This window comes from Brenneria goodwinii (assembly GCF_002291445.1).
Lineage (GTDB): Bacteria > Pseudomonadota > Gammaproteobacteria > Enterobacterales > Enterobacteriaceae > Brenneria > Brenneria goodwinii.
Map to the genome: position 1 here is coordinate 1,955,567 of NZ_CP014137.1, position 55,822 is coordinate 2,011,388.

Consider the following 55,822-nt stretch of genomic DNA (forward strand, 5'->3'; position numbering starts at 1 on the left):
AAAACTCACGTAGTGCGGCAACATGCCAACGCCGTGGCTATCGTGTCCTTTCAGGTTAGCCCCGACCAAATGTTCAGCCACGCAGGCGGCCTCCGCCTCTTCACACCCCACGTTCCGCAGCAGCGTCCGGGCGATATCAATTAAGCGACTCTCTGAAATCTGCATCTGTCTTCCCTTCACCTTATACGAATGAATACGTTATCTGTCTGCACTTATCCTACTGCTGAATTTAGCGGTGTTAAAACCTTTTCCCCGCATGGGAACCCCACCACGCCTTTCCTTACTCATTTTAATAGCGGCCAGGCGGACGCGGCGAACGCGCCTGCCCATCCGTTATACGTCGCCAAGACACTTATTTTTCACTCTATTACGAGGTTAACAATGGCAGAAATTACGCTTACCCTGACACGCTCCTCATCGGGGTTGTCACCGCTTGATTCTACGGGCTCACAGCAACAGCAACAACGCACGCCACAGCAGGATGCGCAGATGCTGGAGGCGTTGGGCGTTCTGCTGAATGCGCTAATGCCCAACAATGGCGCGGGCAACGAGGCGTCGCAGTCGAACAGTAACCCGCTGAACCGCTCCGCCGATGCGCTGGGCAATGGCGGCTCAGGCCAGCAGGATGTGGGCGAATTATTAATGAAGCTGCTTGAGAAGTTGATATCCTCCGATGGGGCGCAGAGCGGGCAAAACGCGCAAAATCCGCTGTCGCAGTCCGCCGGTGCCGGTAATGCGGCGTCCGGCTCATCCCCTTTATCCGGCGCAGCCGGCGCCGGCGGTGCGCAGAACCCGGAAAATCTCTCGCGCTCATTGTTGCAGGACACCACGGACAGCTCGCTGAATAATGCCATTAACCCAACGGAAGACGGCGGCGGGCAAATCAGTGACAATAAACTGATAAAATTGCTGCTGGAAATAATCGCCAACCTGATGGATGCGCAAAATGGCGAATTCGGTCAACCGCAGGATGCGGGTTCGGGAGCGCCATCCGGTTCGTCTAATCCGGCATCCAGCGGCAGCTCTGCGCCTGCCGCCAACGGCGGCCCGGCCAATACTTCCGCTTCTTCCGCGTCGTCCTCTGGCGTCGCACCTGAAGGAAGCAAAGGCGCGGCTCCCGCAACAACGGGAACCACCGGCACGCCCAGCGGCGCTGGCAACATTGGCAAGACGGGAGCGGTCGAATTTCCTACCGCCAGTGACGATGTGACCACCGTCGACAAAACAATAAAAGTCGGCCCGGGCGAAGTCTTTGACGGCGGCGGCAAGACCTTTGTCGCCAGCAATAAATTAGGCGACGGCAGCCAGAAAGAGGGGCAAAAACCCATTTTTGAACTCGCTGAAGGCGCGACGCTGAAAAACGTGGTCTTCGGCGACAATGCGGCCGACGGCGTACATGTGCGCGGCGATGCCAAGATTGATAACGTTCACTGGACAAACGTTGGCGAAGACGCGCTGACCGTGAAGGCCAACAGCGGCAAGCCGGCTAACGTCGAAATCACCAACAGCAGCGCCCAGGGGGCATCCGACAAGGTATTCCAACTCAATGCCGACGCCAACCTGAGCATCGATAACTTCAAAGTAAAAGATTTCGGCACCTTTATCCGCACCAACGGCGGGAAGCAGGGCGACTGGAATCTGAACCTTAACAACATCGATGCGGAAAACGGCAAATTCTCGTTTGTGAAAAGCGACAGCGAAAATTTGAACGTCACTGGCAGCAACATCAACCTGACCAACGTCAAGAATCCCTACAAAGTTCCTGAATCCGCCGACATACAGGTAAACTAAGATGCCGATATCATTAACTGACGCCAACAGCCCGCCTACGCGCTGGGTGGATGTGGTAAGACAAGGCGGTTATCTGACGCCGGAGCAGCGTAAAGCCTTCGAACGGGCAATACGGCTGGTGACTGACAATCTGCATCAGGTATTGTCGCAGACAGCGTCGCAGCGCAGCGGCCAGTTTGATTTCGACGCCTTTGTCGACTCACTGGAGCAGGACTTTCTGCAATGCGCCGACGCGCAGAGCACGAAAGGATTGCACAGCGATGTGGCGCAAACCGCATTCTGGGCCGTACGCCTGATGGCCGATCACCTCATTATGGCGCAAGCCCCGCAGAAACTCGCTTCGTAGTTAATCTGTTTAAGCCAGCGTACGCTGGCTTAAACCGCCGACAACGCATCCATTCTCCCCCGCTCTTCAACCTGGTGATTAACCTGATAACCCAAACAACATCCGCGCTATCGGCAGCCAATAAAAAAGCAGGGCAATCGCCCTGCTCTCTCATATGCGTAGTACCTGCCCATCAGGCGGCCTGTTTTTCCAGCCCTAAATTGATGATTCTGTCGCCGATCGCCACCGCGTCGATACCCAGAGACGAACCGCCATTTCCGCGTTGATGCAGGTTGGCATTACCGGTATCGCCGGCGACGGCGCTCTTAATGATACCGACCGCTTCCAGGAACTTATCCATGCTGGCTTTCGTCATGCCGTCGTCATCAGGATTGCTAAGCGCCTGGGCCCAGGATTTATCATCCGGCTTGGATGATGCCCAATCATCTTTCTGATATTCAGGCTTGCCAAACTTCTCAGGATACTGATCCATAAATTGACCAATCTCTTTGGCCATATCACGGTCTTCCTGGTCGACAAAATAACGGGTTGGGCTGTCGTTATGGGTACTGATATTGTTCAGTTCCTGTAAGCCCGCCTGCTGCCCGACGTTCAGCCCCAGCGTATTGCCGAGCTGAGAGAACGCGTTGTCGCCGCTTAATCCCTGTAGGCCGTTATTGCCTAACAGCAAAGGCTGTTGCCCATTGCTTGCGTTGCTAAAGCCATTGTTCAAAATGGAGGATAAGGCGTCCTGAGCCCCCTGTTGGTATGCGGAGACTTCCGAGTTCGTTGGCTGTTTCTGACCGAACAGCCCGTTCTGACCGTTTTGCGCCGTATTGCCATCCAGCAACTGAGACAGCACGGTCAACAGCAGAGTCGCCAACTGCGTGCCGGAATCGGTCGCCGTCAGGCCGGATCCCAGCAAACTGCCGTTATTCGACAGCCCGCCCAAATTATTAGATAGGCCGCCAAAACCATTTTGACCGAATAATCCGCCGCTGTTCTGGCCGTATAAGCCGCGATTCTGCGCGCCGCCGCCCAGTCCCTGCGATCCGAACAGCAGGGAGGTCAATACGTTTGCCAACTTCTCGGCAACGTTATTCTGTTGACCGCCGGCCGACGAAAAAGGTTGAGATGAATTGGACGACTGAAACGGCGTATCCAACCCGCTCGATTTGATGGTGATCTGCAATGAAGAAGTAGAAGCAGAGTTGCCGATAACATCTTTAAGCATAACGTTTCCTCATAAATTGAATGATTTAATCCCCGTCATCTTTCAAGTTGCAGCGGTATTGGTTTCCCTAAATTACCTGTCCCGTCCTGAGCCTAGCCCTTTTGGGGCTGTGGCAAGCCACGTTCAAATCTGCGCCAGACAGATTGATTGCCCACAGTCGCCGAGTTGACTAAGCCCCTGGGGAGCCGCACGCTTGCCGCTTAGCCGCACCTTAAAATTACTGGGTGTATCAAAGCACCACTATCCTTTGCGGCCGATGATCCCAGCCTTTTAGTGGACGCACCTGTTAAGTGAAGATCTGTGGTATTCAGTTCCCATCAGCGCGTGCGAAAACAGCCGTTTATGGTGGGGATACGTCACGCAATCCATGGATGAAACGGTGCAAGGCTATCCGGTACGCCGAGGCCGGATAGCCGGTGATGATTGGCAGAGCAAGCGTCTGTTGCGCACGCTTACAATGGCGATAAGCCTGACAGCCGCCACAGTCTGGTCAGCGCCAACTGCTTTTCCTCGTCCGTCGCCGGCAGCGGGCAGCACAGAACCACGTCGCGTTGACCGTTGATGCTTAGGCAGCAGTCCGCCAGCGTTTCGGCCTCAAGGAAACGCCGCTGGAGCAGTTGATGCAACATTCCCGGATAGCGTCGGCCGGACGCCAGCAGCAGTTGCAATACCGGCCCCTGCGCCTGCCGCTGAAACAGCAGACTGACGCCCGCCTGCGGCTGCCAGCAACCTGTCGGCACGTCATTCATCGCCGCCAGAAACGCCTCCTGCGTCATAAAAATCGCCGATTCCTCATTCATTGATCGTCACCCTGCTGTAATCCGCCTGGCCGGTGCGCAAATCAGGCTGCCACCAAATGACCAACTGCCGGGCATCGGACTGCGGACGACAGGAAACCGAGGTACAATTCGCCGTCTGCCGCGACGTTGAGCACGCGCTCAGAAGCAGCGCGGCGAGAATAAGCAGGCATGCTTTATGCCACATAACATCTCTCCCAATTAATAAGAAGCCAGCAGCGAACGCCGGGGAGGCGCCGTAGAAGATAGGGTCTGCAGCGCCAGAAAGACTTCCGTGGACTCGCCGGGAGCCAAGGTGGTTTTAGGCCAGGCCGCCACCGCCAGCGTGCGGTTACTGCCGCAGACGGACTCGTCGAAGCGCTGTATTCGCGTTCCGCTATTGCGTACCACGCCAACGGTTAATCTGATGCTGCCGTTGCCGTACCACTGATAGCGATTGCTGTCATACACCAGGCCAGGCTGCGAACGGCAAACTTCGCTCAGACGCGTGCCCCGCGTTTCGCTCTGAAACCCGGCCGGAAGCTGTTTACCGGCCAGATCGCGCAGGGCGTTTTCCACCAGACTGTAGAGATCGTGCTTGCCGTTGCGCTGCGAAACGCGGTTCATGACGTCATTGATCTGATGGCGGTTTTCAGCAGAGACATAGCGGGTAGGATCGGTTTGATCGCCGATTAAATGCGGCGTCAGAATGAATAACCGTTCCCGGCGCGAAACCTCATGCCGCGTCGAGGTAAAAAGCCGTCCCAGCCAGGGGATATCCCCCAGAAGCGGAATGCGGTGGTCGCGATCGCCGCTCTCTTCCACGTGGAAACCGCCCAGCACCAGCGCGCGGTTTTCACCAATCAGCGCCTGCGTGCTGACGGTGCCGCGCTTCACGCCGGTGGCTTCTCCGTCGCGTCCGGTTTCGACTCTGCCGTCTTCAATATCAATCACCAGTTGGATGCTGCGCGGTCCGTCCTGCCCGACCACGCGCGGCGTAACCTGTAAACTGGTTCCGGCGGTAATGGGCTGAATCTGCGCAACCCGCTCCCCCGTGGCGGTAATGAACGCGGTACGGCTAAAATCCACAATGGCCGGCTGATTCTCCAGCGTCAGCACCGACGGATTAGCGACAATAGAGGCGGTTCCCTCGCCTTCCAGCGCCTGAATATCGGCAAAGAAGCGTTTAAAATCACTGACGAACAGCGTACTGCGCCCCATCATCATGGTGCTGCCCGCGCTGACATTGCCCAATGTGCCCTGCCAGTTAGCTTCAAGACGCGACAGCGCGGTGCGATCCACATCCAGAATAATGGCGTCGATATTCACCAGATTTTGCGGAACGTCGATCTGTTCAACCAGTTGCTGATACTCCTCCCGCCGCTTTTCATCATCACGGACCAACAGCGCGTTATTGCGCACGTCGGCGGAGATCCGGCCATTCAGCACCAATCTGCCGTTCTCATCCGTACTGCGTGCCGGGTTATTGCGCGTGGCCAGCCGGGTTAACATGGCGCGGGTATTTTCCCGCATAGCTTCCATCGCGCTATCCGGCACGGCGTCCGTCGGCCCGGAAGCGCCGGTCGGCGGCGGACGCTGGCCGTCCATCAGTTCACTGAGGATGGTCGCCACGCCGGGAATCACAATGCGCTGATCGCGATATTGCAGCGTCCTGTCCGACACCGAGGCGAAACGCAGCGGGAATATCATCACTTTGCGCCGCTCGTCCTGCTTCTCCCGCTGCTGGCTGAAATTGCGGATCAAATCGATATATGTCTGCGGCCCCGTCACCAGCACCACGCCTTCCTCCGGCAACTCGCCCCAGCCGAAACGGGGATCGAGCAGCCCGATGCCGCTGAGCGCCTGTTTGAGATCGGGCGCGGCGTCCGGAGAGATTTCCAGCCGGATTGACGCCTGCGTATCCTGCGAACTGATGTAGAGGGTATGGTTGTAAACAAACCACTGAAAGCGGTGCTCCAGCGCCAGACGATCGAGAAAGGCGGCGGGGGTTTCGGCCCGGATCTTGGCTTCAACCAGCGTATCCTTCAGGTTATCCATCACCAGCTCCACGCCGTGGCTATTGGCGAAATCGGTCAAAATCGTCGACAGCAGCGTCTGTTCGGCTGAATAGGCGTATGCCCCTTTGTTCCACTCCGGCGGCGTGACGGCATGCGCCATAGGGAGCATCCCCAGCAAAACGGTCGACCAGCAAAAACCGCGATATAACGTCAATAAAAATGCATACAGCACGTTACGCATGCCGTTCTCCTTGCAAAAAAGCCAACGTATTCAAGCTCAGCGGACCTGCCGCCGCCGATCTGAGCGTGGGAAGCAGCATGCCCTGCCAGACATCCCGCTGATTCAGCAATGTCTCCAGGCATCGGCATAATTGCAGCGCGTCATCGGGCTCATGCTTCATCCACAGCCACAGTTGTTCATCCTGCGGGGACAGCGATAACGCCGCGGCATCCTCGCCATACTGCCGCCCGGCGCTATCGGCCAGCAGCAGCGCCCGTTCAAGCACCGTCTCATCCGCGCTCATCGGCAACGGAATAGCCGCGCAGCAGGCAATTCCCCGCGCATGGCGCACCAGCGCTACCGGGCCGTTGTCTATTTCCAGCCGGAGCATGGCGGTCATCCCGTTCAGCCAATTCTCCAGCGAAGCGGCCAACTCAGTTGAAGTCATTGATGATGGCCTTCGCCAAGCCGTGTTTTACGCTCAGTAATTGCCCAACGGCCCAACTGGCATTGGAGTAATCCATACTGGCTTCGAAAAAGGCGTAACTATCGGCCTGGCTGGCGCCGCCGTCGGCAACATCCAGCGCAATGTTATCCAGACTTCGCTGGGCGTTGACGAAGTGCGCATCCAGGCGGCGCTGTACCGGGTTGTAGGACATAATGAACTCTCCTTCGTTTATCCGACTTGGGGTGACTGCTGTTAAGTGGCCGGCGCGTTAAAGGAGTTCCACTGTCTGACGAGTTATGCCCGCGCTGCGGTCTTCGCAACGCGGTATCGGGGAGGGAAATAGAGTAGGAAATGTGGCTAGGAGCGCGCAGAGGGCGCCGCTGGTTGCGGCTGCGCCTTTGCCGCGCGCGAACTGAGCATAAACCACGGCAGGCAAAGCTGAATCAACGGCCCGATTAATAAGGCGTACAGCACCGTGCCAATGCCGAACGAGCCCCCCATCAGCCAGCCCGACAGCAGCACGCTTAGCTCAATAGCGGTGCGCACGCTTCGCACAGACCAGCCAGTGCGGGCGTTGATGCCGGTCATCAGTCCGTCCCGCGGGCCGGCGCCAAAACCGGCGCCGATATACATCCCGGTCGCCAGCGCATTGACCACAATCGCCGACGCCAGCAGCGCGCTACGGGCCGCCAGCGATTCCAGCGGCGGCATTAGGGCCAGCGCGGCGTCCGCCGCCAATCCGATAACAATCACGTTACTGACGGTTCCCAGCCCAGGACGTTGGCGCAGCGGGATCCACAACAGCAGCACCAGCGCCCCGACAATAATCATCACCGTGCCGATATCCAACGAGAAGATGCGCGCCACGCCGAGGTGAAATACGTTCCACGGATCCGCGCCCAAGTCTGCGCGCACGAACATTGCCGTGGACACGCCGTATAACATCAGGCCGATATAGAGCTGTACCAATCGACGAACCATTCTCTTTCCTTCATACCTCATCTGTGTTGTGGCTATACACTTACGCAAAATGGACTTAATATTAAGGTCCAGTTTTCATAAAGTGGACTGCTAGCTATGGCACTACGCAGAATAGGCGCCGCATCTTTGCTGCGATTACTCGGGCGCTGGCATCAGGATGCCCCGCGAACGCCGGTTTATCGCCAGTTGGCGGATGGCCTGCGGCTGTTGATTCTTGATGGCCGTCTGCCGCTGGATAGCCGCCTGCCCGGCGAACGGGAGCTGGCGACAACGCTTGGCATCAGCCGCACCACGGTGGCGACCGCCCTGGCGCAACTGCGCGACGAGGGCTATCTGGCCAGCCGTCACGGCTCAGGTTCGATAACGATGCTGCCGGAAAGCGCTTCAACGGCCGCGCTGACGTTCGGCGCGGCGCCAACGCTGGATCTCTCCACCGCCGCGCTGCCCGCCGGCCCGGAAATTCATCGGGCTTATGCCAGCGCGCTGATCGCCTTGCCGGAATACCTCGGCACCACCGGTTACGATCCGCAGGGATTGCCGGAACTCCGTCGCACCATCGCCCGGCGCTATACCGCGCGCGGACTGCCGACCACGGCGGAGCAAATTATGGTGGTGAACGGCGCGGTCAGCGGTTTTAGCCAGATTCTGCGTTTACTGACCGGCCCCGGCGATCGGGTGGTGATCGACCATCCTACTTATCCGATCGCGCTGGCGGCCATTAAGGGAGCATCCTGCCGGCCGGTTCCGGTAAGCCTGCCCGAGCGGGGTTGGGACACCGACGGGCTGGCGGCGACCATCGCCCAGACGTCCCCGCGTCTCGCCTACCTGATACCCGATTTCCACAACCCGACCGGGCGTTGCATGGATGCCGCGACCCGCCAGGCGATAGCGGATATTGCCGCCCGCACGCACACCGCCATCGTCGTGGATGAAACCCTGGTTGATTTATGGTTTGACGTCCCGCCGCCCCCGCCGCTGGCCGCATTCAACCAGGCCGCTCAAGTGATTACGCTCGGCTCCGCGGGAAAAAGTTTCTGGGGCGGCCTGCGCCTGGGATGGATACGCGCCTCCGCCCGCACCATCGCCGCGTTGATTCAGATACGCGATACGCTGGATTTAGGATCGCCGGTACTGGAACAACTGGCCGCCATCGCACTGTTTAATGAGGCGGATGATATCCTGCCGCAAAAGCGAGCCGCGCTGCGCCGGCAACGAGATGCCTGCGGCGCGACGATCCGCGCGCTGTTTCCTGACTGGCGGGCCGACACCCCGGAAGGCGGGCTATCCTGGTGGTTCGAATTGCCTAAACCGTTGGCGACCGTTTTTGCCGCCGGCGCGGAAACCATCGGTATCCGCGTCGGCGCCGGTCCGCGATTCGGCGCCGACGGCGCGTTCGAGCGTTTTCTTCGTCTGCCGTTCACGCTGGACACCACGCAGATGAACGCGGCGCTGGCGCGGCTACAGCCGCTATGGAATCATCTGGCGCAGAACCAAAGTTATGGCGGGCGCGGGAGAGTGGTATAAAGCGATCGCGCGTTGATACGGAGATACGCCGATGTCAGGTTGCCGAACAACGGCCATGTCGGTGAATCACGACTAAGAATGCAGCGGTATCACCTCTGCCGACGGCATCAGCTGTGCGGTCGCCTGCCGCCAACTGAGCGACATCACGCCGTACGCGGTAATCAGCTTTAATGCGTCGTTTTCCAGCGACTCATCGCTGGCCAGCCGCCAATCCAGATGAGGATGATCCTTTAACCAACACGCCACCTCGGCCGACTGGTCGGGGCGACAATAAAGCGTACCGCGCGCTTCATCCTGCCGCTGCCGCAACAATTGCCTTAACAGGGCGTCGCGCCGCTGCGCATCGGGGATCTCATCCAGCAACCGGCTCAACGCCTCACGCAGCAACTGGCCGGACTGCATGACCCAGGCCTGTTCCAGATTCTCCCGCTCCTGCCGGTATCCCTGCAACAGCGCATCCGCCTGCCGCCAGAAACCGGACTCCGCCTGCTCAATCGCCTGCCGAACGTCCTGTTGCGCCTGTTCGCGCGTCTGCGCCAGCAGTTCCGCCGCCTGCTCGCGGGCATTATCCAGCAGCGTGCGGCTGTAATAGTGCTCCGCCACCCGCTTCGCCGGGATCACCGCCGCCTCTTGCCGGGTGGCGCCGTCAAGCGTGAAAAACGTTTTCTTCGTTAGCATCATCCCCTCCTTACGGGGTCGTCAGCAGGGATTCCGGCGCCGAGGCTTTCCAGATCAACGCATCGCACAACGCCTTGAGCCGCCCGGCGGGCAAAGATTGTTTGCAAAGCGGGCAGCGGTCGGTCAACGCACGGGGATACAGCAGCCGCAGGCGCGGCCAGCACAATTCGCCATAGCGAACGCGCAGCAGACTAAGCGCGTCCGCGGCGTCTGAAAACGAACAGCTCGCCGGCAGCCACAAACCGGGACGCAACGCCTTGGCCAGACGCCGGCACCATATCACCTGCTCGGCGCTTATCTCAGGCGGCGTTCCGGCCGGCCGGCATACCACCGCCATCAGGCGCAAGACCTGCGCCCGCCCATCGGCGCTGAGCGCGCCAAGCCGCATTAAAGAAGGCTCCGGCTCGGGGGGTAACTGCGCCGGCAGATCAAAATAGCGGCCGACCTCCGCCGGATTCACATGAATGAGCTGCCGTAGCCGGGGTATCTGCGGTGTAAAGAAATGCTGTTCATCCCAGTCGGGAGCGGCCTGTAATATGCAAAGTCCCGCCCACCATCGCACCCAGTCGAGGCAAGATTGATCGTGCGTCATGTCTTTCCCCGTCAACGCTGTTGCCGGGCATCGGCCCGATTTTGTTGCCACTGCCGCATATAAGGCTTGCCCAGCCGCCAGGCCAACAGACCGATAATCAGCGCCCCCATCAGGCCAGCCGTCCACTGCCAGCGCACCATCTCTTGCGGCGTCAGCGTAAAAGGCCCGAGCGTGACGACGGGGATCGTATCCTGATAAGGTTCGGCGGGAACAAAAACAATCGACAAGTCCTTATCATTTTTACCCGAGAGCCCCGGAATGCTGCTGGCGACCATGCGCCGGATGCGCGGCTCCACGCTGTCCGGTTCCAGCTCCGGCTGATATTTAATGAAAACCGCCGCTGACGCCGGCTGCACCGGCTCGCCGGGCGCAATGCGTTCGGGCAGCACCACATGCACTCTCGCCACCAGCACGCCGTCAATTTGCGTCAGCGTGGCTTCAACTTCCTGCGACAGCGCATAGATATAGCGCGCCCGCTCTTCCAAAGGCGTGGAAATCACGCCGCTTTTCTGAAAAACCTCGCCCAGATTAGTACGGGATTGGCGCGGTAACCCGGCGGCATTAAGAATGTTGACCGCCCTTTCCATATTTTTCGCATCGATAATCAGCGTAACCCCTGTTTTATCAACCCGTTTTTCCGCGGCAATCTGATAACGCCCAAGCGCGGCAATCACCTCATTGGCATCGTTCTCTGATAGTCCGCGGTTCAGTTCGATCGGATCGCCGCAGCCCATCAGCAGCAGCGATAACAGCAGAAAAAGTGCTCGCAAGTCTGTTTTCATCATGCGCTACTGTAGGTTGGTTAGTTTTTCCACGCTTTGAACGCTTTTGGCGACCAGCTTGGCGCTGAACAAACTTTCCAAATAAAAAGAAGAGAGCGTTCGGGTGGCGTCCAATACATCCTTAGGATTATTGGAACGCATCGATCGGCCGACATCACGCTCGGCGTCTTTAAATCCGGCGTTGATTCCCTGAGACTTTTCAACCAGCGCGTTCATCCAGGCGCTGTTGCCGTTAACCGGCGTTGAGGAGGCGGAAGGCTGCTCCAATGAAGCGCTGAACCAGGCGATATCCTGCTGATTGATCGCGGAATTTCCGGTTTCTGCGGCGAAATTCATCGGGGCTGTTTCATTCACACGATTAATTTTCATGGATTTTCCATTCTGGCAAAAATAATAACCTGCCGGTATACACAACCGGCAGGCGACTTCAGAATCAGAACTGAATGGATTTTGCCGTTTTTTGTCCGGCGTTCAACGATTTGGATGCGGAATCCATCTGGCCGTCCGCAATTGAGTTTTCCGTATCCAGAGCAATTTTTTGCGCCTGGGCCGTGGCGGATTTGGTCAATGAACCCGCCATAGCGCTATCCAGCATAGAAGTGGCGGCCTGTGAAGCAACCTGTGAAAGTCCAAATGCCATGATTTATCTCCAATATGATTAACATGAATAATGTGGGTGAACCGTCATGCCGTACATACAGACATCCTGTTCATCGATTAAGTGGAGAAGAGAGAAAAACAGTTCCACATTACGCCGAACTTTATTGATGGCAGGCGTTCGCTGCCCCCCTTGACGTTTTTCAGCGTGCGGAAACGTTAAGCACTTTTAACCGGTGATAGAGCGTGCGTTTGGGGATACCCAACTCCCTCACCACGCGATCGATGCAGTGGCCGTGCCGCCGTAGCGCGTCCTGAATCAAAAATTTCTCAATTCGTTTTAGGCGATCTCTTAATTGCAACGGCTCATGACCGGGTTCCGATACCGATGCCACCGGCGATAATCCCAACGTCCAGCGCTCGGCCGCGGCCTTTAATTCACGAAGATTGCCCGGCCATGAGTGAGCCAGCAGGCACTCATGCAAATGGCTCGTCATCGCGGGGGGCGCGATTTTCAGACGCTGCGCCGCTTCATGACAGAAGCGCTGAAAAAGCGGGATGATGAGATCGGTGCGGGAACGCAACGTGGGCAACAGTATTTTCACCGTATCCAGACGAAAGTACAGATCGCGTCTGAACAGTCCTTTCTCCACTAGCTGATGCAGCGGCGTTTGCGTTGCGACAATCACCCGCATATCCAGCTGCTTGAACTGCGTGCTGCCCAGCCGCTCTACGCCCCGGCTCTCCAGTACGCGCAGCATTTTCGCTTGCAACGTCAAGGGCATACTGTCGATCTCATCCAGGAAAAGAATGCCTTTATCCGCCGTTTCCAGATACCCCGCCCGCGATCGGCTGGCCCCCGTATAGGCGCCGGAAACCACGCCAAAGAGTTCGCTTTCGGCCAGACTTTCAGGAATGGCGGCGCAGTTAACCGCCACCAGCGGTCCGCTGCATCCCGACTGCTGGTGAATACGGCGGGCCAGCGTGTCTTTACCGGTTCCGGTTTCCCCCTCAAGGACGATATCCACGCTCAGCGGCGCAATAACGTCAACAAACGGGGACAATGTTGCATGAATGTCATCTGATGAATAAGCCGTTGAGGCCATTTCCGAACATGAACCTACCCAGCGGTAGGCATCATCGTTTTTCCTAAACATTTGCCTGCTCCTGTGCCCATCCGGGCTGACTTATACCTTCCAAACGTTCCTGTTTATACTCTATAATTACGACAATATGACCGGCGCGCATTAGCGGCTCCGGTTAGCCGTTAAAAGAGTGGGGCTAAGCATTAACCATCAACGAAAAGCGAAACCATCAGTTATCGCTGAACGTGAGGTAGGAATTACGGAAAGCCGTGTCAGGAAATTCCTACCTCAACCTACGGATACCGTTACCGTACCCTTTATAAAATAAGCCGCTTATTCAGCACATATTTAACAATGTCGGCATTGGTGCTGAACTGCATTTTCTCCATCAAACGTGATTTATGGGTGCTTACCGTTTTACTGCTGATGGCCAGCGCCTGGGCAATCGCATTAATCCCCATGCCCTGCGCGAACATCACCATGACCTGATGCTCCCGCGGCGTCAGCACGTCATGCGGCGCCTTCCCCCTGTCCATACAATCGAAAAAAACCAGTTGTTCGGCAATGGTATGGTCAATATAACGCGCCCCCTGCGCAACGCGGCGAATCGCGGAAAGCAGCGTTTCCGGATCCTTATCTTTGGTGATGTATCCCCTGGCGCCGCTTTTTAGCGCGCGTTGCGCAATCTGTGCTTCGCTGTACATGCTGAGCACCAGGATGGGCAACAGAGGATACTGTGCGACAATCCGTAAAATCAGGTCTTCGCCGCAGATGCCGGGCATAGACATATCCAGCAATAGCAGGTCGATACTGCTGGTGCGCAGTTTACTTAACACCTGCGCGCCGTTGCCCGCCTCCGCGACCACTCCCAGCGTGTCGTCCAGCGCAAAAATCTGTTTAAGACCTTCGCGCATAATGACGTGATCGTCCGCAATCATTAAGCGGATCTGCTTATCCATCACATTCTCCTTTTTGCTGGCTAAGCATCCGCTTCCATTGGAAAGGTAAGTTGCACCAGGGTGCCGCTTCCCGGCGCACTTTCGATAACCACCTCTCCTCCCAGCATTCTTCCTCGCTCTTTCATGCTAATCAGGCCGAAGGCATCGGCTTTGTTTATCTGGTCGTCAAATCCCTTGCCGTTATCCTGGATACGCAGCACCACATCGCCGGCGTGGTTTTCAAGCGAGATCTCCACCTTTGTCGCCTGCGCATGACGCGCCACGTTGGTCAACGACTCCTGCGCGACGCGAAATGCGGCCGTCACGCATTCGTCTTTGAGTGTCAGTTCCGGTTCCGCCGTTTTTAACAGACATTCGCCACGGTAATTACGGTTGAATTCGTCACACAGCCATTCCAACGCGGGCGTCAGCCCCATATTGAGCACATTGGGCCTCAACCGCGTGGATACGTTGCGCACCACCTGGATGGTCTGGTCCGACAACAGCATCAACCTCTTCAGCTGCTCCTGCATGTCCGGATTGTCCTTGGCAAAGCACATGCGCATCAGCGACAAACTCATGCGGATGGTGGTCAGATGTTGCCCTAGTTCATCATGAATTTCCCTGGCGATATGCTTGCGCTCCGCCTCACGGGAAATCTCGCGCTGACGCGCCAGCAGGCTCAGTTGCATATGCGAGTCCTCCAGTTTTCTTTCCGCATAGCGAATAGCCGTAATATCGCGGCCTACCGCGAGAATGGACACCAGCGCGCCTTGCTGATCGAACTCGGGAACACAGCGAATATGGTGAATAACCACATGGCGCTGATCGCCTCTGCCATTTTCATCCGATAACTCCCCCTCCACGCTATGGCGGCTATCAACCACCTGTTGCACTAGCTGCTGGATACGCATGGCGCACTTGGCGCCCGGCATTAAATCCGTCAGCTTGCGGCCACACAGTTGCTCAATGGTAAAATCCAGATGTCTTAGCGTTGCCGGGTTGGCATACAGACAGTTCAACTGGGGATCAAAACGGGTTATTAGGTCAGGCGTATTTTCCACCAGCGCGCGAAACTCTTGTTCCCGCGCGTATGACAACTGTTCGATATGCTTGCGTTCCCTGATGTCTCTTACCACACACATGCTGTAACTGCGTCCTTTATGTTTGAAGTGAGTCAAATTGACTTCGACAGGAATAACCATACCGAAATGGGTTATGTGGCATGTTTCAAACGTAATACCCCTATCGGTATCATATTCCTTCCACCAACCTGCCGGTCTGCTCCTGGCCGGCCAATTGGGGTCGATATCTGCAACCCGTAATTGAAGAAACTCATCGCTGCTGTAGTGCAGCGTTTGGCATGCCGCCTCATTGGCATAGCAGAAACGCCCTTCTTCGTTCACGATGTAAATCGCGTCTTTTATACGGCTAAACGCGAAATCCACCAACTCCAGCTGTGGCACATCGGTATCAGACGCGGTCTGAAAAGGTTGCGTGAACATCATTAGACTTCCCCTTGTTAAGTGAATAGCGCGCATGGCCGAAACCATGCCGCGTTTCAGATACATCACAGGAGCCGAGCTCAGAACCTACCTGCTACAACACCGGCGTACTGGCTGACAGAAGGCTTTACTTCTATGAACCGCGCGGGTCAGGCATCCACTGCTTGACGAATAACCCCGCGCGCACGGGACAAACGTGAACGGACCGTCCCGATAGGAATATCCAACCGCAGTGCAATGTCCTGATAACTGACGTCGGAATCGAGCAACATCAGCAACATATTGCGCGTCTCATCAGGCAGGCTGGACATCGCTTCAGATGCCTTGTGCAACGCTCTCTGGCTCTCTGTGATCATTCCCGGATCTGTATCAACTGTTACGTTTTCCAGTGCCTCATCACCGATTTCATACGATCGCTGACGCGCCTGTTTGAAATGATTGCGCACCAGGTTAAGGGCTATGCCGAACACCCAGGTTTCCGGACGCGACGCGCCGAGAAACTTATCCTGATGCTTTAGTACCTCCAGGTATGTCATTTGCTGTAAATCCTCAACATCGTCATGGTTGCTGACACGTTTACGGATAAAGTTATGTAACCTCTTTCCATGTTGCCGAAACACCTGTTCCCAATCGACGGATGGCACGTTATACGAGATGTCTTTCTGGTCGGAATAGACCGGGGTAGAGGTTTCCATTTCACTTACTCTCCGCTGTTAGCCCACATTGGCGCCAACGGGATAGCAAGACCTGTACCACTCTTGGTTTTTATTTAATGCATTGATTTAAAGTCATTTATTTTATTATTGCTGAAATTTTACGCAACTTTTTGCCGACCGTTCCTAAAAGCGGATGCAAGTTTTTGCAATGCCCAAAAGTATATGATTCCCCTCGGCAAGAAATACCTATTGCTCTGATTTTTGGTTTCTATACCGAGAGTTTTCGCTACGCGGGAAGGCGGCGCGTTTTCGACTGGAAAGATGAATCGCATCCAGGAACTGTCCGCGCTTTCGAACCACACAACAACACCTTGTTGATTCACGCCGGACAGGATAATGACAAAAATTCAGAATGTTACGCCCGTTACGACGCCCATATCCCGACCACTAGATACCGATAACGATCCGGCGACATCGCCGGCGGCGGTAAAGGCGCCGGCTCATCATGAACCGCTGCGCTCGCCGCTCGCCACATCAATGGAAGAAGTCGCCATGGCGTTTGGCGAACAGGCGGAGCGCAGAAGTAAATCGCTGAATCGCCGCAATATCACCCAAACCGATGGGCGGACGCTGACCAACGTCGAACGGATTGAGAAACTCACCGAGTTGTTCAAGCTGTTGGAAAACCCGGCCGAAGGATCACCCGATCGGCAAATGGATCGCATGCGCGGCCTGCTGACCAACGCTGAGACGCCGACGGTAGAAGCGATGCTTCAGGCCGCGGGCAACGATCCGGCGCGGGGCGACGTGCTGCTCAAACAGATCCTCAGCCAGGCGCAGACCAGCCGGCCCGAGTTGGCCGAAGCGGCGGAACGGGCGCTGCAGCATCTGCATCAGGAGAAAGGGCCGGAAATCAGGGCGGGATTAAACACCGCCGGCGCCATTTCGCTGTTCAGCGCCCACCCCGAACACCGGCAGGCGATACGCGATCTCTACTATCGGAAAGTGGTCCACCAACAGTCGGTCAGCGCCCTGCTGGACGCGCTGCTGGAGCACGTGGGCGCCAACCGTTTCGCGGACGGTCTGCGTACCATGCAGCGCGCGCTGTCGGCGGACATCGCCTGTCAGGCGTCGTCTATCCCTAAAGCGGCGTTGAAAAAAATGCTTAACGGCCTCAACGACGCCAGCCACTTGAGCCACACGCTATCGGCCAGCAGAGAGATGCTTGAGCGCCTGTCGTTAAAACTGCCGTCGTTTACCTTAGGCGCGATTGATCTCACCCGCCGCTTGATCGGTCTGAGCGCTAATGGCGCCTACGCGCGCGATCTGCACAACCTGGGACGCGAGGTGGCCGGTACCGAACCCCGCCATCAGATCATGTTTTTCAACGCGTTGCTGCCATTGGTCCGTGAATTGCCGCAGCCGCTGTGGCGCGATCTGAAAAACCGCCAGACCGCTCTACATCTTATTCGCGGCATGATCGGCGATGCCGCGCAGTACGAGAATAAGAGAGCCTCGCTGTCGCCGTCGCCAGGCGGGGATTTATTACTATGAATCTGGTGATTATCTGGCTCAACCGCATCGCCCTCAGCGCCATGCAGCGCTCTGAAGTGGTGGGCGCGGTCATCGTCATGTCTATCGTGTTTATGATGATCATCCCGCTGCCGACGAGCCTGATTGACGTACTGATCGCATTCAATATATGCGTCTCTTCGCTGCTGATTGTACTGGCGATGTATCTGCCCAAGCCGTTGGCGTTCTCCACGTTTCCGGCGGTGCTGCTGTTGACCACCATGTTCCGGCTGGCGCTGTCGATTTCCACCACCCGCCAGATCCTGCTGCAACAGGACGGCGGCCATATCGTCGAAGCGTTCGGCAACTATGTGGTGGGCGGCAATCTGGCGGTCGGGCTGGTGATCTTTTTGATTCTTACCGTCGTCAATTTTTTGGTGATCACCAAAGGTTCCGAGCGGGTGGCAGAAGTCGCCGCGCGCTTTACGCTGGATGCCATGCCCGGCAAACAGATGTCGATCGACAGCGATCTGCGCGCCGGGTTGATTGAAGCGCATCAGGCGCGGCAACGGCGTGACAATCTGGCGAAAGAGAGCCAGCTGTTCGGGGCGATGGACGGCGCGATGAAATTCGTCAAAGGCGACGCCATCGCCGGTCTGGTGATCGTGTTCATCAACATGATCGGCGGGTTCGCCATCGGCGTATTGCAGCACGGCATGTCGGCCGCCGACGCCATGCACGTTTACTCCGTCCTGACGATTGGCGATGGGCTGATCGCGCAGATCCCCGCGCTGCTGATTTCACTGACCGCCGGGATGATCATTACCCGCGTTTCCGCCGAAGGACAGCCGCTAGACGCCAACATCGGCCGCGAAATCGCCGAGCAGCTCACCAGCCAGCCCAAAGCCTGGATCATCTCCGCCCTAGGCATGTTTGGCTTTGCCTTACTGCCCGGCATGCCCTCAATGGTATTCATGGTGATCAGCCTCGCCTCGTTCAGCAGCGGGGTATTCCAGCTATGGCGGATTAAGCAGCAAGGGATCCTGACCCATTCGCAGGCCGAGGCGGACAACCAGCCCGCCGAGCAAAACGGCCATCAGGATTTGCGGCGTTTCAATCCGACGCGCGCCTATTTGCTGCAGTTTCATCCGTCGATGCAGGGAAATCCCGCCACGCTTTCACTGGTTCAGCATATCCGCCGTTTACGCAACCGGTTGGTTTATCAATTCGGCATGACGCTGCCGTCGTTCGACATTGAGTTCAGCGATCGGCTGGACGAGGACGAATTCCAATTCGGCGTGTATGAAATTCCCTACGTCAAAGCCACCTTCGTCACCGAGCGTTTGGCCGTGCACCGCTCGTCGTTCGATCAGGGCGAACTGGAGGATGCCATCGCCGGTTCAACGCTGCGTGATGAAGCGGACTGGCTGTGGGTTTCTCCCATGCATCCGCTGCTCGAACAGGAAACATGCCCGCGCTGGGCGGCGGGGGAATTGATCCTCATGCGCATGGAGAACGCCATTCACCGCTCCGGAGCGCAGTTTATCGGCCTACAGGAAACCAAGTCGATCCTGACCTGGCTGGAGAGCGAACAGCCGGAGCTGGCGCAGGAGCTGCAACGCATCATGCCGCTGTCGCGCTTTGCCGGCGTGCTGCAGCGGCTGGCATCAGAACGGATCCCGCTGCGTTCGGTGCGTCCGATTGCCGAAGCGCTGATTGAAATCGGGCAGCACGAACGCGACGTCCACGCATTGACCGACTACGTGCGGCTGGCGCTGAAAGCGCAAATCTGCCACCAGTACAGTCAACAAAACACCCTGCATGTATGGCTGCTGACGCCGGAAACCGAAGAGCTGCTGCGCGACTCGCTGCGTCAGACCCAGAATGAAACCTTCTTCGCGCTGACGCAGGATTATGCCGCCACCTTACTCGGTCAACTGAGGCGCGCCTTTCCGCCCTCATTGCCGTCCACCGGTCAGATATTGGTTGCGCAGGATTTACGCACGCCTTTACGCGTCCTGCTGCAAGAGGAATTCCATCATGTGCCGGTGCTGTCGTTCTCCGAACTGGAATCGCATTTGTCTATCAACGTCCTCGGGCGGTTTGATCTGTATGAAGAAAACACGCCTTTTAGCGCATAGGAATGAAATATGTTTGAGCTACGCGTACTAACAGGTTTACATCGCGGTGCGGCATTACCGCTGAGCGGAACGTCCTGGCGGATAGGCGCCGATGACGATGCCGATCTCGTCCTCTACGATCCGGGCGTCAGCGCGCGGCATTGTCTGCTGGAAAAACAGGAAACCGGCTGGCTGCTCAGCGCGCTGGACGGCGCGCTGAGCGACGCGGAAGGCCATACCGTCGGCCAAATCGCCGATCTGACGCCCGGCACGCCGTTTGCCCTTAATCACATCTGGCTGTGCGTGGTCGCCGCCGAAACGCCCTGGGAAACGGAACCGGAGCCCGCCGCGACCGCCGTCAGCGAGGAAAACGCAGCGGAAACATCGCCGGCGGAAACGCCTGACGCGGTACAGCCCGCCCCCGCGCCGCCCCCGTCCGCGACCGTCGTCGCTCAGCGTCTGCCGTTGTGGGCCAAGAGCTGCTATCTGCTGCTCAGCCTGTTGCTCATGATGATGATCGGCAGTTGGTTGTTGCAAGAGAGCGTGGCGATGCCCCCCGCGCCGCCGCCGAAAGATACGCGCCGCATGATCAACACCGTGGTGCAGCTGGAACGTACGTTGCACGCCATGTTGCGCGAGCGTGAATTAACCGACGCGGTGAAACTGTCTTCCACCCATACGCGCGTGGTACTGACCGGTCAGCTAACCCCGGACGAACAAAAAAAACTGGAACGGATGCTCCTTCAATTCCACCAACGTTATAAAACCGCCCTGATGGTTGATAACCGCACGCAGTTGAAGCACGCACAATTGCCGTTTCAGATTGTGCAGGTCACCAGCGGGCCGCGGGCCAATGTCGTCACCGCCGACGGCAGACGGTTGTTCGTCGGCGATGAGGTGGATCAGCTCCGGCTGGTCAGTATTGACGAGCATCAGATCGTGTTCGCCGGTCAACAGCAGATTAGGGTGAATTGGTAAAATGCAGACGCAAGCAGCGATAGATTTTCCACTGATGACCCGCTGGTTTCAGCAGCAACGGCGGCGGCTGTCCGATTTCGCCCCCGTCGATTTAAAAGGGCGGATTATCGGCATCAGCGGCATTTTGCTGGAGTGCAGCCTGCCGCGCGCGCGCATCGGCGATCTCTGTCTGGTCGAGCGCCAAGACGGCAGCCAGGTAATGGCCGAGGTCGTGGGTTTCAGCCCGCGGAACACCTTTCTGTCGGCGCTGGGCGCGTTAGACGGCATCGCCCAGGGGGCCGCCGTCGCCCCGCTTTATCAGCCCCACTGCATCCAGGTTTCCGATAGGCTGTTCGGCAGCGTGCTGGACGGCTTCGGACGCGCGCTGGAAGACGGCGGCGAAAGCGCATTCGTCCAGCCTGGAGAACTCCATGGCAACGCCCAGCCGGTATTGGGCGACGCCCCGCCCCCTACGGCGCGCCCGCGCATCGCCACGCCGTTGCCCACCGGTCTGCGGGCCATCGACGGGCTGCTGACGCTGGGCCAGGGGCAGCGCGTCGGTATCTTCGCCGGCGCCGGCTGCGGCAAAACCACGCTGCTGGCCGAACTGGCCCGCAACACCCCGTGCGATGCGATTGTCTTCGGCCTGATTGGCGAACGTGGACGCGAACTGCGCGAGTTTCTCGATCATGAACTGGATGACGATCTGCGCCGCCGTACCGTACTGGTTTGCTCCACGTCCGATCGCAGCAGCATGGAACGCGCGCGCGCGGCCTTTACCGCCACGGCGATTGCCGAAGCGTATCGCGCCGCCGGCAAGCAGGTCTTACTGATCATTGACTCCCTGACCCGCTTTGCCCGCGCCCAGCGCGAAATCGGCCTGGCCCTTGGCGAACCGCAGGGCCGCGGCGGTCTGCCGCCGTCGGTATACACCCTGCTGCCGCGGCTGGTGGAACGCGCCGGACAAACCCAGACCGGCGCCATTACCGCCCTCTATTCGGTGCTTATCGAGCAGGATTCCATGAACGACCCGGTGGCGGACGAAGTGCGCTCGTTGATCGACGGGCACATCGTTCTCACCCGGCGGCTGGCGGAACAGGGCCACTATCCCGCCATTGACGTGCTGGCCAGCCTGAGCCGAACCATGAGCAACGTGGTGGACGGCGGGCACAATCGTCATGCCGGCGCCGTACGCCGCCTGATGGCCGCCTACAAGCAGGTGGAAATGCTTATCCGGCTGGGAGAATACCAATCCGGCCACGATGCGTTAACCGACTCGGCGGTCAATGCCCAGCAGGATATTACCCGATTTCTGCGTCAGGCCATGCGCGATCCTATGGCCTACGACGATATTCAACAGCAATTAGCCGAGGTCAGCGCCCATGCTCCATGACGAAGCCGCCGCCCAGGAATTACACGCCACGCTGAACCTGCTGATGCCGATTCGCCGCCAGCGTCTGCTGCGCAGCGAACGGCAGTTGCGCCAGGAAGAGCAGGCGCTGGCGGAGATCAACGCGCAGCTAGCGCAGCACCGGCAGCAGTTGCAACTGCTGCGCCAGGCGAGTCAGCAGCAGCGCGAAACCTTTGACACGCAGCTAAAAGGCCAGGATCAGGCGCTCGAAAGCCTCAAATCGCAACTGGCCGCCGAGCGCAAAGCGCTTCGCCACATCGAGCAGGAAATTCAGCGCGGTCATGCCCATCAGCAACGGCAGCATCGCCAACAACAGCAGATCGGCCAGGCTCGTCAGACGGTTCGTCAGCGCCAGAAGGCCGTCGAAAAACTGGAATTTTTGTTAACGCTGCATCAGGAGCGCACATGAGCAACCCAACCATCCCGTGCCAGAAACCGGCCAATACCGCCGCGGCGGCGCCAACGGCGTTGTCCGCCAAATCCCCGGGCCGAGGCGAGAAGGAGCAACACCATTTTTGGCAGGCGTTCACCTTTTCCAGCGGCTTTGAACAGGCGGTTTATCAGACAGGAAATCCCGGCGCGTCCGCAACGGCGGCGGCAGTCTATTTTGATTCGGCGCCGGCCGACGGTCACGATACCCAGACGGACAGAGTGACAATGTCACAATGGGCGCCCCTCCAGTGCGAGTTGGTCGAATCAGTGGACAACATTGGCAATCCGCCGTTTTCATTCAGCCTGCAACTGCCGCAGTTGGGTGATATTGACGTTACGCTGGCAGCGCTGGCGCCGCAGGGCTGGGATATCGCCCTGCGATTCAGCCGCGACGCCTACCCGTTATTAAAACATCGCCGTGAAGCCTGCCGCCGCTCGCTGTCCGATGCGCTGGGCTGTCCGGTCAGGCTCAGTTTTGAAAGCCGCGAGACCGAGCGATGGTAACTCAGCCGCTGACGTTGCCGCGCATGCCCCGCGAACAGGTCGACATACGCAATCAGCTCGCCGCGGGTCTGACGCTTACCTTCAGACGTGAAGATCGGCCGGGTGAAATACGCCTGACGCTGGCGGAAGACGGCGGCACTGATGAGCCGCTCAGCCACTGGCGTTGCGACGATGGCATTTTCGCGCTCTCCTCGCCCGCGCCGGTTTTAAGCCTGTTGTCCGACTGCCCGTTATTGCCTGCAACGGACGGGCAAGCGGCACAGGAGTGGTATTGGACGCTGTATAACCAATCTCTTGCGCCATCGGTCGCGGCGGTGCTGGGCCAGATACTTCCCCATCCGACTCCCCGGACAGCGGAAAGCATGGTGACAGGCCAGCTAACGGTAAGCTGGAACGGCATTCGCACGCGCAGCCGGATACAGGCGTCCACGGCCTGTTGGCGGGCGCTGCTCAAACGCTCCGGCTGGCGACGGATCTATCCGGCCTTGCCGCACTCGCTGCCGTTTACGGTTCCCCTGATACTGGCCGACGCCGTTCTCACGCCAGCGACGCTGAGCCGGCTTGGCAACGGCGATGTCATCCTGCCGACCACGCCCTATTTTTCCCCTGACGGCCAGGGATCCATCACGCTGGGTTCGCGGCGTCTACAGGGCGCGCTGCGCTTAGCAGGGCTGGCCCCTTACCATTTTGTCATCGCCGATATGGAGATTACGCCAATGAACGACGCCTCTTTCAACGACATGCAGGCCCAGCAGAGCGCTCACGACGAAATAAGTGACATCGTCACAAGTGAAGACCTTACAGATCAACACACCCCGTCCAAACTACCGCCGCTGCCGGTTACGCTTAACGTCCGCTGCGGGCATATTGTCTTTACGCTGCCGGAGCTACAGCGTCTAAGCTGCGGATCGGTCCTGACGCTGCGTGACGTGGTGCCGGGAGAAGCCTGGCTGTGTCACGGCGATATTCCCCTGGCGCATGGCGAGCTGGTTGATATAGAGGGCAAACTGGGGCTGCAAATTACCCGGCTGCTGTCCACGCCCGACACCTCGGCTCAACAGGAGCCCGAGGTATGACTGCCGGTCAATTCGATCCCTTGATGTTCGCGCTGTTTCTGGGCGCGCTTTCCCTTATTCCGTTGATGATGATCGTCTGTACCTGCTTTTTAAAAATCGCCGTCGTGCTGCTGATTACCCGCAACGCCATCGGCGTACAGCAAGTGCCGCCCAACATGGCGCTGTACGGCATCGCGCTGGCGGCCACCCTGTTCGTCATGGCGCCGATCTTTCAGGATATCACCCAGCGTTTTCAGGAGAGCCCGCCGGACACCAGCGACATGACCGTTTTACATGAGAGCGTGCTGCACGGTCTGGAACCGTTGCAAACGTTCATGTCCCGTAATACCGACCCGGACATCCTCACTCATTTGCATGAAAACAGCCTGCGCATGTGGCCGCCGTCCATGTCGGAAAAAGTCGATACCCAGAATCTGCTGCTGGTGATCCCGGCCTTTGTGCTGTCTGAGCTGACGGCCGGATTCAAAATCGGTTTTTTAATCTATGTGCCGTTCATCGTTATCGATCTGATCGTCTCCAACGTGTTGCTGGCGCTGGGGATGCAGATGGTGGCGCCCATGACGCTCTCGTTGCCCCTCAAGCTGCTGCTGTTCGTGCTGGTCAACGGCTGGACTCGGCTGCTGGATGGCCTTTTCTACAGTTATCTGTGAGGACCGAATGGAAATTATCACGCTTTTCCGGCAGGCCATGGTAATGGTTGTCCTGCTCTCCGCCCCGCCGCTGCTGGTGGCGGTTATCGTCGGCGTATTGATCTCGCTATTGCAAGCGGTGATGCAGCTACAAGACCAGACGCTGCCGTTTGCCGTCAAGCTGATCTCCGTCGGCGTGGCGCTGGCGCTGACCGGCCGTTGGATCGGCGTGGAGCTGATCCAGCTTGCCATTACGGCCTTTAACATGATCGAACACTCCTGAACCCGAGGCTGCGCGATGATCGCCACCATCCAGCACGTTTATGATTTTATTATCGCCATCACGCTGGGTATTGCGCGTATCTATCCCTGTTTTATTCTGGTGCCGGCGTTTTCGCTCAACGTGCTGAAAGGCATGTTGCGCAGCGCGGTGGTGATTTCGCTAACCCTGCTGCCGGCGCCGATTATCCAGCAGCAATTGCTACAGACGCCGCTCTCCTGGCCGATGCTGCCAGGGCTGTTATTAAAAGAGATCATCGTCGGCCTGCTGATCGCCCTGATCCTGGCGATGCCATTCTGGCTGTTTGAATCCGTCGGCGCGCTATTCGATAACCAGCGCGGCGCGCTGATGGGCGGACAGCTCAACCCGGCATTGGGGCCGGACTCCACCCCACTCGGCCACCTGCTTAAACAGCTTATTATCCTGCTGCTGATTATCGGTATCGGCATTAGCGGGCTGACCCAGCTTTTGTGGGACAGCTATCGCCTGTGGCCGGCTCTGGCATGGCTGCCGCCCCTTACCGAACAAGGGTTTGAGGTCTATCTGAAGCTGCTCGCCGAAACTTTCACCCATATGGTGATCTATGCCGGCCCGCTGGTCGCGCTGCTTCTGCTGCTGGAATTCAGCATCTCGCTGCTCAGCCTCTACAGCCCGCAGTTGCAGGTGTTTGTGCTCTCTATCCCGGCCAAATGCCTGGTCGGACTGGCTTTTTTCATCGTTTATCTGCCGGTTTTGCACTACCTGGGAGATGGCAAACTTCAGACGCTACCGGACTTAAAACATCTGTTCCCGCTGTTTTTCCCACCGTCGCCATAACGGTCTTATCATGAGTGAAAAAACCGAAAAGCCCACCGATAAAAAACTTCAGGATGCCCGTAAGAAAGGCGAAGTCGGGCAAAGCCAGGACGTTCCCAAGCTGTTGATTTGCGTCGGGCTGCTGGAATGCATTCTGGCGTTGGCCGACCATACCATGGGTAGATTGCAGGCGCTGATACAGCTCCCCTTGATGCGGCTGAGCCAGCCGTTCGGCCAGGCCGTCAAAGAAGTATTCCATGACGCGATGACGCTGGCGCTGACCTTTTGCCTGCTGGCCGCCAGCATTGCGGTGTTGCTGCGGATCATGGGCGGCTGGATACAGTACGGCCCGCTGTTTGCTCCCGAAGCATTAAAAATGGATCTGAACCGGTTGAATCCCATTAACCAATTCAAGCAGATGTTCTCCATGCGCAAACTGACGGAGCTGATCACCAATATCCTGAAAGCCGTCGTCATCGGCACGGTTTTTTATAAGGTTGTGGTGCCTGAGCTGGAGTCGCTGGTGGAGCTGGCTTACGGGGATTTAAACGGTTTCTGGCTGGGGGTGAAAGCATTACTGGCGCATATCTCTCGCACCACGCTCGTCGCGCTGCTGGTACTTTCCGTACTCGACTTCGGGTTGCAGAAATACTTTTTCCTCAAGCAGCAACGCATGAGCCATCAGGATCTGCGCAACGAACATAAAGACTCCGAAGGGGATCCGCACATGAAGGGGCACCGTAAATCTCTGGCCAATGAGTTGATTAACCAACCGGCGGCCCCCACGCCGCAAAAACCGGTTGCCGAGGCCGATATGCTGCTGGTCAACCCCACCCACTATGCCGTGGCCCTCTACTATCGCCCCGGCGTCACCCCTTTGCCGAAAATTATCTGTAAAGGCGAAGACCAGCAGGCGCAGTTGCTTATCGAGCAGGCCAAACAGGCGGAAATCCCGGTTATCCGTTTTATCTGGCTGGCGCGAACGCTTTACCGTACCCCCGTCGGTCATTACATTCCGCGCGAAACGCTACAGGCCGTGGCGCAGGTTTACCGTACCCTGCGTCAGTTGGAAGATGAACAGAAAGATGAAGTGATTGAAATGGAATAAAACCAACTCGTCTCAGATTCGAAACAGCGACCGAGGCACGGGCGGCCGTCATTGTTTCAACGCCAATCTCATTTTACACCCGTCGAGGTAACCTTACCGGCGCAAGACAGTTCTATACATTAAGGGTGCTATCGTTTTATCACCCTTATTGATGTTGTGTTCTTGATATTGAGTTATCCATCCCTGCCAATGAGTAGTTTTCCCGCCCCCGTGGCGGGATTTTTTTTGCCGTCGCTTAGCGCTATCCGCCTGGTGAATGCGCGCACGATAAACACTGTCGCCATCATGCTAGGCCTGCCAACGCATTTCCATGCGCTTGAGACATACTCCCGCCAGACTGGAAAAATAAAGACGCTCTTTTATTAGCGTGAAACCATGCTCTTACAATTGCATTCTTTAAAAAAATGTTACATATCGATACGCCTTCGGCCACGATTCTGCTTTACAACAATCCCGGCTTGTTTCAGACTCGACACCCGCTATTTAGCAACCCCAAAAGCCTTTTTTTGAAATGAGCCTTTTCACGAATCACTCTAATAATTTCAACCAGTTATCAGGTCAACTCCGAATTGACCCGTACTGGAGATCCGAAGAGTGGCTGAGGTAATCTATCGCGCCATGTGAAACACGGCCCATCTATTTCAGGGAGCGCGGCGTTTAGGGCGTTAACCATTAAATAACAATATTTGTATAGGTTTTAGTTAATGAAAAAAGCAAAACTCTTTCTCTTGACCGTTGCCGCGTTATCCCTCCCCTTGGCGGGGTACGGCGAGCCGGCCAAGACAACGGACAAGAGCGAATCTCGCATACCTGCAATTAAGCTCACGAATACCGCCGATAACCATTCCACTTTTTTAAAGGGAAGCATTCCAGCGCTGGAAAAAATCCCGGCGAAACAATTCTGGATCAGCAACTCCACGGAAGATTGGGAGAAAAACACGCACCCGGCGCCAAGAAAACAGTATGTAGTTACGCTAAAAGGAACGCTGAAATTTAAAGTAAGCGATGGTTCGACATTCACCGTCGCGCCGGGCACCGTGCTTCTTGCTGAAGATACCCAAGGCGAAGGGCATAGTTGGGAAATGGTTGAGGGAAGTGAATGGGTCAGAGCTTATATCCCCATCACTGATAACAACGACTACTTTATTGCTGACAAATAACGCAAAAAAGCCCTGGCTACAGGGCTTAAAACATAAACGATGGGTGATTCGGCATTAAGTTGACTAGCCTTACTGCCGGCGTCACTCATGACAGCGGTTTGATTCACCCCATGTAGTTACTCTGCGGCATTTCTCTACGAGCCTTGTTGTTATTGCCTGTCGCCAAGTACCAGCATGTTGAAATCAGACAAAGCACATAACCAAAAAGCTCAGACCCCTCTTCCACGATGTTCTTTACCACTCGAATATACCCATCCTGCATTATGTGTTGCCACAGGACTTGCATGCCAAATAGGCGAGAGAAAAACAAAATGCAAAGAAGCCCGGAAAACATCATGCCGTAAGCAGGATGACTCGTGAAAATCGTCAGTTGATGAATGGTATCGGCGGGTTTTTTAAAACAAAAAAACATCGTTACGATGGCAACGGTCAGGGCAAACCACACCCATGAACCATGTGCTATGACGTCAAACAAAAAGTCCATTTCACGAATAAGCATACAGCCGAAAAATCCCGCAACCAACACAAAGCTGTGCATGTTTTCTTTGTTTCTAACCCCCTGGAACAGGTTCAAACACACGATCGCCGTCAGTATCAACGCTTGGGAAATCTCTGTAATTGAGGTTTCTTTAACATCATTATGCAGCCAGTGCACATCTAAAAATAATGCCACGATTGCCAGTATCACAAGACTCACTGAGAGCAACAGGAAAAGAAATTGTCTAAAAAAGAATTTCATACTAATTATGTTCAGTAAAATAAATGTCATATTTTACTATCTCAGATTGATTGGTATTCTCTTTTAGTGCGCTAGTTGTCAGCAACATTAGCCGTAGAGCCCGAAAGCCCGCATCGCAATGACCAACGGCTGACCTGTACGGTATCTGATGCAAGAACATGCTCATTTCACTTTTCCCTTCGTTATCTGTGATCGATACCTCATTGCATTCTGGTAGTGAGTTTTATGAGGGGGATTTATCAAGGTCAGGAAAGCCACGGACATCGTTCCTTTCATGAAATACGCAGTCTAACCGGACGACGCGATAAGAAAGAACGAGGAAAGACATTTATCCAAAAGTGACCAGGTCACAAATCAGCCAAAGTGACGGATAAACATCTGGATACGCGGGGCAAAGAATACGCCTATCGACACAAGACCGAATACGATTCCTTTATACGCTAAATAAAGGCTATATCGTTGAATAACATAGATTATTTCACACATTCAGTCTAAAAATCATCAAAAAAACCGTCCCACCCCATCCTTTAAAATCAAATACATGCTAGATTTTTCGTAAATCGATGGGAAAATTTCGGGCGCAATTTATAAGACAAATTGATTAACGGAACGACGATCTGCCTACTCGACGACAACGATAAACTGACAGCATGCCTGTTGGTTCGTATGCCGTCATTGAAGACTCAGGGTTCTATATTGTAGTACATGTAGGAGAGAAAGACGCGCCGGCGATCCATATCGATCCTGTTTCAACGCTTGAGGATGCGCTCGACATTATTGCCGGGCGCCTGTCGTTTTTTGCGTGAGCAAAAGCCCATCGGTAACCCGATGGGCGCTTCCCCTAGTGCCGTTTTTATAGTTTTTCATCACCACAATCATGGCACCTGAGCTGTATATTTTATAAACGTTTATACAGATCGATTTGGGTTAATTGATCGGTTATAGCGATCAATTACCGGCAGGGAAATATTTATAATTGTCTTCACAGTTACGCCGCAAACATTCGCGACTAAAAAAGGCTACCTATTGGCAGCCTTGAGGATTCTGGTGCTATGTGTTTATGAAGTGTGGCAATCTTAGCGCCATAGCTCGTTGATGTGATCCACCAGCAAAACGCACCGCCAGCAAACAGACCGATCACAAGCGCCAGCCCTGCTATTTTCCAGCTTGGAAGAATAGACACAACGCATGTTCCTTATCTCATCGATTTAACATGTCAGAATTGGATATATAATTAAAAATCACACATATTGCATGGTTTTTATACAGGGGCAAATAATGAAAAAGGCTATTATTGCATTACTGGCTATCTTGCCAACCTTTCAAACCTTGGCTTTAGACTGCGACAACGCTCAGACTCAGTTAGATATGAACCAATGTGCAAACGAAGAGTATAAAAAAGCAGATAGTGAGCTTAACACTCTTTATCAAGATGTATTAAAACGAACGAGTGACGAGCAAACTAACCTACTGAAATCCGCACAGAATAAATGGATTGAATATCGTGATTCTGATTGTAAGTTTCAAACATTCCAATCCAAGGAAGGTTCTATTTATCCCATGGTATATGCTCACTGCCTGGCAAACAAAACAGCAGACCGAATAAATGAATTTAAAAGTATGCTGAATTGCGAAGAAGGTGATATGAGTTGCCCACTTTAGATTTCCTCAAAGCGCGGAGTTCCGCGCTTTATTTAATCCCTTGAGACATAGCGTTTTCTCCTTCTCGCGCCGAATTTCAAGCCCGCGTAACATTTTCGTGGATCTAAAAAATAAATAATTATAAATCAATGAATTAAAAAAAGACCGAATACGATTCCTGTATCCGGTCTAGGGAAATGGCTCTTGGGAGAGAGCCTTGCGCTAAAAGTTGGCATTTTTACAAGCTGAACTAGCCTTGTAACCTAAGCGTAGTCAACTCCCTCGCATTTTCCAGTTTTCCCATGGCGGAAATTATTACAATTCGGATAAATATCACACTTATAATTAACTGCAATCACCCACAATTTAACATTTAATTAATAATCAATAACTTTATTGCTGACTGTCGGGATCGCAAAGTTGTTCAGCCAGTTCAACAAACGGCTGTAAACTTTTCTTCTGACCAGGGTTATTGGGATCATCCAACCAGATGGTATCGATCGGCTGCGCGTTTACCCGGCCAGCTTTCATTTGTGCGATAGCGGCATCGTTGAGCGGATATTGCATCAATGTGGCGGTATTCAGGGCATACAGCGCCTTCCCGGGCCGACATATGAGCTGCACCTCCTCTCTCGTGAAGGCCCACTTATCGCCATACTGTAAACGGCTTATATTTGCCAGCTTCGCTGCTGCAAAGGCATTCACAGACATGGACACAAGAATAAGGGATAGCGTTAGTTTCTTCATCATGATGTTCCTGAACATGATTATTCAGAGGCGTTTGATCGTCGCAGCTACGCGGCGCCCCCGATCAAAAAGTAGATTTCATTCCATATAAAACAGAGGGTTACTAAATATAAGCTGACAATGATGATAACGATAGTGACCGGTGAAGTCGAGCGGCAAAGCGGCTTATCTGGCGGCAGGGATGAATAAGGTTGTCGTAGAGGGGGTATCGAAAACGCGACCTATTTCAGAACATGATAAACCGGGGTAAGGCACGGGCGGCCATCATTGCGTGGCAATGCGATCGCTCAGCCGATGCGCATTGCCACGGTCTCTCTTCATATTTTAAATCGCAGGAGTGTTAACCTCCCACATTTTAAAATCCGTTGGCTAGAGACAAAAATCTTCGTCAGCCGAAAGAACTCAGGCTGATTCACTACCCGCGGTACTGGTCGCCATTTTTTTCAGCTCTTGATCGATAAAGAACAAACCGCCTTCGTTGGTATTAACCAGCGCCAGTTTATCCAGAATAGAACTGAACAGTTTTTCTTCTTCATGCTGCTCTGCCACATACCATTGCAGGAAGTTGAACGTTGAGTAATCCTGTAAGGTGATGGCTTCATGAGCCAGTTCATTAATTTTTTCAGTAATCAACTGCTCATGTTCATATGTCTGCTTGAAGACGTCAGCCAGTGAGGCAAAGTCTACCGGCGGCGCAGCGATAGCGCCTAATATTGGCATGCTACCCGTATCATCCAGATAGTTGAACAGCCGCTGCATATGCTCCATCTCTTCCTGGGAGTGCACTTTTAGAAAAGCGGAAGCGCCTTCAAAACCTTTATCGCCACACCAGGCACTCATTTGTAAATATAAATTGGCGGAATAAAACTCCAGATTAAGCTGTTCATTCAGTTTTTTAATCATTTCTTTTTTTAACATAATCATTCCTTATTTCTCTGGCAGGTAAATGTTTTGCAGCTCATTATGCCTGAATGCAAAAAATAAAAACATCTTATTAACTAAATTAACAATAATTATTTTTTATTTTAAAATCATAAAGTTAACATAATTTAATTGATATTGATTTTTATTTACAGCAAATATTTCGCTATTATTATTGATAATAATTTTTATTATCATGCGTGTAGGTTAAATAAAAGTTCGGCTTATTTTGTACTATTCGAACACATAACGGAGGCTTGCCATTTCACAGCCTCTGTTTTACTTTGACGGACAACGCGTCTTACCAGGAGAAACATCCCATGGGATATAATTTGGCAGATCTTTCCAAAGAAGAGATGGACAAGGTTAATGTGGATTTGGCGGCATCAGGCGTGGCTTTCAAGGAGCGCTATAACATGCCGGTCATCCCTGAAATGGTAGAGAAGGAGCAGCCGGAACATCTGCGTAGCTATTTCCGCGAGCGCGTTGGTGTATACCGCCAGCTCTCTTTGCAGTTCTCTCGCCTGCCTTACGAGCCGAAATCGAAATAATCCCTCTTACTCACGTCGCCGGTGACATATTTCATCGCAATAAAAAATACTTTCCCCTTGCATCTTGGGCAAAACAGGCGGTTAATGTACTGGCAAACCAACCTTTTACCAAGCGAGGTCAGAAATGAGTAAAGGAATGGACAGCAAGAAGAACAGCAAAAAGAAACCCCTGAAAACCGCAGCAGAAAAGCGTGCGGATAAAAAGGCCAAGAAGGCACAACCACAGGCGGATGCTATTATTTAAAATCGACAATGCTGCTCGGTAAACCCGCTCTCTGCGGGTTTACTCTCACTTTCTCAATCAGTTTCAAGCACCATCAGTAAGAATGCGTACTCCAGTGCGATATCCTCATAATGTTTGAAGCGCCCGGACTTTCCGCCATGCCCCGCATCCATATCGGTATACAACAATAACAGACGTTTATCCGTCTTCATCTCACGTAATTTTGCTACCCACTTTGCCGGTTCCCAATACTGGACCTGTGAATCATGTAATCCGGTAGTAACCAGCATATGCGGGTAATCCTGGGCCGTTACGCCATCGTACGGGCTATATTGCTTGATATAGTCATAGTACGTCCGATCGTTCGGATCGCCCCATTCATCATATTCACCGGTGGTTAAGGGAATCGATTCATCCAGCATGGTGGTCAACACATCGACAAACGGAACCTGGGCGATAACGCCTTTAAACAAATCCGGCGCAAAATTCACTACCGCGCCCATTAATAACCCGCCGGCGCTGCCCCCCATGGCAAACATTTTTTGCCGATCGCCATAGCCTTTTTCAGCCAGAGCCAGGGAAACATCAATGAAATCAGTAAATGAATGCATCTTGTTCAGCAAACGTCCGTCGTCGTACCACTGTTGCCCCAGTTCTCCGCCGCCGCGAATATGGGTCAGCGCAAAGACAAAACCTCTATCCAGCAGGCTTAATCGGCTAACGCTGAAATCCGGATCCATACTGCTGCCATATGCGCCATAGCCATATATCAAAATAGGATTCCGGCCCGGCTTGAAATGCTCGCGGTGATACACCAGCGAAACCGGAACCTCAACGCCATCCCGCGCGGTAATCCATAAACGTTCGTTGCGATAATTATCCGTGGCGAAATTCTTTACTTCAGCCTGTTTGAGCAACTGTTGCCGGCCGGTATCCATGTTCAGTTCATAAAGTGAGCTTGGCGTGGTCATGGAGGCGTAGCCATAACGCAGCAACGCGGTTTCCGGCGTTGGGTTATAGGATAACCAGGTGACATAGCTGGCATCATTGAAAGTAATATTTTTCTCTTCCTGCGTTTGCCAGCGAATTTGCCGCAGGCAGGTCAACCCCTTCTCTCTTTCCTCCACCACCAGCCAATCGCGAAACAGCTCAAAGTTTTCAAGAACACGATGTTCCCGCGGGGCGATCAGCGTCTCCAGCCCATCTTCTCCCAGATCATTGGTGCGATACAGGCCAAAGTTTTTCCCTTCCCGATTAGAGCGCAGATAAAAAACGCCGCGATAGTGGTCTACGAAATACTCGTGATCTTTACGCCGGCCGATGAAAACCCGCGGCGCCGCATCATCATCAGCCGTATCGACCAGCAACACTTCCGTGCTGGTGGTACTACTGAGGTAAATGGTGATATAGCGTTCCGACGTTGTCTTGCCCAGGCTGACATAATAGGTGTCGTCTTTCTCTTCATAGACCAGCTCATCACTCGCCGGATCGCTGCCCAGACGATGTCGATAGACTTGATAGGGCAACAGCGTTTGCGGATGTTTGCGAACGTAGTAGATCACGCGGGAATCTGCCGACCATTCCGCCCCGGCAGAGACCTTCTCAATGATATCGGGCAACCACTCGCCGCTTTTTAGATCGCGAAAGCGAATGTCGTATTGTCGGCGCGACAGAAAATCTTCCGATATCACTAACAGCTGATTATCGGGGCTGACTGCCAACACGCCCAGACTATAAAACTCATGATTTTCCGACCGCTGATTTCCATCCAGCAGCGTCTCCCACTCATCCGTTACATTTTCGGGCTGACGTCGATAGATAGGATATTCCTTGCCCGGCTCATAACGACTCTGATAACGGTAACCATTTCTGACATAGGGAACCGACATATCTTCCGAAGGTATCCGGGCTACCATCTCTTCATACAGCGACTGTTTCAGACCGTCCTGGGGTTCCATTATCGTACGGCTATAGTCGTTCTCCTGCTGTAAATAGGCCAAGACATCAGGATCGGCCCGCTCGTCGTCACGCAGCCAATAGTAGTTATCGATACGGGTATCATTATAGGTGGTCAACGGATAGGGTCTTTTTGCTGCTTTTGGTGCTGTCATGATGATCCTTCTGTTCTGCAATAAAGCCTTGGGTTCTGAAATAAAACCGCGCTGAAATCAAGAGTGGCACGATTACCGGGCGATGCCAAGCCAGGAGGAACCATCGCCACTCCGCATCGACGCTGGCGCGAACCTTAGCCGCCGCCTCAGATGCGAACGCAAACGTTTTCGTTTATACTGCGCCCATTTTTCACAACCAGATCAGGTATCACATGATGTTAACGATTGGAACTGCCCTGCGTACTGATGCCACACGCGTGATGTTGCTGGGCTCCGGTGAATTGGGCAAAGAAGTGGCGATCGAATGCCAGCGCTTGGGGCTTGAAGTTATCGCCGTCGATCGCTATGCCGATGCGCCAGCCATGCAGGTTGCTCATCGAAGCCATATCATTAATATGTTGGATGGTGAAGCGTTAAAAACGCTGGTTGAAGCCGAGCGTCCCGATTATATCGTGCCGGAGATCGAAGCGCTCGCCACCGATATGCTGGTGAAGCTCGAGCAACAAGGACATCATGTGGTGCCCTGCGCACAGGCAACCCTTCTGACGATGAATCGTGAAGGTATTCGCCGTCTGGCGGCCGAAACGCTGGGCGTTCCGACCTCAAGCTACCGTTTTGCCGATAGCGAAACCTGTTTTCATCAGGCCGTAGCGGAAATTGGCTATCCCTGTATCGTAAAACCGGTCATGAGCTCATCAGGCAAAGGACAGAGCCTGATCCGTGAGCCTCAACAATTAGATAAAGCCTGGCAATATGCTCAGCAAGGCGGGCGCGCCGGCGGCGGCCGCGTTATTGTTGAAGGGCTGGTCAATTTCGATTTTGAAATTACCCTGCTGACGATCCATGCGGTGGATGGCATTCACTTTTGTGAGCCGATTGGTCATCGCCAGGAAGACGGCGATTACCGCGAATCCTGGCAACCACAGCAAATGAGCGCGCTGGCGCAAGAGCGGGCGCAAAAAATAGCGGGCGATGTGGTTAACGCCCTGGGAGGCTACGGACTATTTGGCGTTGAGCTGTTTGTCTGCGGCGACGAGGTGATTTTCAGCGAAGTTTCGCCGCGTCCGCATGATACCGGCATGGTGACGATGATTTCTCAGGATCTGTCGGAGTTCGCACTGCATGTTCGCGCCTTTCTGGGATTGCCCATCGGCGCCATTCGTCAGTACGGCGCCGCCGCTTCAGCCGTTATCCTGCCGGAACTGAAGAGCGACAATGTTCGCTATCAGGGGCTGGAAAGCGCGCTGCATCCCTTTACGCAAATTCGGCTGTTCGGCAAACCGGAAATCAACGGTAAACGCCGCATGGGCGTAGCGCTGGCAAGCGCAGCAACCACCGATGAAGCCGTCGCATTAGCGAAAAACTGCGCCTCTGCCGTGAAGGTCAGTGGTTAAACTTCATTCACTATCAGGTTTTATCGTGATAGTAAAAAGCCACCCATAAATCATGGGTGGCTTGATGATGAACGCCGCGAGGAATTATTACGCTTTCGCGCCGGCAACGGCCTCACGCGCCAATTCGGTGATGCGAGCATAATCACCGCTTTCCAGCGCATCATTCGGCACCAGCCAAGAACCGCCGACGCACAGTACGCTTTTCAGCGCCAGATAATCACGGTAATTTTTCGGCGAAATGCCCCCGGTCGGACAGAAACGGATCTGCGCAAACGGTCCGGCAATCGCCTGCAGCGCTTTCACGCCGCCATTGGCTTCCGCTGGGAAGAACTTAAATTCACGCAAGCCATAATCCATACCCAGCATCAGTTCAGATACGGTGCTGATCCCCGGAATTAACGGAATACGGCCCGCGGTCGCCGCCTTCAGCAAAGGCTCGGTCAGCCCTGGGCTGATGGCGAATTGCGCGCCGGCTTCAGTCACTTCGGACAGTTGCTGAGGATTGGTTACCGTACCGGCGCCGACAATCGCCTCAGGAACCTCCTTAGCGATGGCCCGGATGGCGTCTACGGCGCAGTCGGTACGCAGCGTCAGCTCCAGAACGCGAACGCCCCCTGCGACCAGGGCTTTTGCCATCGGCACCGCATGCTCCAGTTTGTTGACCACAATAACAGGAACAACAGGCCCCGCCGTCAAAATTTGTTCTGCGCTCGTTTCCCAGTTTTTCATCAAAAATTATCTCCAGTCATGCCGTTGGGCAATCATTAATCATATAGCGCGCCCCTGCCACAGGGATCTGCATGAATTACAGATGTCCGACCGCACCGTTAGCCATACATTAAAACTGCATTTACCGAATGCGTTATGACCTTCGTCAACCACGCAAAGGCTACTCAAATTCATTCCAGGAACGACCGTCGCGAGTAATCATCGCAACCGACGCCACGGGCCCCCAGCTTCCCGCCTGATAAGGCTTCGGCGCCTCGTTATCCATTGACCAGGCATCCATAATCGAATCGACCCACTTCCAGGCTTCTTCCACTTCGTCCCGGCGAACGAACAGCGCCTGAATGCCGCGCATGGTTTCCAACAGCAGACGCTCATAGGCATCGGCCAGGTGTTGCTGGTTAAACGTCTCGGAGAAGCTCAGGTCCAGCTTAACCGTTTGCAAACGGTGCTTATGCTCCAAACCGGGGATTTTATTCAGGATCTGAATTTCAATCCCTTCATCCGGCTGCAGGCGAATAATCAGCTTGTTCTGCGGCAACTGCTGATAGGAATCACGGAACAGATTCAGCGCGGGATTTTTAAAATAGACCACGACTTCGGAGCATTTTGTCGGCAGGCGCTTACCGGTGCGCAAATAAAACGGCACGCCAGACCAGCGCCAGTCATCAATATCAACGCGAATGGCGACGAAGGTTTCCGTGGCGCTGGTCTTGTTGGCGCCCTCTTCTTCCAGATAACCGGGTACCTTATGGCCCTGAACAAAACCAGAGGTGTACTGACCGCGCACCGTAGTTTCATGCACGTTGTTGCGATCGATGCGGCGTAATGAACGCAGGACTTTCACCTTTTCATCACGGATACGGTCGGTGGTCAGGTCAGAAGGCGGAGACATGGCGATCATGGTCAAAATCTGCAGCAGGTGGTTTTGGATCATGTCGCGCATCTGGCCCGCTTTATCGAAATAGCCCCAGCGCCCTTCGATACCCACCTCTTCAGCAACCGTGATCTGTACGTGATCGATAGTTCGATTATCCCAGTTAGCGGAAAACAGCGAGTTGGCGAAACGCAGCGCCAACAGATTCAGCACCGTTTCCTTGCCCAAGTAGTGGTCAATGCGATAAACCTGACACTCCTTGAAATACTCGGCCACCTGATCGTTAATGACGCACGAAGAGTCCAGATCCGTTCCTAACGGTTTTTCCATTACCACGCGAGACGGCTCTTTGTTCAACCCCGCGGTACCCAGCCCGCGGCAAATCGCCCCAAAGGTACTGGGCGGCATGGCAAAATAGTTAATAGTGGTGCGGTTTTCCTGGTCGAGCATTTTGCCCAACTTGCTAAAACCCTGCGTATCTTCAACATCAAGATTGCAGAAATCCAACCGTTTGCTTAACGTGTCCCACAACGCCTCATCAATCGGCTCTTTCATAAAGGTATCAAGCGCATCGCGAATTACCCGGGTATATTCTGCTTTATCCCAGTCGGCCCGCCCTACGCCAATGATCCGAGTTTCCGGATGGATATGACCTGCTTTTTCCAGTTGATACAGTGAAGGCAGCAATTTACGACGCGCCAAATCACCTTTCGCGCCGAAAATAACCAGGTCGCATGCCTGGGCTGTTGAAGTTACCGCCATGTTCATCTCCTCGTTGCGGGATTCTGTAATTTTATTACATTCATAATGTACTCTTTTTGACGTCAGCCAGTAAACCCATCCATTGCCCCAAATTCTTTGGATGTTTTGCTGGAAAGCACAAAAAATCTGGCTTGTAACCATGCACAAAGCGCATGATGCATATGCCTGGAAGAGAAAAATTTCACCGTTTCTGACAGCGGATTACTTTTCTGAAAGTTAGACACATGTCATGTTCTGGCAAAAAAAGTGAGCGACTTCACTTTTTCCCCTCTGCCAACCATTACAAGGTCGTAGTATATTTTCACGAAATCCGCATCGGTTGCCTCTTTGGTTGAAATCGGGAAAAACTTACATGGATATTTGCATATGAACATGCTGGATAAAATTCAAAGTTACCTGGAACTGCTTAGCAAATCGGAAAGAAAAGTTGCCGAAGTCATCCTGAGCGCACCGCAAACGGCCATTCATTCGAGTATCGCCACCCTGGCCAAAATGGCCGAAGTCAGTGAACCCACCGTTAATCGCTTCTGCCGGCGTCTTGAAACCAAAGGCTTTCCTGATTTCAAGCTGCATCTGGCGCAAAGCCTGGCAAACGGCACGCCTTATGTGAATCGTAACGTTGAAGAAGATGATAGCGTTGATTCCTACACCAGCAAAATCTTTGAATCCACGATGGCGGGGCTGGAGCATGTCAAATCCTGTCTTGATATTGCCGCCATTAACCGGGCGGTGGATTTACTTACCCAGGCGAAAAAGATCTCTTTCTTCGGTTTTGGCGCATCGGCGGCCGTAGCCCATGACGCCATGAACAAATTCTTTCGCTTCAATATCCCGGTTGTTTACTTTGACGACATCGTCATGCAGCGCATGAGTTGCATGAATTCGACGGACGGCGACGTTGTCGTACTTATCTCTCACACCGGAAGAACGAAAAGCCTGGTTGAAATGGCGCGCCTGGCGCGCAAGAATGATGCAATAGTGATCGCGATCACTTCCGACGGCACGCCTCTTGCTCGTGAAGCCTCATTGATGCTGCGGGTGGATGTGCCTGAAGATACGGACATCTATATGCCTATGGTGTCTCGGATTGCACAACTTACGCTGATTGACGTGCTGGCTACCGGCTTCACATTGCGACGTGGCGCAAAATTCAGAGATAACTTGAAGCGAGTCAAAGAAGCATTGCGAGAATCGCGTTTTGATAAAGATGAACCGTTTATTAAAACCTTCAATTAGTTTGTTAATGCGCAAAGCGATTTGTTTTTTAGGCTGTCATCATTATTTGGCATAACAAATATGACAACACGATACCAGGTTCAATACGGAATCCGGGTAACTTAGATGAAACAGTTTCGTTGTAAAGTTACATTTTTCATCGTTATCTGACATTAATCGACACACTACTGCTTCACAAGTCAACGGAGTTATACATGTCCAGACGGCTCAGAAGAACCAAAATCGTCACTACCCTGGGGCCAGCTACGGACCGCGACAATAATCTGGAAAAGATTATTGCCGCAGGCGCTAACGTAGTACGCCTGAATTTTTCTCATGGCACAGCAGAAGATCATCAATTACGTGCCAATAAAGTTCGTGAAATCGCCGCCAAATTAGGCCGCCATGTCGCCATTCTTGGTGATTTACAGGGGCCCAAAATTCGAGTTTCCACCTTCAAAGAAGGTAAAATTTTTCTAAATATCGGGGATAAATTTCTGTTGGACGCAAATTTGTCCAAAGGCGAAGGCGATAAGGAAAAAGTCGGTATTGATTACAAAGGTCTTCCCGCCGACGTCGTCCCAGGCGATATTCTGCTGCTGGATGATGGCCGCGTGCAATTGAAAGTCCTGCAAGTGGACGGCATGAAGGTTTATACCGAAGTCACTGTGGGCGGCCCGCTGTCCAACAACAAAGGGATCAACAAACTCGGCGGCGGCCTTTCTGCTGAAGCGCTGACCGAAAAAGATAAAGAAGACATCGTCACCGCCGCAAAAATCGGCGTGGATTATCTGGCGGTATCTTTTCCTCGCACCGGTGAGGATCTCAACTATGCTCGCCGTCTTGCGCGCGATGCCGGCTGTCACGCCAAAATCGTGTCCAAAGTCGAGCGCGCAGAAGCGGTTTCTTCCGATGAGGCCATGGACGACATCATCCTGGCATCCGATGTTGTGATGGTTGCCCGCGGTGATTTGGGTGTCGAAATTGGCGACCCTGAACTGGTCGGCATCCAGAAAAAGCTGATCCGCCGCGCCCGCAAGCTCAATCGTGCGGTGATCACGGCAACACAGATGATGGAATCCATGATCACAAACCCGATGCCAACACGCGCAGAGGTTATGGATGTGGCCAACGCCGTACTGGACGGTACCGATGCCGTTATGCTCTCGGCTGAAACCGCCGCAGGACAATATCCGGCAGAAACGGTAGAGGCAATGGCGAAAGTGTGTCTTGGCGCAGAGAAAATACCAAGCATCAATGTATCCAAACACCGCCTTGATGTGCAGTTCGATAACATTGAGGAATCCATCGCGATGTCCGCAATGTACGCCGCCAACCACCTGAAAGGGGTAACCGCGTTGATTGCCATGACGGAGTCGGGCCGTACCGCGCTGATGATGTCGCGTATCAGCTCCGGCCTGCCTATTTTCGCCATGTCGCGCCATGAGCACACGCTCAACCTGACAGCCCTTTATCGCGGTGTCACGCCGGTGCACTTTGACAGCTATACCGACGGCGTCGCCGCAGCCAATGATGCGGTGATCCGGCTGCGCGATAAAGGTTACCTGATGTCCGGGGATTTGGTAATTGTGACCCAGGGCGATGTCATGAGTACCGTCGGGACGACCAACACGACGCGTATCCTGCGGGTGGAATAACCGGCTCACGCTGTTGACGTGGGTTATCCACACCGTTTATTTCACATAGTTAAAAAGCCGGGCGATAAATAAATCGCCCGGCTTTAGGTTGATGACAAACCTTCCCAAACCCGTCATTCCCACGAAGACGGGAATCAGTCAATGGCTGTTTACGGTTTCAGCGCGGCTGGGAAATTAATCGCGGTAAAGATCATCCCGGCAGTAGGGCTCGATCTCTCCCGGTTTACGGGTTTTCAACAGCTTCAGGATCCAGGTGTACTGCTCCGGGTTCGGCCTGACCAGAACTTCAACTTCCTCATTCATTCGGCGCGCGATGTATTGGTCGTCAGCGTCGGTCAAGTCGTCCATTGGCGGCCGGATAAAAACATCAAGGCAGCAGGTTTTCGCGTTATACACCGGAAACAGCGGAACGATTTCGGCGCGGCAGACTTTCATCAGACGGCCAATGGCCGGTAATGTCGCTTTATAGGTGGCAAAAAAATCGACAAACTCGCTGTGCTCGGCCCCGTGATCCTGATCGGGAAGATAATATCCCCAGCACCCCTGCCGTACTGAACTGATAAACGGTTTGATGCCGTCATTGCGCGCGTGAATACGCCCGCCGAAACGGCGGCGCAACGTATTCCACCAAAAATCCACCAGTTCGTTTTTCTGGTTATGGAACATTGCCGCCATGCGCTGCCCGCGCGAGGTCATCAGCATAGCGGGAATATCAACAGCCCAGCCATGCGGCACCAGAAAAATCACATTCCGGCCCTGCTCCTTTAATTTATTCAGTATCTCTTCGCCATGCCAGCAGACGTGCTTCTCAACCTTCCGGGGGTCGCGAATGCCCACATCCACCATCATTACCATCGCCTGCGGCGCCGTAGCGAACATATTGTCGATAATAGTTTCACGCTGCTCCTCGGTTAGCTCAGGCATACAATACAGCAGGTTGATACGCGCGCGCCGGCGGGCGCCCTTGGCGAAGCGACCAACCAGGCGGCCCAATCCTCCTAGAACCGGATTTCTCAAACGGGCGGGAATGTACGCGGCAATGGCTATCGCTCCGATGCCCAGCCAGGTTCCCCAGTATTGAGGGTGATAAAAGGCTCGCTTGAACTGAGGAACAAACTCAGCGCTCGTTTTTTTCTCTTTTTCCATCATCAACTCTTCCAATAAACCGAAAGCAAAAACATCAAAAATCGATACCCCAAAATTTATAGCGCTCTGCCTATCCCCCCGCCACATTTCCCGACGAGCGGGAAAGCAACGACCGGGAGAGCGAAGCCAGAAAAAGGCCGATGTCGAGACTAACACACCTGCAGCCGGAAAAAGATGAAAGGTCCATAAATGAAAACGCCGGCAGCAAGCTACCGGCTAATAATCATCCATCAGCAACTAATCAAACTGGAGCTGGGGTACAACGTCTTTCACCTTCGCCAGATAATCGCGGCGTTCTTTGCCACTCAACCCTTCGGAGCGAGGCAACTGAGCCGTTAATGGATTAACTGCCTGCTGGTTTATCCAGAACTCATAGTGCAGATGCGGGCCGGTGGAACGCCCGGTGTTTCCGGACAAACCGATGCGATCGCCGCGCTTAACCTTTTGACCGGGTTTCACCAGAATACGATTCAAGTGCATATAGCGAGTGGTGTACTGTCTGCCATGGCGTATCGCGACGTAGTTGCCAGCCGCGCCGCTGCGCTTGGCGATAACCACTTCCCCATCGCCGACAGCCAGCACCGGCGAACCGACCGGCATGGCAAAATCGACGCCTTTATGCGGTGCGACGCGGCCGGTAACAGGGTTAATACGACGTGGATTAAAATTAGAAGAAATGCGGAACTGTTTAATGGTGGGGAAACGCATAAATCCGCGGGCTAAGCCAGAACCTTCCTTATCGTAGAATTTCCCATCGTCAGCGCGGATAGCATAGTAATCTTTTCCACCGCTATTCAGGCGCACCCCCAGCAATTCACTCTGCTCGCTACGGCCATCCAGCATTTCACGCGACATCAGCACGGCGAAAGTATCATCTTTGCGCAGTTTGCGGAAATCCAATTGCCATTGCAACGCTTTGACCACCGCGCCGATCTCACTGTGCGTTAAACCGGCATTTTTAGCGCTATTAACGAAACTCCCATTTAACCGCCCGGTCAGTACGCTATTACGCCATTCCCCTTTCAGGGTTTCGACCCGCTCTTTAAAAGCAGCGCCGATACGTTCATAAACTCGGGTTTCGCGGCGGGACATCTGCCAGGTCAAACTCTGTAAATCACCATTTTCCCCGATTACCCACGATATCTGCTGACCGATTTTAAGATTACGCAGCGCCGGATTGCCTTCGGCAAGCAGAGCGACATCGGCCATATCAATGCCATACTGGGTAAGAATGCTACCTAACGTATCGCCGCTTGAAACGACATATTCATGCACCGCGCCATCTTCGTCGGTTTTATCGTCCAGTTCATCCTGCGGAATGTCATCGTCAGGCGTCGGTTGATCGATAGGTTCGCTGGCTTCCGGCGTAAGCGTGCGTAACTGGTTGGCTTCCAGTTCGACGTCCTTCACGATCACGGGAGCATCACTAACGGGGGGATAAACAAAAGGCCGCCAAACTGCAACGGCCAATGTCATAACGGTAAGGGACCCCAGCATCACGCGGTGGGGTCTTGGCAGGTTGTTATACGCCAGAGCGATAGTTCGGACTATCTGCTGCACTTATTCGTATCCTCATGATTTTTCCTCCAGGCAGCTCAGATACTGGCCGGACAGTTGTGACAGGAAATTCACATAACTGTCTTTACCCAGTGCGATATCGCTTCCCAATGGATCCAGCACGCCTAAGCGCACGACAGTTCCCTTGGCGACAGCATTAATAACGGCTGGCCTGAATTGTGGTTCAGCAAAAACGCATACGGCTTTGTGCTCAACCAACTGTGTTCGAATCTGATGTAAGCGCTGTGCTCCGGGTTGAATCGCCGGGTTAATCGTAAAGTAGCCTAATGGACTTAAACCATAGCGTTGCTCAAAGTAGCCATAGGCATCATGAAACACGAAATAACCCTTATCCCGCACAGGCGCTAGCATGTTAGCAATTTTTTTGTCTGTCTGCGCGATTTTATCTGTGAAATAAAGCAGATTCGCGTCTAGTTTGTCCTTATTTTGAGGCATAAGTTCCAATAATTTTGCATGAATAGCAATTGCAGCCTGTTTTGACATCTCCGGAGAGAGCCAAATGTGCATATTGTACTCGCCGTGATGGTGTCCATCGCCCTCTTCCGCTGGTTCTGCAGCGGCGCCATGGCTATGCTCATCCGTATGTTGGCCATCATGATGATGTTCGTTATCGTGGGAATCATTATGATGCTCATCATGATCGTTATCGTCATGATCGTGATGATCCTTAGCTTCTTTTATCAATTCCGCCTTTATTGCCGGTAATTCTGCTAACGTGATTTGTTTTGCCGGTGCAATCTGCGACAATGGCTTCCCTAAAAAGGCTTCCATTTCCGGCCCTACCCAAATGACCAGTTCGGCAGACTGTAAACGCTGGACATCGGACGGACGCAAGGCATAATCATGGGGCGAAGCCCCGCTGGGTAATAGCACTTCCGTTGGCGTGATCCCTTCCGTTATCGCGGAGGCGATGAACCCCAGAGGACGGATAGATGTCACGACGTCGGCGGCGGCGTTAATTGACGCACCGGAAGCCATCAGTGCGCTGGTAACAAACACACTTTTTAACCATTTTTTTTGCTGAATATGCTTCTGCATCGCATGTTATCCCATCGATTTTAATGTGTAGTTTGTTATATTATAACATTACAGAATCTCTGCAAATCGAATTCTATGTCCACATTGGTATCACTTAATAATATTTCAGTATCATTCGGCAGCAGAAAGGTGCTATCGGATGTCTCGTTAACGTTACAGGCAGGACGTATTCTTACGCTTCTTGGACCTAATGGCGCGGGTAAGTCAACGCTGGTGCGCGTCGTCCTGGGCCTGCTGCCGCCCAGTTCCGGCGCGCTGCAAAAAACGCCGGGGTTACGTATAGGCTACGTCCCGCAGAAGCTGCATCTGGATGCCACGCTGCCGTTAACCGTCAGCCGTTTTATGCGCCTGCGTCCCGGCGTTAAACAACAGGATATTCTCCCCGCGCTGAAGCGCGTTCAAGCCGCGCATCTACTGCAACAGCCAATGCAGAAACTGTCCGGCGGCGAAAATCAACGCGTTCTTCTGGCCCGGGCGTTGTTGAACCATCCACAGTTGCTGGTATTGGATGAACCGACACAAGGCGTGGACGTCAACGGCCAGCTCGCGCTTTATGATCTCATCAACCAGCTCCGTCAGGAGTTTAATTGCGGCGTATTGATGGTTTCCCACGATCTTCACCTGGTGATGGCGAAAACCGATGAAGTGTTGTGTCTCAATCAGCATGTCTGCTGTTCAGGAACGCCCGAAGTGGTCTCCCTGCACCCCGAATTCTTAGCCATGTTCGGCCATCGCGGCGCCGAACAGTTGGCGGTCTATCGCCATCATCATAATCATCGTCACGATTTAAACGGACGTATCATTCTGAAAAGACAAGGTGGAAACGACGCATGATTGAGCTTTTGTTTCCCGGCTGGCTGGCAGGGATTTTTTTGGCGATTGCCGCAGGCCCGCTGGGGTCGTTTGTTGTTTGGCGACGAATGTCCTACTTCGGAGATACGCTGGCGCATGCGTCTTTGCTGGGGGTCGCTTTCGGCCTATTGCTGGACATCAATCTTTTTGGCGCCGTCATTGCCGTTACGCTGCTGCTGGCGCTAGGACTTGTCTGGCTGGAGCGGCGGCCTTATCTGGCGATTGATACCCTGCTGGGGATCATGGCGCATAGCGCGCTATCGCTTGGATTGGTCGTGGTAAGTTTAATGGATAACGTTCGTGTGGATTTAATGGCTTATCTGTTCGGTGATTTGCTTTCCGTCACCACAGACGATCTATGGATTATCGGCAGTGGCGTCGCAGTGGTGGTCGCGGTGCTGAGCTGGCAGTGGCGAGCGTTATTATCCATGACGATCAGTCCTGAACTGGCGCATGTTGACGGCGTGAACTTACAGCGTAGCAAACTGCTCCTGATGTTGATCACCGCGCTGACAATTGGTATCTCCATGAAGTTTGTCGGGGCGCTCATCATCACCTCGTTATTGATTATTCCCGCCGCCAGCGCCCGCCGTTTTGCCCGCACGCCGGAACAGATGGCCGGCATTGCGATAGGGGTTGGAATGATTGCCATTACCGGCGGCCTGGCCTTTTCCGCCAGTTACAACACACCGGCCGGACCGTCCGTTGTGCTCTGTGCGTCGCTGCTGTTTATCGCCAGTTTAATCAGGAAACAGCCCGCGTAGAGCAGGCTGAGACCGCTGAGCGAACAAGCTCATCCTGATCATCCCCGCGTAGGCGGGGATCTGCTTTCAGGGAGTGCATTGATAGCAGGAATAACGGGGTTAGACTCGCAACGACGAAGGCTTCTTTGCCAACGCGCTGAACCCGCGTGGTGCAGAGGATTACTCCTCGCGCGTTAGCCCAAAATGGCGATACGCATGCTGCGTCACCATTCTTCCCCGCGGGGTTCGCTGAATAAACCCTTGCTGAATCAGAAAGGGTTCAATCACATCCTCAATAGTTTCCCGTTCTTCACCAATCGCCGCCGCCAGATTATCCAGGCCTACCGGGCCGCCCATGAACTTATCGATAATCGCCAGCAGCAGTTTCCGATCCATATAATCAAAACCTTCGGTGTCTACGGCCAGCATATCCAACGCCAGCGTCGCCACCTCGGCGGTGATCGCCCCCTCAGATTTGACTTCCGAGAAGTCGCGCACGCGACGCAGCAACCGGTTAGCGATACGCGGCGTACCACGCGAGCGCCGCGCCACTTCCAGCGCGCCGTCCGACGTAAGATCCAACCCCATACACTGCGCGCTGCGGCTGACAATGTGTTGCAGATCGGCGACTTTATAAAACTCTAGCCGCTGGACAATACCAAAACGGTCGCGCAGCGGCGACGTCAGCGAACCCGCGCGCGTGGTCGCGCCGATAAGCGTGAACGGAGGCAGATCGAGTTTAATTGAACGGGCGGCCGGCCCCTCGCCTATCATGATATCCAGTTGATAATCTTCCATCGCCGGATACAGAACTTCTTCAACAACAGGAGACAGACGATGGATTTCATCAATAAACAGGACATCATGCGGCTCCAGGTTGGTCAGCAACGCGGCCAAATCCCCCGCTTTTTCCAATATCGGTCCTGAAGTGGTGCGTAAATTTACGCCCATTTCATTGGCGACAATGTTTGCCAATGTGGTTTTCCCCAATCCCGGAGGACCGAAAATCAACAGATGATCCAAGGCATCGCCACGATTGCGCGCCGCCTGAATGAAGATTGCCATCTGCTCGCACACCTGGGGCTGACCGACATACTCCGCCAACAGTTTCGGACGAATGGCGCGATCAATAAACTCCTCTTCGGGGATAGCCTCTGCGGAAATCAAGCGATCTGCTTCAATCATGAATACCTCACAACGCGGCGCGTAGCGCGTCCCTGATCAGGGTTTCGCAGTCTGAATCCGGACGAATAACCTTGGCGATTAACCGGCTGGCCTCCTGAGGCTTATAGCCCAGGGAAATTAGCGCAGAAGCGGCTTCAACCTCTGGGTCGCCAGCTTCATTTTCGCTGGAAGAGGACGGCGCCGCCGGAACATCGCTTGACGAATTAAACAGATCGCCGCTTAACCCTTTAAAGCGATCCTTCATTTCCACCACCAGCCGCTCAGCCGTTTTCTTACCCACGCCGGGCAGCTTAATCAGCGCGCTAATCTCTTCCCGCTCAACCGCACTGACAAACTGCGCCGCGGACATCCCGGAAAGAATGGCCAGCGCCAGTTTAGGCCCGACGCCATTAACTTTTATCAGCTCACGAAACAGCGCCCTTTCCTGCTTGTCATTAAAGCCGAACAGCAGTTGCGCGTCTTCGCGCACCACAAAATGGGTGAAGATGACGGCTTCCTGAGAAAGCGCCGGGAGTTCGTAAAAGCAAGTCATCGGCATGTGGACTTCATAGCCAACGCCGTTGGCTTCTATCAGCACCTGCGGCGGTTGTTTTTCCAGGATAATGCCTCTGAGACGACCTATCACGTTCTCTTCCTTTTACGTTTTATCAAAAAAGAATATTTTATACCCACTAGATTTCAAGATGTGGGCAGGCAGCCGACACGCCCGCAACTTGAAAGATTATGGCTATAGCTTATAACATAAAAAAGGCTGGATGAATATCCAGCCTCCAGTTTCAACGCAACCGCCTTGGCGCAATCCGCCGCTTTTCAACGCCAATTCGAATAAGGCTCTGACTGGAATGGCAGTGGGTGATAGCAATGGCCAGCGCATCGGCGGCATCGGCCTGCGGACTGGCGGATAACTTGAGCAGGGAACGAACCATGTGCTGTACCTGTTTTTTATCAGCCGCCCCGGTTCCCACCACGGTCTGTTTCACCAGCCGGGCCGCATATTCAAACACCGGCAATTCCTGATTCACCGCGGCAACGATCGCCGCGCCGCGCGCCTGTCCCAGTTTTAGCGCCGAGTCCGGATTCTTTGCCATAAAAACTTGCTCAATGGCGAAACAATCCGGACGAAACTGCGTGATGATTTCACTCACTCCGGCATAAATCAGCTTGAGCCGCGTGGGTAAATCGTCGACCACGGTGCGGATACAGCCGCTGCCGAGGTATGAAATCTGACGCCCCTGTTGGCGAACAAGGCCATAGCCCGTTACGCGCGAACCGGGGTCAATGCCGAGTATAATGGTCATCGCCATGCTCCCCCGGCTCGCCGGATAGAAAGGTATGCCTTTCCCATCACCGCGCCGTCATAATTATAGTAATGCCGCCACCTCATCGGAGATCTCACCGTTGTGGTAAACCTCCTGTACGTCATCACAATCTTCCAGCATATCGATCAGGCGCATCAACTTCGGCGCCGTTTCCGCGTCCATATCCGCTTTGGTTGAAGGGATCATGGAAACTTCGGCGGATTCAGCCGTCAAACCTGACGCATCCAACGCATCTTTAACTTCACCAAAGGTTTCCCACGGCGTGTATACGTCAATCGCGCCGTCGTCATAAGTCACGACGTCGTCCGCGCCGGCTTCCAGCGCCGCATCCATCACCGTATCTTCATCCAGACCCGGCGCATAGGAAATCACGCCCTTTTTACTGAACAGATAGGCGACGGAGCCATCGGTGCCCAGATTACCGCCGCTCTTGCTGAACGCATGACGAACCTCGGATACGGTGCGGTTGCGGTTGTCGCTCAGACATTCAACCATCACCGCAGTGCCGCCAGGGCCGTAGCCTTCATAAATGATGGTTTCCATGTTGGCGTCGTCATCGCCGCCGACACCGCGGGCGATGGCGCGGTTCAGGGTATCGCGCGTCATATTGTTGGACAGTGCTTTATCGACGGCGGCACGCAGGCGGGGGTTAGCCCCCGGATCACCCCCGCCCAGCCTGGCGGCGGTAACCAGTTCGCGGATGATCTTGGTGAAAATTTTACCGCGCTTCGCGTCCTGCGCTGCTTTACGATGCTTTGTGTTGGCCCATTTACTATGACCTGCCATAAAAATCTCCGAAAAAAGCCTGTTCAGGCCGGATAAATAACGAATTCCTCAATCGCCTGCCGGTTGCTCCACGACTTGGTAAGCTGCGCCGCGCTTGGCGCATCCAGCCACTGGTAAGCAAGGTGTTCGGTAATCACCACCTCGCGCTCTTCGGGCAACGCCAGACAGAACCAATGTTCGGTGTTACGCGTTACCCCCGGCGCATAGCGACGTCTTAAATGAGCAAATAGCTCAAACTCAATGCAGCGCTGGCAGTCAAAGAGTGATAATGCCTCGGCGGATATATCAATATTAACCTCTTCTTTGACTTCACGCTGTGCGGCGCAGGCGGTACTTTCCCCCTCTTCAAGGCTACCGGTGACGGATTGCCAGAAGTCAGGGTCGTCACGCCGTTGCAGCATCAGCACCCGCCCGGTATCACGGGCATAAATCACCACCAGAACCGAAACGGGTCGCTTGTATGTCATGTCACTGATTCTCGAAATGGCTGTCTTGCGCCGTTTTCGCTTTTCCCACCACCGCAATGGAAAGTTCATCCAGCGCCGCCGGGTTGGCAAAACTTGGCGCTTCCGTCATCAGACAGGCGGCAGCCGTGGTTTTCGGGAAAGCGATGACATCACGAATATTATCGGTACCGGTCAGCAGCATTACCAGACGATCCAGCCCGAAAGCCAAACCGGCGTGCGGCGGCGTGCCGAATTTTAACGCATCCAGCAGGAAGCCAAACTTCTCACGCTGTTCGTGTTCATTGATTCCCAGAATACCGAACACCGTTTGCTGCATGTCGCCGTTATGAATACGCACCGAACCGCCGCCGACTTCATAGCCGTTCAGCACCATATCATAGGCGTTGGCGATCGCGGATACCGGGTTCGCCGCCAGATCGCCAGGCGTCATATCGCGCGGTGCGGTAAACGGATGGTGCATGGCAGCCAGGCCGCCTTCGCCATCGTCTTCAAACATCGGGAAATCAATAACCCACAGCGGCTGCCAACTGTTCTCTTTCGTCAGGTTCAGATCGCGGCCCAGTTTCAGACGCAGCGCGCCCAGCGCATCCGTCACCACTTTGGCGCTGTCCGCGCCAAAGAACAGGATATCGCCATCAGCCGCGCCGGTACGTTCCAACAGCGCGGTCAGCACCGGCTCGCTGAGGAACTTCGCTACCGGACTCTGTACGCCTTCAAGACCTTTGGCGCGCTCATTGACCTTGATATAGGCCAACCCTTTCGCGCCATAAATTTCGATAAATTTGCCGTACTCGTCGATCTGTTTACGACTCAGCTGCGCGCCGCCCGGCACACGGATAACCGCGACACGGCCTTTAGCATCATTTGCCGGACCAGCGAACACCTTAAATTCAACGTCTTTGACCAGGTCGGCCACATCCACCAGTTCCAGCGGATTGCGCAGATCCGGCTTGTCCGAACCGAAACGGCGCATGGCTTCGGCGAAGGTCATGACCGGGAAATCCCCCAGATCGACGTTTTTAATTTCCAGCCACAACGCGCGCACCAGTTTTTCCATCACTTCACGCACCTGCGGAGCGGTCATGAACGAGGTTTCCACATCGATCTGGGTAAACTCAGGCTGGCGGTCGGCACGTAAATCTTCATCGCGGAAGCATTTGACGATTTGATAATAGCGGTCAAAACCGGACATCATCAGCAGCTGTTTGAATAGCTGAGGCGACTGCGGTAAAGCGTAAAATTTGCCCTTATGCACCCGGCTTGGCACCAGATAGTCACGCGCCCCTTCCGGCGTCGCCTTGGTCAACATCGGCGTTTCAATATCCAGAAAGCCGTGATCGTCCATAAACCGGCGGACAAAGCTGGTGATGCGGGCGCGGGTTTTCAGGCGCTGGGCCATCTCAGGACGGCGCAGATCCAGATAACGGTACTTAAGACGCGCTTCTTCGGTATTAGTCTGATTCGAATCCAGCGGCAGCGGCTCCGCACGGTTGATAATCGTCAGCGCCGTGGCAAGAATTTCAACTTCACCGGTGGCCATATCTTTGTTGATCTGATTATCCGGGCGGGCACGTACGACGCCTTTAAGCTGAATGCAGAATTCGTTGCGCAACTCGGCCGCCTGTTTCAGCACATCTTGACGATCCGGATCAAAAAATACCTGAACCAGGCCTTCACGGTCACGCATGTCGATGAAAATCAAACCACCCAGATCGCGCCGGCGGTTAACCCAACCGCACAATGTCACTTCCTGGCCCACGTGGGACAAATTCAACTGTCCGCAATATTCAGTACGCATCGCTATGTCCTTTTACTCAGCCGCACAACTCACCCCTTTTCGCAGCGCTTGGCCGCTGAAAAGCCGTGGTCTCTTTGCTGAACGGCATGGTTTTTCTGGATTACTGTCCGGTGAAAAAAGGCGGCTATTATAAAGGAAATTCACTCGGACGATAAGTGTGAAGGTAACGCTCTGCAGGTTGTCCGCCCACTCTTTTTGATAATTCCCATTATCGGTTAATGAAATGATCGCTAATATAGCGTTAATTTGTTACTGGAACAGAATAATGTATATCGGATTACCGCAATGGCAACATCCTGCCTGGAGCCGTCTAGGATTGCACGATCTGGCCGACTATTCCCGCTATTTTAACTGCGTTGAGGGAAATACCACCTTTTACGCCCTCCCCAACCGGGAACTGGTGCTGCGTTGGCGTGATATGACGGGGGATGATTTCCGCTTCTGTTTTAAATTTCCGTCCGCCATCAGTCATCAGGCGGCGTTACACAACTGCGAGCAGGATGTACTCAACTTCTTCCAGTGTCTGGAACCGTTGGCTCCGCGTCTTGGACAACTCTGGCTGCAACTGCCCGCCGTCTTCGGTCCGGCGCAGCTTCCGGCGCTGTGGCGCTTCCTTGATGCGTTGCCGCAAGAGTTCAGCTACGGCGTTGAGGTTCGCCACCCGCAGTTTTTCGCCAAGGGCGATGATGAACGCGCCTTGAACCAGGGATTGCAACAACGCGGCGTTAACCGCACGATTCTTGATAGCCGGCCGGTCCATCACGCCGCCCCAAGCAGCCCGGCGATACGTGACGCGCAGCGCAAAAAACCGCGTCTGCCGGTGCATGCCGTCTTAACCGCTTCACAGCCCATCATTCGTTTTATCGGCAGTGAAGAGCTGCAGGAAAATCTGCACTGGTTTCAACCGTGGTTGAACAAGCTGCCGCAGTGGACGTCCGCTCAGCCGTTTCTGTTTATACACACGCCCGATAACGGCGGTTCACCCGCGCTGGCGCAACAGCTCTGGCCGTTGCTGACCGCGATCATTCCCTCAATGCCGCCGCAGCCAGACTGGCCGCAACAGGCATCGCTGTTTTAATCAATGCGCTCAATCACTGGCAACGGTTGATAACGATAATCGATTCATGATCCATTAGTCCTTTTATTTATAAAAGATTCGGTAAGCGCATTCATTTCCAATAAAAAAAATTGGCTTTCCAGGAGACAGTTTTGCTACGGGAAGCTATTATTCCGCAAGCCGTTTTCGGTTAGATCATGGAGTTAAATAATGGTAAGCGCACTCTACGTAGTGCTTGGCGCATTGTTGCTGATAAAGCTATCTGTCGACGTTGTTAAACTCAGGATGCAGTACCGTGTAGCCTACGGCGACGGAGGCTTTTATGAACTGCAAACCGCTATCCGGGTTCACGGCAATGCAGTGGAATATATTCCTATCGGCGCGATTCTATTAGTGTTGATGGAGATGAACGGCGCGATCGTGGCAATGATTCACCTATGCGGTATTTTGCTGATTGTCGGGCGTTTATTCCATTACTACGGGCTGCATCAGCGTGAATTTCGCTGGAGACGTTCAGGCATGGCGGCAACCTATATTTCACTGCTCCTGATGTCTCTGGCAAATCTCTATTACCTTCCATGGGAAATGGTATTTACCTTGTACTGACCGATCGTGGAGCCACGCGATCGCCCGGAAAGTGATAGCGCCAAGAGAATAGAGACCGACGATTATCCCTACCGCGCCGGGCACAGAATAGCGATTTGATTTCCGATCGCCGCAAGCCGACCCGCTCGCTATCTGAAAGATGACGGCGATACATGCTTTATTACGCCATTCTGCTAGAATACGTTCCCTCATTTATTTATCTCAGCCATTACTTTTGTCATGCCAAACCGCGACATGCTTTTTTCCGCTCCTATCGCCAGCTTAGGCGACTGGACATTCGACGAACGCGTTGCTGAAGTCTTTCCCGATATGATTCAGCGATCGGTTCCCGGCTATTCCAACATTATTTCAATGATTGGCATGCTGGCGGAACGTTTTGTGCAACCAGACAGCCAGATCTACGATCTGGGTTGTTCGCTAGGCGCGGCCACGCTGTCGATGCGTCGAAATATTCACGTACCGGGCTGCAAAATCATCGCGGTGGATAACTCCCCGGCGATGGTAAAACGCTGCCGGAATCATATTGATGCCTTCCGCTCCGACACGCCGGTCGACATTCTTGAAGCCGATATCCTTGATGTTGAAATCGAAAATACCTCCATGGTGGTTCTGAATTTCACCCTTCAGTTTCTGGCGCCGGAAAACCGTCAGCTATTGATCAACCGGATTTATCAGGGATTAAGGCCCGGCGGCGCGCTGGTGTTGTCCGAGAAATTCAGCTTCGCCGATGCCGAAGTGGGCGACCTGCTGTTCAATATGCATCTCGACTTCAAACGAGCAAACGGCTACAGCGAATTAGAAATAAGCCAGAAACGCAGCATGCTGGAAAACGTCATGCTGACGGATTCCGTCGACGCCCATAAAAACCGGCTGAAACTGGCGGGTTTTGAGCACGGTGAACTCTGGTTCCAGTGCTTTAATTTCGGTTCATTATTAGCGATCAAAACAGGGGAACAGGCGTGATCGACTTCGGCAACTTTTATCAGCTAATCGCTAAAAGTCCCCTTAGCCACTGGCTTAATACGCTGCCCTCACAGTTGAGCAGTTGGCAGCAGGAGTCACTGCACGGCAAGTTCAAACTGTGGTTTAACACGCTGGAACATCTGCCGACCCTAACGCCCACCCATCTGGATCTGATTGACGGCGTAACCGCCAGCATGACGCCCGACATTTCCGCCGGACAGCGGGAAGGAATAGAAATGCTGCTGCGCAACCTGATGCCGTGGCGAAAAGGTCCATTTTCCCTTTACGGGGTCAATATTAACACCGAATGGCGATCCGACTGGAAATGGCAGCGCGTGCTTCCCCATATCAGTCCGCTGCGGGATCGCCTGATTCTCGATGTCGGCTGCGGCAGCGGCTATCACCTGTGGCGGATGGCGGGAGAAGGCGCGCGTCTGGCTGTGGGCATCGACCCCATGCAGCTATTCTTATGTCAGTTTGAAGCGGTACGTAAACTGCTGGGCGACGATCAGCGCGCTCACGTTCTGCCCCTTGGCATCGAACAACTACCCGATCTGGCCGCATTTGACACTGTTTTTTCCATGG

The 55,822-nt window shown here is 54.2% G+C and carries 59 protein-coding genes (2 of these 59 cut by a window edge); 27 read left to right on the forward strand and 32 right to left on the reverse strand.

All coding sequences use genetic code 11. The features are described from left to right. On the reverse strand, positions 1 to 165 hold the 5' end (the start) of the coding sequence (locus tag ACN28R_RS08755; RefSeq protein ID WP_095834175.1) for a malate/lactate/ureidoglycolate dehydrogenase. It extends 897 nt beyond the left edge of the window; 165 of the gene's 1,062 nt are visible here — the first part of the coding sequence; it begins with the start codon at positions 163 to 165; the stop codon falls past the left edge of the window. A gap of 216 nt (positions 166 to 381) precedes the next feature. Here ACN28R_RS08755 and ACN28R_RS08760 point away from each other — a divergent pair, with 216 nt between their 5' ends. Together ACN28R_RS08760 and ACN28R_RS08765 are read left to right on the forward strand one after the other, a co-directional pair. After that, entirely contained in the window at positions 382 to 1,791 is a 1,410-nt protein-coding gene (locus ACN28R_RS08760; protein ID WP_095834176.1) for a pectate lyase, read from the forward strand. A 1-nt stretch (position 1,792) separates the two neighbouring features. Further along, on the forward strand, positions 1,793 to 2,137 hold the full coding sequence (locus tag ACN28R_RS08765) for a hypothetical protein (RefSeq protein ID WP_048639065.1): 345 nt from the start codon (positions 1,793 to 1,795) through the stop codon (positions 2,135 to 2,137). A gap of 172 nt (positions 2,138 to 2,309) precedes the next feature. Here the strand turns inward: ACN28R_RS08765 and ACN28R_RS08770 are convergent, their stop codons facing one another. The 7 genes from ACN28R_RS08770 to yczE all read right to left on the reverse strand — a co-directional run bounded on the left by ACN28R_RS08770 (position 2,310) and on the right by yczE (position 7,793). Then, positions 2,310 to 3,350 (reverse strand): type III secretion protein HrpN, encoded by a 1,041-nt coding sequence (locus tag ACN28R_RS08770; RefSeq protein WP_048639066.1) that lies wholly within the window; start codon positions 3,348 to 3,350, stop codon positions 2,310 to 2,312. Positions 3,351 to 3,802: 452 nt separating this feature from the next. Beyond that, positions 3,803 to 4,150 carry a hypothetical protein gene (locus tag ACN28R_RS08775; protein ID WP_048639067.1) on the reverse strand — a complete coding sequence of 116 codons (348 nt, stop codon included), beginning with the start codon at positions 4,148 to 4,150 and terminating at the stop codon, positions 3,803 to 3,805. Next, positions 4,143 to 4,334 (reverse strand): HrpT family type III secretion system protein, encoded by a 192-nt coding sequence (gene hrpT, locus ACN28R_RS08780; RefSeq protein ID WP_048639068.1) that lies wholly within the window; start codon positions 4,332 to 4,334, stop codon positions 4,143 to 4,145. The genes ACN28R_RS08775 and hrpT overlap by 8 nt, the downstream gene beginning before the upstream one ends. A gap of 14 nt (positions 4,335 to 4,348) precedes the next feature. Then, entirely contained in the window at positions 4,349 to 6,385 is a 2,037-nt protein-coding gene (gene sctC, locus ACN28R_RS08785; RefSeq protein ID WP_095834177.1) for a type III secretion system outer membrane ring subunit SctC, read from the reverse strand. Then, complete coding sequence (locus ACN28R_RS08790) at positions 6,378 to 6,812, reverse strand: type III secretion system chaperone (RefSeq protein ID WP_095834178.1); 435 nt, start codon at positions 6,810 to 6,812, stop codon at positions 6,378 to 6,380. Before ACN28R_RS08790 ends, sctC begins: the two co-directional genes overlap by 8 nt. Continuing rightward, complete coding sequence (locus ACN28R_RS08795; RefSeq protein ID WP_048639071.1) at positions 6,799 to 7,023, reverse strand: type III secretion protein HrpF; 225 nt, start codon at positions 7,021 to 7,023, stop codon at positions 6,799 to 6,801. The genes ACN28R_RS08790 and ACN28R_RS08795 overlap by 14 nt, the downstream gene beginning before the upstream one ends. 146 nt (positions 7,024 to 7,169) lie before the next feature. Next, positions 7,170 to 7,793 (reverse strand): membrane protein YczE, encoded by a 624-nt coding sequence (gene yczE / locus ACN28R_RS08800; RefSeq protein ID WP_048639072.1) that lies wholly within the window; start codon positions 7,791 to 7,793, stop codon positions 7,170 to 7,172. Positions 7,794 to 7,889: 96 nt separating this feature from the next. Between yczE and yczR the strand changes: the two genes are divergently transcribed. Further along, complete coding sequence (gene yczR, locus ACN28R_RS08805) at positions 7,890 to 9,317, forward strand: MocR-like transcription factor YczR (RefSeq protein ID WP_095834179.1); 1,428 nt, start codon at positions 7,890 to 7,892, stop codon at positions 9,315 to 9,317. Between the two features lie 72 nt (positions 9,318 to 9,389). Here yczR and sctL read toward each other — a convergent pair whose 3' ends face one another. The 9 genes from sctL to ACN28R_RS08850 all read right to left on the reverse strand — a co-directional run bounded on the left by sctL (position 9,390) and on the right by ACN28R_RS08850 (position 16,189). Then, positions 9,390 to 9,995: a type III secretion system stator protein SctL gene (sctL, locus tag ACN28R_RS08810; RefSeq protein WP_095834180.1), complete on the reverse strand. Its 606-nt coding sequence runs from the start codon at positions 9,993 to 9,995 to the stop codon at positions 9,390 to 9,392. Between the two features lie 10 nt (positions 9,996 to 10,005). After that, complete coding sequence (locus ACN28R_RS08815) at positions 10,006 to 10,587, reverse strand: type III secretion protein (protein ID WP_095834181.1); 582 nt, start codon at positions 10,585 to 10,587, stop codon at positions 10,006 to 10,008. An 11-nt stretch (positions 10,588 to 10,598) separates the two neighbouring features. After that, positions 10,599 to 11,372 (reverse strand): type III secretion system inner membrane ring lipoprotein SctJ, encoded by a 774-nt coding sequence (gene sctJ / locus ACN28R_RS08820; RefSeq protein ID WP_183092045.1) that lies wholly within the window; start codon positions 11,370 to 11,372, stop codon positions 10,599 to 10,601. Between the two features lie 3 nt (positions 11,373 to 11,375). Further along, a complete protein-coding gene (locus ACN28R_RS08825) occupies positions 11,376 to 11,738 on the reverse strand; it encodes an EscI/YscI/HrpB family type III secretion system inner rod protein (RefSeq protein WP_095834182.1) in 363 nt (120 codons plus the stop codon). A 64-nt stretch (positions 11,739 to 11,802) separates the two neighbouring features. Beyond that, on the reverse strand, positions 11,803 to 12,009 hold the full coding sequence (locus tag ACN28R_RS08830) for a type III secretion system major pilin HrpA (protein ID WP_048639077.1): 207 nt from the start codon (positions 12,007 to 12,009) through the stop codon (positions 11,803 to 11,805). A gap of 160 nt (positions 12,010 to 12,169) precedes the next feature. Further along, positions 12,170 to 13,072: a sigma 54-interacting transcriptional regulator gene (locus ACN28R_RS08835; RefSeq protein ID WP_048639961.1), complete on the reverse strand. Its 903-nt coding sequence runs from the start codon at positions 13,070 to 13,072 to the stop codon at positions 12,170 to 12,172. Positions 13,073 to 13,368: 296 nt separating this feature from the next. Beyond that, positions 13,369 to 14,010, reverse strand: coding sequence for a response regulator (locus tag ACN28R_RS08840; RefSeq protein ID WP_048639078.1), 642 nt, complete (start codon positions 14,008 to 14,010; stop codon positions 13,369 to 13,371). Positions 14,011 to 14,030: 20 nt separating this feature from the next. Continuing rightward, the gene (locus ACN28R_RS08845) at positions 14,031 to 15,497 is read right to left on the reverse strand and encodes a PAS domain-containing sensor histidine kinase (protein ID WP_048639079.1); all 1,467 of its coding nucleotides are present in this window, start codon (positions 15,495 to 15,497) and stop codon (positions 14,031 to 14,033) included. 146 nt (positions 15,498 to 15,643) lie between these two features. Next, the gene (locus ACN28R_RS08850; RefSeq protein ID WP_048639080.1) at positions 15,644 to 16,189 is read right to left on the reverse strand and encodes an RNA polymerase sigma factor; all 546 of its coding nucleotides are present in this window, start codon (positions 16,187 to 16,189) and stop codon (positions 15,644 to 15,646) included. Between the two features lie 357 nt (positions 16,190 to 16,546). Between ACN28R_RS08850 and sctW the strand changes: the two genes are divergently transcribed. The 12 genes from sctW (at position 16,547) to ACN28R_RS08910 (ending at position 28,134) form a co-directional block, all read left to right on the forward strand. Next, positions 16,547 to 17,704, forward strand: coding sequence for a type III secretion system gatekeeper subunit SctW (sctW, locus tag ACN28R_RS08855; RefSeq protein WP_095834183.1), 1,158 nt, complete (start codon positions 16,547 to 16,549; stop codon positions 17,702 to 17,704). Then, positions 17,701 to 19,803, forward strand: a complete 2,103-nt coding sequence (sctV, locus tag ACN28R_RS08860; protein WP_095834184.1) for a type III secretion system export apparatus subunit SctV — start codon at positions 17,701 to 17,703, stop codon at positions 19,801 to 19,803. Before sctW ends, sctV begins: the two co-directional genes overlap by 4 nt. Positions 19,804 to 19,812: 9 nt before the next feature. Further along, the gene (locus tag ACN28R_RS08865; RefSeq protein ID WP_095834185.1) at positions 19,813 to 20,760 is read left to right on the forward strand and encodes an FHA domain-containing protein; all 948 of its coding nucleotides are present in this window, start codon (positions 19,813 to 19,815) and stop codon (positions 20,758 to 20,760) included. A 1-nt stretch (position 20,761) separates the two neighbouring features. Beyond that, positions 20,762 to 22,132 (forward strand): type III secretion system ATPase SctN, encoded by a 1,371-nt coding sequence (gene sctN, locus ACN28R_RS08870; protein ID WP_048639084.1) that lies wholly within the window; start codon positions 20,762 to 20,764, stop codon positions 22,130 to 22,132. Beyond that, a complete protein-coding gene (locus ACN28R_RS08875) occupies positions 22,122 to 22,559 on the forward strand; it encodes a type III secretion protein (protein ID WP_048639085.1) in 438 nt (145 codons plus the stop codon). The genes sctN and ACN28R_RS08875 overlap by 11 nt, the downstream gene beginning before the upstream one ends. Further along, positions 22,556 to 23,086: a type III secretion system HrpP C-terminal domain-containing protein gene (locus ACN28R_RS08880; protein WP_095834186.1), complete on the forward strand. Its 531-nt coding sequence runs from the start codon at positions 22,556 to 22,558 to the stop codon at positions 23,084 to 23,086. The genes ACN28R_RS08875 and ACN28R_RS08880 overlap by 4 nt, the downstream gene beginning before the upstream one ends. Further along, positions 23,080 to 24,162 carry a type III secretion system cytoplasmic ring protein SctQ gene (gene sctQ, locus ACN28R_RS08885; RefSeq protein ID WP_095834187.1) on the forward strand — a complete coding sequence of 361 codons (1,083 nt, stop codon included), beginning with the start codon at positions 23,080 to 23,082 and terminating at the stop codon, positions 24,160 to 24,162. The genes ACN28R_RS08880 and sctQ overlap by 7 nt, the downstream gene beginning before the upstream one ends. Then, positions 24,159 to 24,812: a type III secretion system export apparatus subunit SctR gene (sctR, locus tag ACN28R_RS08890; RefSeq protein ID WP_095834188.1), complete on the forward strand. Its 654-nt coding sequence runs from the start codon at positions 24,159 to 24,161 to the stop codon at positions 24,810 to 24,812. Before sctQ ends, sctR begins: the two co-directional genes overlap by 4 nt. Before the next feature lie 7 nt (positions 24,813 to 24,819). Continuing rightward, complete coding sequence (sctS, locus tag ACN28R_RS08895; RefSeq protein ID WP_048639089.1) at positions 24,820 to 25,074, forward strand: type III secretion system export apparatus subunit SctS; 255 nt, start codon at positions 24,820 to 24,822, stop codon at positions 25,072 to 25,074. Between the two features lie 15 nt (positions 25,075 to 25,089). After that, on the forward strand, positions 25,090 to 25,887 hold the full coding sequence (sctT, locus tag ACN28R_RS08900; RefSeq protein WP_095834189.1) for a type III secretion system export apparatus subunit SctT: 798 nt from the start codon (positions 25,090 to 25,092) through the stop codon (positions 25,885 to 25,887). Between the two features lie 10 nt (positions 25,888 to 25,897). Beyond that, the gene (gene sctU, locus ACN28R_RS08905; protein ID WP_095834190.1) at positions 25,898 to 26,974 is read left to right on the forward strand and encodes a type III secretion system export apparatus subunit SctU; all 1,077 of its coding nucleotides are present in this window, start codon (positions 25,898 to 25,900) and stop codon (positions 26,972 to 26,974) included. 704 nt (positions 26,975 to 27,678) lie between these two features. After that, the gene (locus ACN28R_RS08910) at positions 27,679 to 28,134 is read left to right on the forward strand and encodes a cupin domain-containing protein (RefSeq protein WP_048639092.1); all 456 of its coding nucleotides are present in this window, start codon (positions 27,679 to 27,681) and stop codon (positions 28,132 to 28,134) included. 103 nt (positions 28,135 to 28,237) lie between these two features. On the opposite strand, the gene ACN28R_RS08915 is transcribed toward ACN28R_RS08910, so the two are convergent. Further along, positions 28,238 to 28,903 (reverse strand): hypothetical protein, encoded by a 666-nt coding sequence (locus ACN28R_RS08915; RefSeq protein WP_236840206.1) that lies wholly within the window; start codon positions 28,901 to 28,903, stop codon positions 28,238 to 28,240. A 620-nt stretch (positions 28,904 to 29,523) separates the two neighbouring features. Here ACN28R_RS08915 and ACN28R_RS08920 point away from each other — a divergent pair. Beyond that, positions 29,524 to 29,679, forward strand: coding sequence for a hypothetical protein (locus ACN28R_RS08920; protein ID WP_236840207.1), 156 nt, complete (start codon positions 29,524 to 29,526; stop codon positions 29,677 to 29,679). Between the two features lie 472 nt (positions 29,680 to 30,151). Beyond that, positions 30,152 to 30,535: a lysozyme inhibitor LprI family protein gene (locus tag ACN28R_RS08925; protein WP_095834192.1), complete on the forward strand. Its 384-nt coding sequence runs from the start codon at positions 30,152 to 30,154 to the stop codon at positions 30,533 to 30,535. A gap of 372 nt (positions 30,536 to 30,907) precedes the next feature. Here the strand turns inward: ACN28R_RS08925 and ACN28R_RS08930 are convergent, their stop codons facing one another. Further along, positions 30,908 to 31,264, reverse strand: a complete 357-nt coding sequence (locus ACN28R_RS08930; RefSeq protein ID WP_048639134.1) for a YebY family protein — start codon at positions 31,262 to 31,264, stop codon at positions 30,908 to 30,910. 399 nt (positions 31,265 to 31,663) lie between these two features. Next, positions 31,664 to 32,179, reverse strand: coding sequence for a non-heme ferritin (gene ftnA, locus ACN28R_RS08935; RefSeq protein WP_048639135.1), 516 nt, complete (start codon positions 32,177 to 32,179; stop codon positions 31,664 to 31,666). Positions 32,180 to 32,502: 323 nt separating this feature from the next. Between ftnA and ACN28R_RS08940 the strand changes: the two genes are divergently transcribed. Further along, positions 32,503 to 32,733: a DNA polymerase III subunit theta gene (locus ACN28R_RS08940; RefSeq protein ID WP_048639136.1), complete on the forward strand. Its 231-nt coding sequence runs from the start codon at positions 32,503 to 32,505 to the stop codon at positions 32,731 to 32,733. Positions 32,734 to 33,030: 297 nt separating this feature from the next. Here the strand turns inward: ACN28R_RS08940 and ACN28R_RS08945 are convergent, their stop codons facing one another. Then, the gene (locus ACN28R_RS08945) at positions 33,031 to 35,067 is read right to left on the reverse strand and encodes a S9 family peptidase (RefSeq protein ID WP_095834193.1); all 2,037 of its coding nucleotides are present in this window, start codon (positions 35,065 to 35,067) and stop codon (positions 33,031 to 33,033) included. Between the two features lie 215 nt (positions 35,068 to 35,282). On the opposite strand from ACN28R_RS08945, the gene purT reads away from it, so the two are divergent. After that, a complete protein-coding gene (gene purT, locus ACN28R_RS08950; RefSeq protein WP_095834194.1) occupies positions 35,283 to 36,461 on the forward strand; it encodes a formate-dependent phosphoribosylglycinamide formyltransferase in 1,179 nt (392 codons plus the stop codon). Positions 36,462 to 36,548: 87 nt separating this feature from the next. On the opposite strand, the gene ACN28R_RS08955 is transcribed toward purT, so the two are convergent. Together ACN28R_RS08955 and zwf are read right to left on the reverse strand one after the other, a co-directional pair. Next, complete coding sequence (locus tag ACN28R_RS08955; protein WP_095834195.1) at positions 36,549 to 37,190, reverse strand: bifunctional 4-hydroxy-2-oxoglutarate aldolase/2-dehydro-3-deoxy-phosphogluconate aldolase; 642 nt, start codon at positions 37,188 to 37,190, stop codon at positions 36,549 to 36,551. 160 nt (positions 37,191 to 37,350) lie between these two features. After that, a complete protein-coding gene (zwf, locus tag ACN28R_RS08960) occupies positions 37,351 to 38,826 on the reverse strand; it encodes a glucose-6-phosphate dehydrogenase (RefSeq protein WP_095834196.1) in 1,476 nt (491 codons plus the stop codon). Positions 38,827 to 39,192: 366 nt separating this feature from the next. Between zwf and ACN28R_RS08965 the strand changes: the two genes are divergently transcribed. Together ACN28R_RS08965 and pyk are read left to right on the forward strand one after the other, a co-directional pair. Beyond that, positions 39,193 to 40,062, forward strand: a complete 870-nt coding sequence (locus ACN28R_RS08965; protein ID WP_048639140.1) for a MurR/RpiR family transcriptional regulator — start codon at positions 39,193 to 39,195, stop codon at positions 40,060 to 40,062. A 194-nt stretch (positions 40,063 to 40,256) separates the two neighbouring features. Further along, complete coding sequence (pyk, locus tag ACN28R_RS08970; RefSeq protein ID WP_048639141.1) at positions 40,257 to 41,699, forward strand: pyruvate kinase; 1,443 nt, start codon at positions 40,257 to 40,259, stop codon at positions 41,697 to 41,699. 174 nt (positions 41,700 to 41,873) lie between these two features. On the opposite strand, the gene lpxM is transcribed toward pyk, so the two are convergent. From lpxM to znuA, 3 genes are all read right to left on the reverse strand, one after another. Continuing rightward, positions 41,874 to 42,845, reverse strand: coding sequence for a lauroyl-Kdo(2)-lipid IV(A) myristoyltransferase (gene lpxM / locus ACN28R_RS08975; RefSeq protein ID WP_048639967.1), 972 nt, complete (start codon positions 42,843 to 42,845; stop codon positions 41,874 to 41,876). Positions 42,846 to 43,082: 237 nt separating this feature from the next. Then, positions 43,083 to 44,405: a murein DD-endopeptidase MepM gene (gene mepM, locus ACN28R_RS08980; protein ID WP_048639142.1), complete on the reverse strand. Its 1,323-nt coding sequence runs from the start codon at positions 44,403 to 44,405 to the stop codon at positions 43,083 to 43,085. Positions 44,406 to 44,417: 12 nt separating this feature from the next. Further along, positions 44,418 to 45,461, reverse strand: coding sequence for a zinc ABC transporter substrate-binding protein ZnuA (znuA, locus tag ACN28R_RS08985; protein ID WP_048639143.1), 1,044 nt, complete (start codon positions 45,459 to 45,461; stop codon positions 44,418 to 44,420). A gap of 75 nt (positions 45,462 to 45,536) precedes the next feature. Here znuA and znuC point away from each other — a divergent pair, with 75 nt between their 5' ends. After that, positions 45,537 to 46,295 (forward strand): zinc ABC transporter ATP-binding protein ZnuC, encoded by a 759-nt coding sequence (gene znuC / locus ACN28R_RS08990; RefSeq protein WP_048639144.1) that lies wholly within the window; start codon positions 45,537 to 45,539, stop codon positions 46,293 to 46,295. Beyond that, positions 46,292 to 47,077 carry a zinc ABC transporter permease subunit ZnuB gene (znuB, locus tag ACN28R_RS08995; protein ID WP_048639145.1) on the forward strand — a complete coding sequence of 262 codons (786 nt, stop codon included), beginning with the start codon at positions 46,292 to 46,294 and terminating at the stop codon, positions 47,075 to 47,077. Before znuC ends, znuB begins: the two co-directional genes overlap by 4 nt. A 159-nt stretch (positions 47,078 to 47,236) precedes the next feature. Here the strand turns inward: znuB and ruvB are convergent, their stop codons facing one another. The 6 genes from ruvB to aspS all read right to left on the reverse strand — a co-directional run bounded on the left by ruvB (position 47,237) and on the right by aspS (position 52,611). Further along, complete coding sequence (ruvB, locus tag ACN28R_RS09000) at positions 47,237 to 48,241, reverse strand: Holliday junction branch migration DNA helicase RuvB (protein WP_095834197.1); 1,005 nt, start codon at positions 48,239 to 48,241, stop codon at positions 47,237 to 47,239. Positions 48,242 to 48,248: 7 nt separating this feature from the next. Then, positions 48,249 to 48,866 (reverse strand): Holliday junction branch migration protein RuvA, encoded by a 618-nt coding sequence (gene ruvA / locus ACN28R_RS09005; protein ID WP_048639147.1) that lies wholly within the window; start codon positions 48,864 to 48,866, stop codon positions 48,249 to 48,251. Between the two features lie 151 nt (positions 48,867 to 49,017). After that, positions 49,018 to 49,539 (reverse strand): crossover junction endodeoxyribonuclease RuvC, encoded by a 522-nt coding sequence (gene ruvC / locus ACN28R_RS09010; protein WP_048639968.1) that lies wholly within the window; start codon positions 49,537 to 49,539, stop codon positions 49,018 to 49,020. A 63-nt stretch (positions 49,540 to 49,602) separates the two neighbouring features. Further along, positions 49,603 to 50,346: a YebC/PmpR family DNA-binding transcriptional regulator gene (locus ACN28R_RS09015; RefSeq protein WP_048639148.1), complete on the reverse strand. Its 744-nt coding sequence runs from the start codon at positions 50,344 to 50,346 to the stop codon at positions 49,603 to 49,605. 23 nt (positions 50,347 to 50,369) lie between these two features. Next, a complete protein-coding gene (gene nudB / locus ACN28R_RS09020; protein ID WP_183092051.1) occupies positions 50,370 to 50,822 on the reverse strand; it encodes a dihydroneopterin triphosphate diphosphatase in 453 nt (150 codons plus the stop codon). Next, entirely contained in the window at positions 50,815 to 52,611 is a 1,797-nt protein-coding gene (aspS, locus tag ACN28R_RS09025) for an aspartate--tRNA ligase (RefSeq protein ID WP_095834198.1), read from the reverse strand. Before aspS ends, nudB begins: the two co-directional genes overlap by 8 nt. 265 nt (positions 52,612 to 52,876) lie before the next feature. Here aspS and ACN28R_RS09030 point away from each other — a divergent pair, with 265 nt between their 5' ends. From ACN28R_RS09030 to cmoB, 4 genes are all read left to right on the forward strand, one after another. Beyond that, entirely contained in the window at positions 52,877 to 53,689 is an 813-nt protein-coding gene (locus ACN28R_RS09030) for a DUF72 domain-containing protein (RefSeq protein WP_048639151.1), read from the forward strand. A 189-nt stretch (positions 53,690 to 53,878) separates the two neighbouring features. After that, complete coding sequence (locus ACN28R_RS09035) at positions 53,879 to 54,274, forward strand: MAPEG family protein (protein ID WP_048639152.1); 396 nt, start codon at positions 53,879 to 53,881, stop codon at positions 54,272 to 54,274. 219 nt (positions 54,275 to 54,493) lie between these two features. Beyond that, the gene (gene cmoA / locus ACN28R_RS09040) at positions 54,494 to 55,237 is read left to right on the forward strand and encodes a carboxy-S-adenosyl-L-methionine synthase CmoA (protein ID WP_095834199.1); all 744 of its coding nucleotides are present in this window, start codon (positions 54,494 to 54,496) and stop codon (positions 55,235 to 55,237) included. Then, positions 55,234 to 55,822, forward strand: partial view of a tRNA 5-methoxyuridine(34)/uridine 5-oxyacetic acid(34) synthase CmoB gene (gene cmoB / locus ACN28R_RS09045; protein WP_095834200.1) — the 5' portion only. Its footprint extends 383 nt past the window's final position; only the first 589 of its 972 coding nucleotides appear in the window; the start codon lies at positions 55,234 to 55,236; its stop codon lies off the right edge, out of view. The genes cmoA and cmoB overlap by 4 nt, the downstream gene beginning before the upstream one ends.

Bases quoted from the DNA above. Each gene is read 5' to 3' on its own strand.
- ACN28R_RS08760 (WP_095834176.1), top strand. From the start codon at position 382: ATGGCAGAAATTACGCTTACCCTGACACGCTCCTCATCGGGGTTGTCA.
- ACN28R_RS08765 (WP_048639065.1), top strand. From the start codon at position 1,793: ATGCCGATATCATTAACTGACGCCAACAGCCCGCCTACGCGCTGGGTG.
- ACN28R_RS08770 (WP_048639066.1), bottom strand. From the start codon at position 3,350: ATGCTTAAAGATGTTATCGGCAACTCTGCTTCTACTTCTTCATTGCAG.
- ACN28R_RS08775 (WP_048639067.1), bottom strand. From the start codon at position 4,150: ATGAATGAGGAATCGGCGATTTTTATGACGCAGGAGGCGTTTCTGGCG.
- hrpT (WP_048639068.1), bottom strand. From the start codon at position 4,334: ATGTGGCATAAAGCATGCCTGCTTATTCTCGCCGCGCTGCTTCTGAGC.
- sctC (WP_095834177.1), bottom strand. From the start codon at position 6,385: ATGCGTAACGTGCTGTATGCATTTTTATTGACGTTATATCGCGGTTTT.
- ACN28R_RS08790 (WP_095834178.1), bottom strand. From the start codon at position 6,812: ATGACTTCAACTGAGTTGGCCGCTTCGCTGGAGAATTGGCTGAACGGG.
- ACN28R_RS08795 (WP_048639071.1), bottom strand. From the start codon at position 7,023: ATGTCCTACAACCCGGTACAGCGCCGCCTGGATGCGCACTTCGTCAAC.
- yczE (WP_048639072.1), bottom strand. From the start codon at position 7,793: ATGGTTCGTCGATTGGTACAGCTCTATATCGGCCTGATGTTATACGGC.
- yczR (WP_095834179.1), top strand. From the start codon at position 7,890: ATGGCACTACGCAGAATAGGCGCCGCATCTTTGCTGCGATTACTCGGG.
- sctL (WP_095834180.1), bottom strand. From the start codon at position 9,995: ATGCTAACGAAGAAAACGTTTTTCACGCTTGACGGCGCCACCCGGCAA.
- ACN28R_RS08815 (WP_095834181.1), bottom strand. From the start codon at position 10,587: ATGACGCACGATCAATCTTGCCTCGACTGGGTGCGATGGTGGGCGGGA.
- sctJ (WP_183092045.1), bottom strand. From the start codon at position 11,372: ATGATGAAAACAGACTTGCGAGCACTTTTTCTGCTGTTATCGCTGCTG.
- ACN28R_RS08825 (WP_095834182.1), bottom strand. From the start codon at position 11,738: ATGAAAATTAATCGTGTGAATGAAACAGCCCCGATGAATTTCGCCGCA.
- ACN28R_RS08830 (WP_048639077.1), bottom strand. From the start codon at position 12,009: ATGGCATTTGGACTTTCACAGGTTGCTTCACAGGCCGCCACTTCTATG.
- ACN28R_RS08835 (WP_048639961.1), bottom strand. From the start codon at position 13,072: ATGGCCTCAACGGCTTATTCATCAGATGACATTCATGCAACATTGTCC.
- ACN28R_RS08840 (WP_048639078.1), bottom strand. From the start codon at position 14,010: ATGGATAAGCAGATCCGCTTAATGATTGCGGACGATCACGTCATTATG.
- ACN28R_RS08845 (WP_048639079.1), bottom strand. From the start codon at position 15,497: ATGATGTTCACGCAACCTTTTCAGACCGCGTCTGATACCGATGTGCCA.
- ACN28R_RS08850 (WP_048639080.1), bottom strand. From the start codon at position 16,189: ATGGAAACCTCTACCCCGGTCTATTCCGACCAGAAAGACATCTCGTAT.
- sctW (WP_095834183.1), top strand. From the start codon at position 16,547: ATGACAAAAATTCAGAATGTTACGCCCGTTACGACGCCCATATCCCGA.
- sctV (WP_095834184.1), top strand. From the start codon at position 17,701: ATGAATCTGGTGATTATCTGGCTCAACCGCATCGCCCTCAGCGCCATG.
- ACN28R_RS08865 (WP_095834185.1), top strand. From the start codon at position 19,813: ATGTTTGAGCTACGCGTACTAACAGGTTTACATCGCGGTGCGGCATTA.
- sctN (WP_048639084.1), top strand. From the start codon at position 20,762: ATGCAGACGCAAGCAGCGATAGATTTTCCACTGATGACCCGCTGGTTT.
- ACN28R_RS08875 (WP_048639085.1), top strand. From the start codon at position 22,122: ATGCTCCATGACGAAGCCGCCGCCCAGGAATTACACGCCACGCTGAAC.
- ACN28R_RS08880 (WP_095834186.1), top strand. From the start codon at position 22,556: ATGAGCAACCCAACCATCCCGTGCCAGAAACCGGCCAATACCGCCGCG.
- sctQ (WP_095834187.1), top strand. From the start codon at position 23,080: ATGGTAACTCAGCCGCTGACGTTGCCGCGCATGCCCCGCGAACAGGTC.
- sctR (WP_095834188.1), top strand. From the start codon at position 24,159: ATGACTGCCGGTCAATTCGATCCCTTGATGTTCGCGCTGTTTCTGGGC.
- sctS (WP_048639089.1), top strand. From the start codon at position 24,820: ATGGAAATTATCACGCTTTTCCGGCAGGCCATGGTAATGGTTGTCCTG.
- sctT (WP_095834189.1), top strand. From the start codon at position 25,090: ATGATCGCCACCATCCAGCACGTTTATGATTTTATTATCGCCATCACG.
- sctU (WP_095834190.1), top strand. From the start codon at position 25,898: ATGAGTGAAAAAACCGAAAAGCCCACCGATAAAAAACTTCAGGATGCC.
- ACN28R_RS08910 (WP_048639092.1), top strand. From the start codon at position 27,679: ATGAAAAAAGCAAAACTCTTTCTCTTGACCGTTGCCGCGTTATCCCTC.
- ACN28R_RS08915 (WP_236840206.1), bottom strand. From the start codon at position 28,903: ATGACATTTATTTTACTGAACATAATTAGTATGAAATTCTTTTTTAGA.
- ACN28R_RS08920 (WP_236840207.1), top strand. From the start codon at position 29,524: ATGCCTGTTGGTTCGTATGCCGTCATTGAAGACTCAGGGTTCTATATT.
- ACN28R_RS08925 (WP_095834192.1), top strand. From the start codon at position 30,152: ATGAAAAAGGCTATTATTGCATTACTGGCTATCTTGCCAACCTTTCAA.
- ACN28R_RS08930 (WP_048639134.1), bottom strand. From the start codon at position 31,264: ATGATGAAGAAACTAACGCTATCCCTTATTCTTGTGTCCATGTCTGTG.
- ftnA (WP_048639135.1), bottom strand. From the start codon at position 32,179: ATGTTAAAAAAAGAAATGATTAAAAAACTGAATGAACAGCTTAATCTG.
- ACN28R_RS08940 (WP_048639136.1), top strand. From the start codon at position 32,503: ATGGGATATAATTTGGCAGATCTTTCCAAAGAAGAGATGGACAAGGTT.
- ACN28R_RS08945 (WP_095834193.1), bottom strand. From the start codon at position 35,067: ATGACAGCACCAAAAGCAGCAAAAAGACCCTATCCGTTGACCACCTAT.
- purT (WP_095834194.1), top strand. From the start codon at position 35,283: ATGTTAACGATTGGAACTGCCCTGCGTACTGATGCCACACGCGTGATG.
- ACN28R_RS08955 (WP_095834195.1), bottom strand. From the start codon at position 37,190: ATGAAAAACTGGGAAACGAGCGCAGAACAAATTTTGACGGCGGGGCCT.
- zwf (WP_095834196.1), bottom strand. From the start codon at position 38,826: ATGGCGGTAACTTCAACAGCCCAGGCATGCGACCTGGTTATTTTCGGC.
- ACN28R_RS08965 (WP_048639140.1), top strand. From the start codon at position 39,193: ATGAACATGCTGGATAAAATTCAAAGTTACCTGGAACTGCTTAGCAAA.
- pyk (WP_048639141.1), top strand. From the start codon at position 40,257: ATGTCCAGACGGCTCAGAAGAACCAAAATCGTCACTACCCTGGGGCCA.
- lpxM (WP_048639967.1), bottom strand. From the start codon at position 42,845: ATGGAAAAAGAGAAAAAAACGAGCGCTGAGTTTGTTCCTCAGTTCAAG.
- znuA (WP_048639143.1), bottom strand. From the start codon at position 45,461: ATGCAGAAGCATATTCAGCAAAAAAAATGGTTAAAAAGTGTGTTTGTT.
- znuC (WP_048639144.1), top strand. From the start codon at position 45,537: ATGTCCACATTGGTATCACTTAATAATATTTCAGTATCATTCGGCAGC.
- znuB (WP_048639145.1), top strand. From the start codon at position 46,292: ATGATTGAGCTTTTGTTTCCCGGCTGGCTGGCAGGGATTTTTTTGGCG.
- ruvB (WP_095834197.1), bottom strand. From the start codon at position 48,241: ATGATTGAAGCAGATCGCTTGATTTCCGCAGAGGCTATCCCCGAAGAG.
- ruvC (WP_048639968.1), bottom strand. From the start codon at position 49,539: ATGACCATTATACTCGGCATTGACCCCGGTTCGCGCGTAACGGGCTAT.
- ACN28R_RS09015 (WP_048639148.1), bottom strand. From the start codon at position 50,346: ATGGCAGGTCATAGTAAATGGGCCAACACAAAGCATCGTAAAGCAGCG.
- aspS (WP_095834198.1), bottom strand. From the start codon at position 52,611: ATGCGTACTGAATATTGCGGACAGTTGAATTTGTCCCACGTGGGCCAG.
- ACN28R_RS09030 (WP_048639151.1), top strand. From the start codon at position 52,877: ATGTATATCGGATTACCGCAATGGCAACATCCTGCCTGGAGCCGTCTA.
- ACN28R_RS09035 (WP_048639152.1), top strand. From the start codon at position 53,879: ATGGTAAGCGCACTCTACGTAGTGCTTGGCGCATTGTTGCTGATAAAG.
- cmoA (WP_095834199.1), top strand. From the start codon at position 54,494: ATGCCAAACCGCGACATGCTTTTTTCCGCTCCTATCGCCAGCTTAGGC.